We start from the raw sequence: 53,998 nt of genomic DNA, 5'->3' as shown, positions 1-53,998 counted from the left end.
CGTCCTCGTCCACCCAGCCCAGATCATCCGTCAGCACGTGCGACATCAGCAGCGCATCGTAGTCGTCGTCGCCGAGCCCCTCGCAATCCTTCGGCTTCCCCTTGTCCCCCTCGGCGCGCGCCTTCAACGCGGCCACGCAGTCCTTCGCTATCTCGTCCTGCGACTTCGATTCCGAACAGCCGGCGGCGCCCCCTCCCAGAAGCACGACGGCCGCGAGCAGGGCAGTGGTGGTACGCGTCATGATCCCCCCAAGGGTGCGTGATGGTGCGGGGATCGTAGCGGCCGGCGGTGGCAGCGGGGGCTGGAACGCAGGCAGCCCCGCCGCGACGGGGGATGCGCGGCGGGGCCCGGGTGCCGGGCGTTACCCGGCGTGCAGCCTCCAGTGTGGCAGGCCGGTCACAGCTTCGTGTGGTTCCTCCCGAACCAGGTGGCCCGGTTGTACACGGTCTGCTGCACACAGACCTGCGGCCGAGCCGCCCGCGCCAGCAACCACAACGCCAGCATCACCACCACCGCCGAACCCCCGCCGACCGACGCGATGCCCGCGGCGGCCTGGCCGATCCCCCAGCCGATTCCCGCGCCGACCGCACCCGCGCCGATCCCGGCACCAGCCATGCGCTGCGCGAGAGGATCGAGAAGCGGCTGCGGCGTGAGATCGCGGGGCTCCGACGCCGGCGGGATGTGTGGAGCCTGGGACCGGTGCATCGGCACCATCTGCCCGTAGGCGTCAGGTACCCAGACGACTGGGTCACGGTCACGGTGCAGCTCGATGTCGAGCGGCTGGGCGGGGAGCGGCCCGTGGTGGGCGTAACGCTGGTACTGCTCGGGCAGCGCGGACACGGGTACTCCTCAGTTCTCGGTAGGACGGACGGCGTACCGGCCGAAGCGGGGCCGGTGGATGCGGGGGTCGGCGGACAGCCAGCGGCCGATCGTGGCCGCGTGAGGCACCTCGACGCCGGGGTGGAGACGGCTGATCGCGTCCCGGATCGCCTCCGGGCCGATCCCGTCCGGGCCTGCCTTGGCGACGATGTCGAAGACCATCTCTCGGCGAGGGTCGCCGTCCTCGCCCGGCGTGGCGGCTGCCGGCGGCTGCCATGTGACGCCGCCTCCCGCGATGATCTTCCGGAACTGTGCGTCCAGGTCGTCGTCGCGGCCTGCGGTCTCACTCATCGCCTCGTGCAGCCGCCGGCGTGCGTCCTCGGCCCGGTTGATCGTGTCCTGCGTTTCACCGCCGGGCCGGGGCGTTCCCCAGTCCGCGGTGACACCACGGCCCCGTGGCCGGGCCGGGGCAGGCTCCTCGCTGACCGGCACCGGGGCCGGTCCGCCGAAGAGATGATCGGTGCCGGCCCATCGCTGCTCGTACGCCTCTCCGGCCGCGCGGCGCGACAGCTCATCCAGTTCCGGGCGCCGGTCTGAGGTCGCCTTGACCACGTCGAGGATCTGGTCCGGCTTGATCCGGTACACCTTCACCGGGTGGACCTGCCCATCGCCGTTCTGCACCAGCGCGCACCCCGGGTAGGGGGCGTCCTCGGCGGAAGCGTTGTGGTGGTAGCCGAAGAAGTAGTTCAGCTCCGCATCGTCGGCGACCTTCATCGCGGCCTTGAACGTCGACTGCTTCAGGATCTGCGGATCGGAGATGACGTCCTGGGTGGCGCGCAGCCCGGACGTGGTCTCGTTCACAGCGGCCGCCCGGGCAATCTCCAGGGTCTGCACGAGCGCGTCGCCGATCGCCCGCAGCTTCTCGTCGCGCCTCGACCTGGTGGAGAAGACCTCCGCTCCCTCGTCGTTGAACACGCGGATCTCCGGCACCTCGCGGTCGACGGGCAGCTTGTCATCGTTCGCGGCGATCTCCCGGTCCTGGTAGCCGACCTTCCGGGCCTTCGCGATGCGCACCAGGGCCAGCGCCATGGCGAGCGCCTTCTGCGGGGTGTCGGCCACCCAGTCGACCGGCGGACGCCCGGGACGCCCCGCGGCGTGCCAGGCCCGCATCCACTTCAGGGCAAGGCCGCCACCGTTGAGGTCGATGATCCAGGTGAGGGAATCGATCATGCGGCACTGGTTGACGATCATGACGTTCAGCAGGTTCGACTTCCCGGACCCGCGCTGACCGACGATCAGCATCGACGCCTGCCGGTTGACCGGCCCTTCGGGCTGCCCGTCACGGCGCACCCCGACCGGAGCGGGGGCGTTCACGGTGAGCGGCGAGTAGTCCGCCGGGTAGTACACGTCCTCCACGAGGTGGTTGGCCGTGGACACGTGGATGAGGACGGCGCCGCGGTGGACGCCGGGACCGACCTCCACGCCGCAGCCCTCAGGCAGCCGGGCATCCGCGGCGAGCTGGTCGCGGTACAGGGCGATGTCCTTCCAGCGGGTGCCGCCCGCGCCGCACTCGCCGTCGAGGCTGAACCCGCCACCGGACTCCCAGCCTTCGACGCCGACGATGGTGACGACGGCGCCGGCGCAGACGCGGACGATGCGGTCTTCCCACTCGTCCGCGATCTTCTGCCTCTTCCCGTCCAGCGTCGCCCGCCGGGCGGCGGCCTCCTGCTCGGCGCGCTCCTCCTCTGCCTTCTGCTCGACGTGGTGCGCGCCGGCCATCGCCGCGCCGAGGCCGAGCACCCCGGCGAGCAGCGACCCGATCCCCGTCTGGGACCAGGGGCCGTTGTCGATGGCCCACGAGCACCAGCCGCCTGCTGCCAGCCACCCGGCCGCGCGCAGTGTGAGCGTGGCCCGGGTGACCTGATGGCGGCGGCCGGCGATGTGCGTGCCGACGAGCCCGGCCCCGGCTGTCAGCGCTGCCCACTGCCAGGGCATGCCGACGGTGTGGCCGCCGTAGCCGACGGCGAGGGTGGCGAGGCCGGTGTTGATGGGGCCGGTGACGGGGCCGTGCTTGGCGTCCCAGTCGAGCTTCACGGTGATGCTCCTGGTCAGAGGTTGGCGGAGACGTCCCACATGCGCTCGCCGGCGGCGCCCTTGCGGGGGTTCTCCAGGCGGGCGATGTCGACGTCGTGCAGGCTGCGGAAGGCGGGGCCCAGCTCGCTGGCGAGTTCGGCGGCTTTGAGCTGGAGGCCGTGGATCTGCCGCATCAGTTCGATGATGTTGGGGTGCAGCGGCCAGGCGGCATCGGCGTTCTCGACGGTGACCTTCATCGCCTCGGCGTGCAGGCGCAGCGCTTCTTCCAGACCACTGAAGTCAGCGCCGACCTGGAGCATGCCGGTCGGCTGGTAGTGGGCGGCGGCGCGGGCGGATTCCATCGCGGGCGCGACGAAGTGGTGTCCTCCACCGGACATGGCTGGTCCTCCTGTGTGGATCGGGTCGGGGTTGGCGGGGCGGCGCACGGTGGCGGCGACGGCGACGGCCGGGGGCTCGGGCGTGCTCTGCGTGGTGCGCTTCTTCCGGAGCCGGGCCCAGACCGCCTTGAGGCGATCGAGCGCGGCGCCTGCGTCGCGGCTGCGCGCCCACGTCCATGCGGCTGCGCCTGCGGCTCGGGCTCCGTCGGCGAGTGCGGTTCCGGCCGCGCGAAGACCGCGACCGGTCGCCTTCGCCGCGCGGACTGCTACGGGGCGGGAGGCGTTCCAGGTGGCGCGGGCCGCCCGGCCGGCGGCGGCGCGCAGGGTGGAGGAGGTGCCGGCGGCGCCGGACGCCGGGTGCCGGGCGGCACTCCTCAGCGCCTTCTCGGCGGCGCGCTTCCCGGCCTTTTCTGCGGCCTTCTTCGAGGCGCGCTGCTGGCGCTGGCTCTGGCTGCCGCCGGGACCCGGCCGGGCGGGGTGGCGGTCGGCCGCGTGGCGGGCCGGGCCGCTATCGCGGCGACGCCTGCCGCCACGATCCACCCCGCCACCACCGCTGCGCCCGCCACGCCCGAGGAGACCGCTACCGCTACGGCCGCCACCGCTACGCAGGGCGCTACCCGCGCCGCTACGGCCGCCACGGCCGCTACGCGAACCCCCGCCACCGCCACGCCGGACGCCGCCACCGGCGCCGCTACGCCACCCGCTACCGGCCCGGGTCCGACCGCCCGCAGTGGCGCTACCGGAGCGGACCGCCACGCCCCGGCGTACGGTCGCGCGACGCCGCAACGCCGCGGCGGTAGCGCCAGCCGCCACGATCGCCCCGGCCGCGGTGGCGGCGTACGGGCCGCCGGCCGAGTACGCCGCGGTGGTGATCAGCGTGGTGCCGTTGCCCACGCCGGCGAGGAGCGGGGGCATGGGCAGGCCGCGGGTCCGACGCCGGGGTTCGGCGGCCGGTTCGGGGACGGGCCACTCGGACGGCCAGGCGAGAACGGGGGACGGCCGGGCCTGTTCCTGTGGCTGGTCGGGCGGAGACTCGGCGGTCGTGGGGGTGGGGGCGGCCGCGGGAGGGGTCTTGGTACGGGCCATCGGCGGGGCTCCGTTCACTGTGACTGTGACTGCAGTCGTACTCAGGCAGGCAGGGGTGTTGGGGCTGGTCAGTGGGGGGATCGGAGTGTGACTGCAGTCCGGCTGCAGTCACGGTCACCGGTGATCGCGAGGGGCATGGCGCTCCGGGAGGTTCAGGCGGCGCGGGGGCCGGGCAGGGCGGGGTTCTCGGCTTCGACCTGGCGGCGGATCTTCCCGGCCTGGGCGCGGGAGTTCGGCAGTCCGGCGTCGCCCAAGGCGGTGACGATGGCCCCTTCGGTAGGGCGGTGGCCCAGGCGTAGCCAGAGGGTGTGCACGATGTACTGGGGGGTGCCGGTGTCGTAGCGCGGCCGGTCGCGGGAAGGCTCGGGCGTAGCGGCTGGCGTGGGGGCAGCGCTACTGGCGGTCGAGGCGGTAGCGAGTGGGCGCGCTACCGGCGGCCGGGCGGTAGCGGCTGGCGTAGCGGCGACGGGCCGGGGCGCTACGGGCCTTGCGGGGGCGGGCGCTACGCGAGTGGCGAGCATCCCGTGGATCTGCCGCATGATCGCGCCGAAGGCGAGTAGCGCGGCCACCGGAGGCACGGCCGCTACGACGTAGTTCATGACGTCCGCGCCGCCGCCGACGCCCGCCACGTTCAACGCGATCGATCCGCCGGACCCGGCCACGGTGAGGAAGACCGCCCAGCGGTCGGTGCGGCCGGCGAGTGCGGCGCGCAGCATGAGAACTTCACCGACGATGACGAAGAGGTCGACGGTGGCGGGCCACGCCCAGGCGCGGGCGGCGTCGGCGAGGCCGTGGTTGCGGGCGACGTCGTGGAGGTGTTCGTAGGACAGCCAGAACGCGGCGCCGGTGAGGGTGATCGATGCGGCGGCGGCGATCACGGCGAGCGTGAGGGCGGGGTTTTTCACGGTGTCGGCTCCGTGCGGGTCAGCGGCGGCGCGGGGTGGGGCGGGTGCCGGGGTCGTAGGAGGCTCCGCATTTCCCGCAGACGTACACGCCGCCCTCCAGGTGCATGGTGCGGCCGCAGCAGGTGGGGGCGCTCATGCGGTGGCCGCCGTCGTGCGGGCGTTGCGGATGTCGTGGAGGGTCGCGCCGTGGTTCTGCGCGGTCTGTACGGCGTGCTGCATGAGGCGCAGGGTGTGGGGGGTCGGGTTGGTCTGGTGGGCGTTGGCGGCTGCGGCGGCGTTGCGGATGGCGGTGGTGCGCGGGGTGTCCTGTGGCTGGGGCGGCTGGGTACCGTGTGTCACGGTCGTTTCTCCTGGTGGGTCAGGGGGTTCGGCTGGCCCCGGCCGGGCTCTCACACACCGGCCGGGGCCGTACTTGTTGTTGATCACGGTCGGAGGGGGTTCCTCGAACCGTTGTGTAGGAAGCTACACGCGTGTAGGTTCCTACACAAGACGGTTGAGGAGATCCGCCTCCCGAGCCCCGGGAAGGAACGGACATGGACGACCGGGCAGAGGAGGTGCAGCGCGTGCTGGACGCCATCGACGCGCTCACGGAGGGCGAGCCCCCGGAAGCGCGGGCCAGGAGACTGACCGAGCTGCTGAAGTCGGTCGGGGAGAAGGTGCGGCGCGAGCGGCGTGACGCCGTGCTGGAGATGGTCGAGCGCGGCATGTCCTACCGGCAGATCGCGGATGCGGCCGGGGTGAGCTTCGGGCGGGTCCGGCAGATCATCGCCGACGATCCGGACGCGGCGAAGGAGGGGGCGCAGGATGGATGAGCTGGTGCGGTGGCTCGGCGAGCAGCTCGATCTGGAGGAGCAGCAGGCGTTCGCGGCCGGGAGCACGCTGCGCGGTGAAATGGTGCTCCGCTGGAGAGCGGCCGGCTCGGGGGTGGAGGTCGATGGCAGGCGGAAGCCAGTGAACGAACCGTTGGTGGTGACCAATCGGTACATGGAGGACATGCCCGGGTACGAAGTGGAGCGCGCGAGAGCCCTGCACATCGCGGGCCATGATCCGAACCGTGTCATGGGCGAGGTCGACGCCAAGCGGAAGCTGGTCGACTTGCACGCGGCCGTACCAGACCACGGCCGGTTCAGTGGATCAGACGACTGTGAAACGTTCACCTGCGACGGAGATCATCCGGACTCGCCCGTCTGCCGGTCCTGCCGAACCTACGCAGGCGATCCGATGTCGGCACCCTGTCCGACGCTGCGCCTGCTCGCCCTGCCCTACGCGGACCGTCCCGGCTACCGCGAGGAATGGCGGCCGTAGCCCCGCCCCTGTTCAGCCCCCTGTCCGCGTGCCGGGCCGGGGGCTGTCCCATGCCCGAACGTACGATCACCCGGTGGACATCCCCGATGATCTGATCGCCCTGGAACGCGGCGACGGAGTAACGGCCCCAGCTATCGTCCCGCCATGACGACCATGGCAATCGAGGCAGGAGACGGAGCAGGATGGGCTGGCGCGTTCTTCGCCGGCATCACCATTCTCATCACCCTCTGGCAGCAGAGACGACAGCGGAAACAGCAGGAAGCCGCCGACGACATCGCGAGGCGACAGGCCGAAGCACAGGAACGCAGGATGCTCGCGGCAGAAGAGAACCTGCAGCGCCTCATAGCCCAGCTACCAGCAGCGATCCAGGCTCACGCCCAAGCTCAGATTGCGACACCCCCTGAACGGCACGCTGAGGCGGTCTCCTGGGAGTTGCGGCGTCCAAACAAGAATCGATTCGTTCTGTGCAACGTGGGCAGCGAGACGGCTGCAGGCGTGAAGGTCGACCTCGGCGGCCACCCGGCCGGGCTGACTCGGCGCGTGCCTCAGGATGCGGTGGTTCGCCCGAAGGAGTCCGTCGAGTTCATGATGATGGCTGCCTGGGGGGCTCCGCTCCCGGGGAGGGTTGCGGTTTCGTGGGACGGAGCTGACGAGCCAGCGATTGTGGCCGTCCCTCACTGGGGCTAAGCCGCGGTGCAGCCGCCGCCGGGTATCCGCAGGCTGGCGGCATGACGTTCGCCGCGCCCGTGATCACGGGTGGGTGACGCGGATCCGCGGACGCTTGCCACTCGGGTGTTCGGCCGTCACGTAGTAGCCGAGGCGGCGCAGTTCCTTGGCGTACTGGTCGAGGTGGTGCTGCTCGTCGGGCCCGTCGTGCCACAGGCGGACTGTGCGGGGGCTGGCCTGGTGGGCGCGGAAGCCGGGGCGCCAGGCGCGGCCGCGGGTGGAGTCGGTGTGGCCGGCGGCACGGAGGTCGGCGGTGACGTGGTAGGCGGGTAGACAACTGGTCATGATCGTTCTCCTGCGGTTGGTGAGCGGGTACGACGACGCCCCGCCACCCGGTGAGGTGGCGGGGCGTCCGAGCTGCGTTGGTCAGGTGCTGGGCTGCTCTCCGCTGCTCTCGCGGTGCGGAGTAGCACCGGCGTTGGAGTCGGTCCAGAGGGTCTTGCCGTAGTCGTCGCGCTTGGGGCCGACGTGGTTGCCGGGATGGCCGGCTTCGCGGGTGCAGTGGATGGTGCCGCCGCCGAGGACGTGGGGGCCTTCGATGCTGGCGGTGCAGGTGGGCTCGGGCATGAGCTGCTCCTTGTCGAGGATGGTGGTGAGGGAGTCGGCGATCCACCGGGCTCCGGTGATGCCGAGGAGGTCGTCGCGAAGGGCGGTGACGTCGGAGCGGAGGCGGTCGAGTCGGTTGTAGAGGGCATCGAGTTCGTCGCTGGTGATCATGTCGACGGTCTTCCGGTTCATGCGGCGTGGCTCCTGGTCTGTCGGGTGGGGCAGGTGTGGTCGTGGTCGGCGCCGAGGCTGGTCCACCAGGTTTCGCAGCAGGCGGCGTCCAGGTCGTCGGCGGCGGCGCGGTGGGTGTGCTGGTCGTCCCAGCGGTAGGTGTCGGCGATGGTGAGGAGGACGCCGGCGGCGAGGACGGCGGGGATGGCGGCGGCCCAGTGGTGGGTGGCGAGGTGGGCGGCGGTGAGGGTGGTGACGCCGGCGGTGAGGTTGAGGGCGTGCATGGTGCGGCGGGCGGGGGTCATGGCGGCCTCTGGGGTGGGGCCGCCCGGTGTGGTGGCCGGGCGGCGCGCGGGCGGGGTCAGTCGGTGGGGGCGGGGGCGTGGTCGACGGAGCCGAGATGCTCCTTGCACTGGCAGCCGTCGACCGGGGACCAGGACGGGCAGACGCTGACCGCCTCGGCGTTGTGGCTGCACGGTTCGAGCCAGCACTCCTCGCTGCAGCCGCACTTGTCGTTGTTGTGCCAGCGGGGCGCGGGCTGGCGGCAGAGGTCGCAGACGAGGTACGGGTTGGCGAAGGTGATGTAGACGTGGGTCCGGGTGTGCGTCATGCGGCTTCCTTGTCGGTTTGTGCCCATGTGGGTACGCGAGGGGCTGTGCGGGCGTCTGCGGGCTCGGGGGCGTGTGTGGCGTCGCGAGAGTCGCGCGGCGCCGTGTGCGCCCGTCTGAGCGCCTTCCAGGCGGCACGGAGGGCCCGCCACGCCCACCGGCAGGCGACGGCCACAGCGACGGCGCAGGCGTAGAGGGCTGCGGTGGCGGCGAGTGCGAGACCGAGGAGCCAGGCGCCGCCCGCGAGGAGCAGGGTCCACAGGGTGTCGAGGGCCTCGGCGATCACGAGGGCCGTCCGCTGCAGGTGGCGGGCTTCTCGCTGCTGATGCGGTCGGTGAGCGGCAGTTCCCACGGCAGCCGGTTGCAGCAGGGGGTGCGACTGGATCCCGGGGGCGGGCAGTCGTGCACGGTCTCGGTGGGCGTGTCCGTCTCGGGCTTGGCAGCAGACCCGGCGGGCTCGTCGTTGCTCCCCTTGCCCCAGCGGACGCCGGACGCGGTGACGTGGGAGTCGTGCTTGCCGTGCCGCACGCACCGGTCGACGCGCTCGGATGTGGCGGGGAGAAGACCGGCGGTGCACTGCGGTGCGGGCTCGGTGTCCGGTGTGGCGGGCTGCGCCTCGGCGGTGGGCTGGTGGAGGTCCGGGCGGTCGCAGCAGGTCGTGAACCCTCCGTGGCAGTCGGACTCGGTCTGTCCGCTGGTGGGGCAGTAGTAGCTGTTGGCGCCGGGCTTGCAGACGTGGACGGGCTGCGCCTCGGCGGCCATACGGCGCAGCCACTCAGCAGCCCACAGCACGCCTTGCCCCCGCTCGGTGGTGCGGTTGGCCAGGGCCCAGAGCCGATCGGCGGCCCACCGCAGGACGGCGGCCCGGTCGGCGGGCGCGGGCAGCACGGCGTCCAGCACCGCGTCCACGAACCCGTCGGTCTCCTCGTCCGCGCCGTAGCTGCCGACGAACCCGTGGTCGTAGCCCGCGTTGTGGGCGTCCTCGCGGGCCAGAGCGGCAGCGACGCGCTGGCGGAGCGCGGCCCGGTCCACGGACGGCACCGGCACAGCAGCCAGCGCCCCCCGCGCCTCCTCCGCCAGCCACACAGGCCAGCCGGAAGGATCACCCTCGAAGTGCGCCGTCACCTCCCCGCTGCCGGGACGGCCATCAACCGTCCACTCGCCCGTCACCGACACCATCACGGCAGCAGGTCGGCCGTCACGGGCGGCGCTGTGAACGACTTCGATCATCCTCGGGGACATGCCGACGCCGGGAGCGTGGCTGCCCTGCATCTCGTCACCGGTCAAGGTCGGGGCGCCGCTGATGCCGTAGCGGATCTTGTGGCAGTACGGGGTGCGGGTCGGGTCGGTCATGGTCTGGCTCCAGGGTGTGATGGGATCGGGGACAACCGGCCGCCCCGGTAGCAGCGGGGCGGCCGGCCTCGTACTCACGGGGTCGTGCTGTCGGCGATCGCGAGAGCCAGCGGCGGCAGCGGATCACCGAACCGGGCCGTCGCCGACGCCCGCTCGTCCAGCCAGTCCGCCAGCCGCAACGCCAACTCCGGCGGGAACAGCGCAGCCAACTCACCGGCCGCCCCGCCGATCGCGTTCTCCACGCCAACAGCCCAACCGGACGACCAGTAGCCGTTGTCGGCCAGCTCGCCCCGCGTGGCCTCGGCGGTACGACGGATACGGGCGGCGGCCTCGTGCACGATGAACGCCCGGGACGGCGGCGGCAGGCTCACGGCGGTCATCGGCCGGCCTCGCCAGCAGCCGCAGCGCGCAGCATCGCCGCCACATCGGCAGGAGTCCGGCCCGGGCGCCGCTCCCATGACACCGTCGGCTCCTCATCGAGGTGGGTCACCACGACATCCCACAGGTCGGTCTCGTCAGGGCGGCTGCCGTCCTGCGGCGCGACCAGGGCAAGCAGGCTGCAGATGCCTGGGCCGTTCGGGTCGGCGGTCCAGCGATCAACCGCTAGGTCGGCGGCTCGGCGCAGGGCGTCGGCAATGAGCTGCTGGTCGGTGAGCGGGGCGGGCGTGGACTGGTCGAGCATGGGGTCCTCCAGGGTGGTGGGCGCGTGGCTGGGTGTAACCGGATCGGCGGTCACGCGGCGGCGTTGGCGAGTTCGAGGAGTACGGCGGCGTGGCAGTGGTCGGGCTGGCCGGGCTCGGGGAGCGGGCACCAGCACATGAGGTCCCGGCCCGCGAGTTCGGCACGCGCCCGGTCTGTGAACCCGACGGTGCGCTCGGCCCATCTGCGGTAGAGCTCCGTGGCGTAGCGGTGGGCTTCGATTCCGTCGGCAGGCCAGGTGCCTACCGCGCCGCCGGTCTCGCCCCACTGGACGAGGAGTCCGCCGCTCCAGGCGGGGACGATGCGGGCGGGGTTGCCCCATCGGCTGCCGCGGCCGACGTAGATGGCGCCGTCGGGTGCGCGCCAGCCCTTGGTGCGGCGGCGTTGGATGCGGCGGGGTGGGGTGGTCATGCGCTGTGCCTTTCGTCGTTGGGTCGGTCTGTGTTGGTGGGGTGGGTGGGTCGGGCGGGGTGGCTGCCGGTTTCGGGGTCGCAGGCGAGGTGGGTGGTGTAGCCGCGGTGGAGGCGGTAGCCGGTGAGGGGGTCGCCGCAGACGGTGCAGAGGGGTTCGTCTGGGGTGCCTGTGGCTGGGCTTCCCTCCCCCTTCCCCTCTCCTAGAGGGGGGGAAGGGGGGGAAGGGGGGGTTCCCTGGGGTTCCCGCAGGGTTCCCGGGGAATGGTTGACCTGGGGTTTTTCGGTTCCCGTGGGGGTTCCCGGGGAACCTTCCCCGGGAAGGTCGTCGGGGAAGGTCTCGGGGAACCCATTCCGGGAACCCGAGTTGTCCCGGTTCTTCCGGGTCCTGACGGCGGCTTCGATCTTGACCTTGGCGGCCTTGATGCCGGCCTGTGCGAGGGCCGCCTTCGTGCGCGGGTTGCCGGCGTCGTCGGGGAGCCCGAGACGGTCGATCTGGGCGACGAGCCACTCGACGGAGCCCTCGGTGGCCTCCTGCATCTGGTCGTACTCCATGAGCACGTGGCGGGTCCCGCCGGGCATGTAGTGGTCGCCGTGGCGGCGGGACTGGCGGACGATGACGAACTGGTCGGGGCCGATGCCGGTGCGGGTGTGGGTCCGCTTCAGCAGGAGGGTGCCGCCGCCCTGGGCCCGCAGTTCCCACACGTGGTCGACGTCCTGGGTCTTGGCGGAGGAGCCGCGGGCGCCGCGTTCGCCGTCCTTGCCCATGTGGTCGAGGCGGATGGAGGCGATCCCGGCGCGCTTGAGGGGCAGCAGGGTGTGCCGGTAGAGGGCGAGCCAGGTGTCGGCGTCGTTCTCGGGGCCGGAGATGAACCGGGAGACGGTGTCGAGGCAGACGACTTGGGCTTCGGCTTCGCCGACCATGGCGAGGAGGTCGGCGCCGCCGCCTGCGGTGTCGAGGGGCCGGATGGGCGGGAAGCTGGCGTAGGTGAGCAGTCCCATGCGGCCGGGCCCGGCGCCGTAGGACAGGAAGCGTTCCTGGATGTCGGCGTGACCGTTCTCGGCGTCGACGTACAGGACGCTGATGGGGTCCTGGGGGCGGTCGCCGAGGAAGGACTGGCCGCTGGCCATGCGCCACAGCCACTCCTGGACGAGGAGGGACTTGCCGGCCTTGCCGTCGCCGACGACGGTGATCTGCTGGCCGGGCGCCATGAGCTTGCCAGGCAGGAGCTGGACGTTACCGAAGTCGGTGGCGAAGTGCTGGTTCCAGTCGAGGAAGGCCGCGGTCAGGTGGGAGGGTCCCTGGCCGAGGGTGGTGCGGCGTTCTTCCTGCTGGCGGTGGCTGTCGGTGAGCTTGTCGAGTTCCTCGGCGGTGGCCCCGGCGAGGATGGCGGCCTTGACGTTGTTGGCGTACTCGTCGTGCCGTCGGATGCGGGCGACGTCGGCGATGCGTTCGGCGAACGCTGGGGCCATGACGCCGGGGACGGTCTCGTAGCCGAGGCGGAGGATGAGGTTGCCGCCCTCGACCTCGCGGAGCCGCTTCTGCTTCTCCAGCTCGGCGCGGACGGTGACCGGGTGGAGCTGCTTGTTCTCGGCGACCATGCCGCTGACGGCGTCCCAGATGGCGCGGATGCCGGGGAGGTAGATGTCCTCCCGGGTGATGATCCGCGCGCACTCTAGGAAGGCGGCGCGGTCGTTCATGATGACGCCGGCCACGTACTCCTCGGCCTCGGCGTCGTGTGGTGCTGTGCGGTTGAGGCCGTCCTGATCCGCCGTGGGGTGCGGGATGCGGCGGACGTTGCTCACGGGCGGTCTCCTCAGAAGAGCGTGCTGGGTTCGGTGGTGCAGCGGTGGGTGAGCAGGTGTTGGTGGGGGCAGTCGGGTGGGTGCCGGCCGTGGGTCCAGCGCAGGCGGAGCGGGCCGTAGGTGGGGCGGGGGAGGCACCAGACGAGGTCGTCGGGGGTGGAGCGCGCGGCGGCGGGCCCGTACGGCAGGGGCTGGTCGGCCGGGGGCAGGTCGACGGTGGCTTTGAGGGCGGCGACGTGTCCGACCCATTGGATGAGGAGGGGCCGGCCGCAGCCGGGGCAGCGGGTGGCACCGTGACCGCCCTGGCTGCGGCGGGCCCCGGCCATCAGGCGACGTCCGAGTCGGGGTCGGCGAAGAGGGTGTCGCCGGACGTGCGCCGCTCGTACATCTCGCGCTGGAGGTTGCGGAGTCGGCCGCCGGTGATCTCGTCGGCGGCGACCTCGACGGAGGTGACGCGGATCTTGACGCTGGGGTTCTTGTCCTCGTCGGGGCCGGGTTCGGTGCGCTCGGCGTGGCCGAATTCGACGACGGCGATCCAGCGGCCGCCGCGCTGCTTGAACATGGCCTCGGAGAAGGGTTCGAGGGCTTCGGCGACGTCGGTGAGGACCTTGCTGTCGAACTTGACGTCGGCGTCGATGTGGAGTGTCACGGGGTGCCTTTCTGGTTGGTGGTGCGGTGGGCGGTCATGCGGTCGGGAAGTGTTTGGCGATCTCCTGGCCGATGCCCTCGACGAGCGCCCGGCGCATGTCGTCGGGCATGTCGGGGCGGACGGCGAAGTGCAGGCGGAACCAGGGGCCGTTCTGCGTGTGCGCGGTGAGCTGCTCACCGAGCGGTTCCAGGCCGTCGGCGCCGAGGTGGACGGCCCACTCGGACACGTCGGCCGCATCGTTGATCAGCGCGTTGATCGTGGCCGCGGGGGTGCTCAGGTCGGGAGCGTCGAGGGCCTCGGACCAGGTCGGTCCGTCGGTGTCGCGGGTGCTCTCGATGGGGGCGTCGAGCATGGCGGCGTAGGTCTGCTCACGGCTGGCGCCCGGCCCGTGCGCGGAGAGCTGGCGGGCGGCTTCGGCCCGCAGGTCGTCGTCGGTGTACGGCTGGTCGCTCATGCGGCCTTGGCTCCTTGGGTGGTGGTGGCCGGGCAGGTGGCCCGGTGGTCGGTGATGGGGTTGGCGCGGACGAAGTCGGTGACCTTGTCGCGGCCGGCCACGCGCTGGTGGGTCCAGCAGGCGGTGCAGAGGAAGTCGGCGATGGGGGTCTGGCCGCGGCCGGTGCGGCTGATCTGGAGGCCGCCGATCCAGCCGGTCACGCCACGGCCTTCGTCGAGCCGGTCCAGCGCAGCCGGTTGTCCGCGTCCGCGTTCGCCCGACGGCACGGCGGACACGGCTCGGTGCCCTCCCGGCGGTGCCGCTCGTAGCCCGGCCGGGTGCCGCAGCGCGTCCGCTCCGCCGTGTCCGCCAGGTGCTCCGGGCTGACGCACCGGCGTTCACCGCACGTCGACAGGACCGCGCCCTGCGGGGGCCGGCCGCGGTCGAGGATGAACGCGACCTGGTTCGGGGTGTGCGTGCGCCCGTCGACGTAGACGGTGCCGGGGCCCTCCCACAGGATGTGGCCGTCCTGGTGGGGGCGGGTGTTGGTGTTCCAGGCGCCGCGCAGCGTCTGCTTCGGGCGGGGCGGCGCCGGTTCGGTCGTGTTCGGGTTGGGTTCGCGGCGGCGGGTGGCCCGGCGGCGGAGCGCACCGCGCTCCGGGTGGGTGAGTCCGCCGAAGATGCCGTCGGTGGTGCCCGCGTCGAGTGCGGTACGGAGGCAGGTCTCGGCGACGGGGCAGCGGCGGCAGACGTTCTTGGCCTGTTCGATCTGGAGGAGGTAGGGGCCGGTGGTGCCGTCGGGGAAAAACAAGTCGGGGTCTTCGTCGCGGCAGGCGGCGCGGTCTCGCCAGTCGGTGGTGTTCACGCGCCACCCCCGAAGATCGCCGCGTACGCCTTGTCGGCGCGGCGGTTCGCTGCCCGGATGCGCTGGTCGGCGCAGTGGGCCCCGGCGACGCAGCCGGCCTGGTCGCAGGTGCGGGTCAGGCGGCCCTCGGGGTCGCGGCCGTGGTGCAGGCGGAATGCGACGCGTAGGGCGGGGATGCGCTGGCCGTCGTGGCAGACGCGGGCGATGCCGTTGTCGACGCAGCCGGTCCAGAGCACGTGCCCGTCGGCGTCTGCGGGTTCGGTGTGGGCGCGGAAGGCGTCTTCGACGGATGGGTGGGGGGCGCCGCCGCCGCGGATGGGCGGGGGGAGGCGGAGCGCGCGGTGGGTGGCGGCGACGGTGCTGCGGCTGACGTGGAGTTGGCGGGCGATGTCGAGGTGGGAGACGCCCTGGCGGAGGAGTTCGGCGATGTCGGTGCGGATCTTCATCGGGCCACCGCCTCGTAGCCGAGGGGGTCCTCGCCGGGCTCCAGCCCGCGGACTACGAGCACGAGTTGCCCGCGCGCCACTTTCTGGCCGAGGCGCATGTCGGGGCCGACGACACGGGTGTGGTCGTCGTCCTCCAGTACCCCGGCGTCCACGAGCCCGTCGACCGCCGCCTTGAAACTGGGGTACCAGTTGGCGGGGTCGCACCGGCCGTTGGTCGCGGGGCGCAGGACGCCGAGGATGTGCGCGCGCTGGAACAGCGGGCCGGGCTTGGCTGCGGCGAGGGCGTCCATCAGGGCGGGGGACTCGCTGACGGCCTTGAACGCCGTCTCGCGGAGCCTGGCGATGATGCGGGCTTGCTCGTGGCGGTGGCGGCGCTGGTTGGAGTTCAGCAGCTTGGTGCCGGCGGGGAGTTCGATGACGAAGGGTGCGGGCCGGGGCCCGGCCGCCGTGGTGGCGGCCGGGACCTCGGTGGTGTCGAAGAGGGTGCTCACGAGTTGTCCCCCGTGGTCGTGCTGGTGGTGGGGTGGAGGCGGAGCGGCAGGGTGGGCCGGTCCTCGGCCGGGCGGGGCCGTCCGGGCCCGGCGGTGTGGCGGGGCGCCCGGTGCCGGCCGTGGGGCCGTACGGCCCGGGCGACCGCGGTGAGACCGACGGCGACAGCGACGCCCGCGCCGGTCGCGGCGGTGAGGAGCTGGCTCATCGGACCCACCCCCGCGTGTCCTCGCGGCGCTGCTGCCAGGTCTGGCCCGACGGGATCGCGGCCGTGTCGAGGCCGAGGGCCTGGTCGTGGCGGGCCTGGAGCCGGTCGGCGCGGCGCTTCTGCTGGTGGTAGGCGGCGAGGTAGCGGGCGGCGGCAGTCAGGGCGCGGCGGAGGCGGGTCTCCAGGGCGGCCGCATACTGCGGGTCGGCCTCGGCCAGCCTGCTGATCTCCTCGCCGAGCGCCTTGTTCCGCCCGGCCAGGCGCCGGTTGTCGGCGTCCAGCCCGGCGACCTGCCGCAGGGCCTGCCCGCGGTTGTACTCGGCGGTCGCCGCCCGGTCCTCGGCCTGCTCGGCACGCTCGCGCTGCCGGGCGGTCTCCGCGCGGGCGGCGGCCAGCTCGGCGCGGAGCCGGCGGGTGGTGGTCAGCCCGAACATCAGCGGCCACCCCCGTCGCGCTGGGCCGGGATGAACGGCCACTCGCCGCGCACCCCGTCCGCCCACGACTCCTTGCCGGGCGTCCGCCGGAAGTAGTCCGCCAGCGACTCGGCCTGCTGCCGGGCCCACTCGACCTGCCACGCGTGCAGTTGGTCGAGCGGTGCCCCGCCGATCCGCGGCTCCTTCGTCGCGATTCGCCACGCCACCCGGCACGCCGCGATCGCGTCCGCGTCCGCCGAGTGCGCACCGTCCAGCGCGACCTTGTAGGTGCGGCAGAGGTCTTCCAGCTTCCGGCCGCCCCGCCGGTACGGGTCGATCTTCTTGTCCAGCACCCGCGGGTCGACCACCCGCAGGTCGCCGCCGACGATGTCCACCAGGGGCTGCACGCCGTGGCGGCGGGCCTCCCGGTCCACGATCGTCAGGTCGAACGAGGCGTTCATGGCGACGACGGGCTGCCCGGCGAGGACGCACTCGGCGAGCGCGGCGACGAGCTGCTCGACGACCTCGGCCGCCGGGCGTCCCTCCGCGCGGGCCCGTTCGGTGGTGATGCCGTGGACCTTCGCGGCGCCCTCGGGGATCTCGACGCCGGGGTCGGCGAGCCAGGTTGCGGACTGGGTGGGGTGGCCGGCGCCGCACTGGACGACGCAGGCGGTGACGATGCGGTCGGTCTCGACGTCGACGCCGGTGGTCTCCAGGTCGAACCCGGCGAGGCGTCCTTCGAACCAGGCGGCCATCAGAGTTCACCGCCCTTGAGCGCGGTGAGGAACGCTTCGAGCTGGGCGACGGACGCCGAGGAGGGGTGGAGGCCGCCGTGCCGCTGTGCGAACGCGGTCTCCAACTGGGCGGTGGTCATGTTGCGCGGCCCGGCGGCGGCCATGATCTGGAACCACATGGCCTCGGCGGCGGCCGGGTCTGGGGCATCCACGACCTCGGCCTCGTACACGCCCTCTTCGTCCGGAGCGGGCGGCGGGGGCGCGTCGCCGTAGTCGGCGGGGTTGAGCTGCCGCTCGACGTCGTCCGGGTGCGGACCGGAGTCGCCCGACGCGGCGGACGCCTGCTTCGCCCGCAACGCCTCACCGCGGGCCTTCAACACCTTGGCGAGGTCGTCGTCCATGTGCCGGGAGTCGACGGCCTGCTTCCAGAGCTTGCCGACCTCCTCGGCCGACGTGGCGACCGCGGCGAGCGCCGCGTAGTCCGGCCGCCCCGAGGTGATCGCCACCCGCTCCGGGCCCGACGCCACCGCCGGAGCGCCGCCGGTGATCTGCCCGGCCATCAGCGCCGCCGGGGTGATCTCCACATCCAGCGTCGGCACCATGAACCGGGCAGGCTTGTCCTTCACGATCGCCGAGCGCTCCTCCATGCCCAGCCACCCGGCGACGTACCCGCCGGCCTGCGCCAGCAGCTCCGCCGCCGGGGGCAGCGTGACCGCGGCGTAGTAGCCCTTGGACACCAGCAGCCACTGGCCGAGCGCCGGGACGTCGCGGAGCATGACGTTGACGCGGGTGGTCATGGCGCAGTCCCGGTTGTCCGGGTCGCACAGGCACGGCCGGTCGGACTTCATCTCGGTGACGCCGTCGCAGCGGCGCTGGCACTTCGACCCGGCGTACAGCTCGTACCACTGCGAGACGGCGTCGCGCGGCGGGATGAGGACCGGGAGCCGGTTGGTGGTGGAGTACACCTCGAACTCGGCCGGGCCGCCGTTGGCCGGGGTCCACGGCTGCACCTCGCCGCCGTACAGCTCGGCGACCGCAGTGAGGATCTCCCGCGAGGGGCTGGTGAAGCGGAACTTGTCGAGCTTGGCCGGGCGGGTGCCGGGCTTGCCGTCGCGGCGGGTCTTCCCGGTCGGGACGACGTGTCCGATTCGGATCTCGCCGAGCTGCCGCATGCGGCGCTGGAGGTCGATGATGGGCATTAGGCAGCCCTCTCTTCGCTGATCGTGGTGGGCAGGGTGAGGGCGGGGCGGATGACCGTCTTCGACAGGCCGGACGTCCACTCGGCGTTCCGCTTCACGGTGAGGAAGGCGTCGAACACGGCGTCGTCGGCGACCGCGGGGATCAGCCGGTACCCCTCCGGCCGCAGGTGCAGGACCACCCCGGCCCAGAACGTGGCGGGCATCGGCACCTTCGTGCCGTCCCGCAGCCACGCGACCTTGGCCTTGCGGTAGGCGGCCATCTGGAGCGACGCCTCGGGGTAGACGCCCTTCACGTCGAGTTCGCCGCCGGTCTTCGTGTCCCCGCAGAACACCGTGTCGGCTGGGACGTCGGTGCCGAAGTAGTCGGCCAGGGCGGCCGCGATCAGCGGCGACCGCAGGAGGTAGTCGAGGGTGCCGGCGTACCCCTGCTCTTCGTTGCCGACGACCATCTCGGACGCCTCAAAGGTGACCTGCCACTCCTCGACGAAGCGCAGGAAGTGGTCGAGGAACGGGGCCAGTTCCTCGTTGGTGAGCAGTTCGGCAGGCATCGGCGTGCCCAGCACGTGGGCTTCGATGACCCGGTGGACGGCGGAGCCGACGTCCTTGCGCTCGTCCTTCTTGCGGGTGTGGGCGCGGCGCAGCCAGTCGTACGCCTCGGTGCGGCGCTCGGGGTGGAGGCTGCTGCTGACGAGGTACGGGAGGTTGTTCATCGCCGTCTCGGCGGTGATGTTCCCGGCCCAGAAGGTAAGGGCGTCGCCCTTGGAACAGCCCTGTTCGAGGATGGTGGTGACGCGGCGGAGCTTGAGGTCGGTGCCCTTGACGCGGTACCAGCCCTGGGAGGGGCGGGGGATGCGGTCGGTGCCGGTCGGCTCCTGGGTGGTGCGGGAGCGGCGGCCGGCGGCCGGGGCCGTGGTGGCCCCGGCACGCGCGGTGGTGGTCATCAGGCGGCACCCCCCTGCGCGGGGAGGCTGGCGATGGCGTCGGCCCACGCGGCATCCGGGTCCGGGCCCGCAGCCCACACCTCGCCGTACGCAGCCTCGTGACGGGCCGCGATCTCACGCGCGGCCTCGGCGCCGCAGCGGATCTCGCCGCGTTCGATCTGGCCGAGGACCCGCTCGGTGTCCGGGCTGGGCAGTACGCGCCGCGGGTCGTGCGGTCCGACGTGCCAGGTGCGGCTCATGAGGTGCTGTCCTCTCCGGTGGTGCTGATCAGGTGGTAGATGTGGCGGCCCTCGGGGTCGCGGCCGGCGGTGAGCAGCCCGGCCCGGGCGAGGCCCCGCAGGGTCTTCCGCACGGTGTTGCGGCGCGCGGTCGGCCACGGACTGCCAGCCATCAGTCGCTCGGCGAGCGCGGTGGTGACCGGCCGGCCGTGCTGCTGTATGGCCGCGTACAGGTAGGCGCGGCGCGTGATCAGGTCAGCCACGACGGCCCCCGTCCCGGGCGGCGGTGAAGTACCGGACGCCCTCCTCGTCGTGCTGGACCAGGAACCCGGAGTCCCGAAGGACCGCGAGATCCCGGCGGGCGGTGCGGGCACCGAGCCCGGTGTAGCCGTGGTCCTCGTACCAGCGGCAGACGCGGCCGGTCTTCCACCGGCCGCCCTTGCTGATGTCGGCGAGGAGGTGTGAGCGGCGCGGGACGTCCCCATCGACCTCGGAGGGAGGGGCCAGCCAGCGGGCGACCTTCGCCCGGGTCTCCAGGTCCAGCAGCAGCGCCACCGGTCGGCCGTCCTCGGCGATGCAGCAGACCGTCAGGACCTGGTCCTCTTCGGGGGCGGGCTCGGTCGCGGTGTCGAAGCGGGAGACGACGAGCGGCATGGCCCGGTCCTCGGCGAGGACCTCGGCGCGGTGGGCGTCCACGAGCTGCTCGGCGTGGTCGACGTCGGAGGGGGTGGCGATCCCGCCGTAGCTGTCCTCGGACAGGGCGGCGACGATCTTGCGGCGGGCGTTCACGCGACACCTGCCGAGTCAGCCGCAGCCGAGAGAACAGTCCGCCCCACCATGTACGCAGGCCGCAGCCAGAGCATCGACTCCAGATCCCAGCCATACAGGTCCGGACCCGACCTGGGCATCCGTGTCGCCCACTGCCCACGATCAGTCAGGTACACGCCGTCCCAGCTGTCAGCGGCCAACGCCTCCCAGTCCGGATACCGGCCATGCCGGTGAGGCAGGAACCGATTCGGCTCAGCCGGGTACGTGGCGACGATCGCGGTCAAGTGGTCCTGCGCATCGATCAACAGCAGTCGCGCGTTGCTGATCGGCAGGATCTCGGTGAGCATCTGGCCGCTGGTGTCGGCGCCCGTCTCGGCTCGGCACCAGCCCAGCCATGCGCTGTCGGCGGGCGTGCCGTCCTCGGTCCACGCGATCACCGGGGAGGTCCACAGGCCGGTGCCGCCACGGGGCTTGACCCACCCCGTGCCGATGCCCTGGACAGGGCGCCAGTGGGTGGGGTCAGCGGTCAGCTCGACGTTGTGCTCGGGGGCGTGGGAGTAGACCTGCGGGGGCAGGGACGCGGCAGTGATGGTTGCGAGGCTCATGCGGTCCTCCGCTCCGGCGCCGCGGCGACCGCAGCCGCCCGCGCCCGCCGCACCACCGCGTCCCGGGCCTGAGCTGCCTCCGCGAGCGGGCGGCCCAGCTCGTGCATCCGCCCGGCGACCCGTACGGCCTGCGGCCCGGTCAGCGCGACCCGGGTAGCGAGCCGCTCCACGAGGCGGGCGGTCAGTTCCTCGGCGGGCAGCCGCTCCGGGGCGTGCCCGTCGTGCTGGCCGGTGGGCGTGGTGGTGACGTACTCGTGGAAGTCGTCGTAGAACTCCGGCGAGGCGAGCAGGTCGAGGAGTTCGGCGACGTTCGCTTCGACGAGCGGGGTCACGTCGACGGTGACCATGAGGGGGGTGGCGGCCACGTACAGGGGGCCGCGCACCGGGGTGGGCTGGTCGGTCATCGGGTGCTCCCGTGGCGGTAGCGGGCGGCGAGGTGCTGGACGAGGTCGGGGAGGCTGCTGGCGCAGTACGCGAACCACGTGGCCCACAGGCAGGCGAGCCAGAGCAGCCAGTCGAGGAAGGTCACGACGCACCGCCCGCCGCGTACATGCAGCCCGCCAGGTGCGGCTGGCAGCGGCACGCCGAGCAGCCCACGCACCAGTCGCCCGAGCCGTAACCGCACTTGGGGCACACGCCCGGGCTGGCGGCCTGCGCCAGCGCGGCGTCCGCGTTCAGCACCGCCACCAGGTACGCGGCCACCGGCACCGAGTACGTCTCGATCTGCGGCCACGGGCAGCAGTCGTAGACGCCCTCGTCGTCCGCCGTCGGGCCGCCCGGGTGGTCCGGGATCGCGTGCAGGGCCGCGCTCCGCTCGGCGGTGCACACCGGGGCCACCCCGGTCAGCGACTCGCTGTCGGTGGCGATGACCCGCCAGCGGGTGCCGGGCGGCAGGTCGGTCAGGGCCGCCTGCCGGAGCCCGGCGAGGGACGCCGGACCAGGCGCCTGCGGCCCCGGGCCCACCGGCACCGGCAGCACATCCGCCGACCCCGCAATCCCCTGAGCCGCCAACTCCGACTCCGACGCCATCACGAACTCAGGGCACGAGCACACGCCAGCCAGCGCGTACAACGCCTCACCCGACGACCGCGACCCACGACGAGTCCACACCGACCCGTCACGCAGATTGATCACCAGCGGGGCGTTCATGCCGCCACCGCCGTCTCCGCCAGCGCCGACACCGGGCACGACATGACGATCCGAACCCGCACGTCCCGCCAGACCGTCTCCACCGAGCACTCGACGTTGGGCTCGTCCTCGAACACGAACTCGGTCTCGACCACCTCCGTGCCGAGAGCCGCCGCCCACGCCCTCGCGATCGGACGCGGGTCCTCGTTACGGGTGTGCGAGCCCTGCACGATGCCCGCGAGGCGCTCGTGGGCGGAGATCCGCCACGACAGCGCCGGCAGGTCGGGGTGCTCCGTCAGGAGCTGCACCAGCGCGGTCGCCGCGCTGAGCTGAGAGATAGGGTTGGTCTTCAAGGTGACCTTCTTCCAGTTCGTTGGTGGGGTCGCCGAGTCGGGGGGCTGCTCAGGCCGGCAAGTCGGAGCGGCCCTTCGGCGTGTTCAGGGGGAGATCAGGCGGCAGGCGAATCGGTCGCGGCCTTCTTCGCGCGGCGGGCCTTCGCCGAGGCGAGCGCCATCCGCTGCGCGTGCGCCTTCTTCAGGTGCTCGACCACCCGGGCGATCTGCTCGTCCGTTGCGTCCGGGTGCAACTCGCGCGCCTGCTTCTCAAACCGGCCGGCCGCTGCGGCACGCGCCTTCGCCGTCCGGCTCCTCGGGTCGAGCGTGTTCGCCCAGCTCGTATGCACGGCGAGACGGGCGCGCAGCGTGCGCTCCGTGGGGTCCATGGGGGTGCGCCTCCTTCTGGCGTGAGGTGACGTAGTCCTTGTCCATGTCCGCGGACACGGACACAGGGTGAACAAGAGCGCGTGGGGGGAGGCGGTACGCCTGCGCCAGCCGAGCTGCTTCGTCTTCGGCCACCGTTGAGCGCTCCTCGTTGACGAGGGCTTGGATCTTGGACTTGCTCAACCCGACGGCGGCGGCGAGTTCGCGAACACTTCCTGGCTCGTCGCTGCGGTGATCGTCGATCAGCCGCCTCAACAGGTCACCGGAGTGCAATCGGTAGCGAGGTTCCACGGTTCTCCGTTCGTGTCCGCGTTTCCGGACAGAAGAAGCATCGCACTTAGTACAGAGCTTGTCCAGCTTTCCGGACAAGCTCCGCGTCCACGATTTTCGGGCAAGCCTCAGTCAAGGCTCAGAGCCCAGTAGCGACACACGTCCGGGATCATGGACAATGTTGTCCACGCGGTGAGGGTTGCCTTACGCCCTCCAACTGGGACGTTTTCGCTGCCATACGGGGGTGGCGTGGACATTCGGTAAGGGAGAGGCCAGTGCCGGACCAAGACGACGCGCTCACGCGGCTTGTGCAGGAGCACGTTGGTCGGGGACGCCCCTTGACCTTCAGGGCGTTCGAGGAGCAAGCCGTCGATCCTGTCACCGGCTACCGCATCAGCAAGTCCACCGCCCAAGAGCTGACCCGGGGGCACCAGATCAAGGTCACCCCTCAGGTGCTCCGAGCAGTCGCGGCCGGCCTGGGGGAAGACCCGGCCAAGGTGCGCGCCGCCGCGATCCGCCAGTACATCGGCATCGAGGTCTCGACGGTCGACGCAGGAGCCGACGGCGATGACACCGTGGTGCGCATCGCCCACGATGTCGGCGCTACAGCCGAGGAGTTGGAGCAGGCAAGGCGCGTTCTGGACAACCCTGAGCCCAAGCCTGACGCTGGGTAACCCGGTGCGGCCTGCGCTTTTCTGGGGCACCATGGATTAACTCCAGCCAGCCGGGTGACTCCCCGAATAGCGGAGTTGCGCGTACAGTGATCGAACCTCGTGCAGGTCGAACGTACGTGCGAACGGCGCTGCTGCCGCTCCCGTGCGTGGAAGTGGGGGTCGAGTGCAAGCACCGCAGGTAACCGTCTACGCCGCCGATCTCGGCGGGAAGGCGCCAGTCGCGCTGAAGGACTCCACCAGCGAGTTCCGGCTGGCCATCGACTTCAGCCAGCCACCCGAGAAAATCACTGCCAGCCTGACCCAGATCTTCCAGGACAACGTGGACGCCCGAGTCTGGACGCGACGCGAAGCGCCGGACGGCGGTGGGGGCACGGACCGCTAGTCCGCGTCCCCACCGGCCCTACTTCAGACGGTCACCAGGGCTCAGGTCCCGGTGCTGCTGCCGCGCCCGCTCCTCACCCGCAGAGGCGCCGTACCGCGACAGCATCTGCCGGGACCGCCAACCCGTGATCCGCATCAGGGCGTCCTCGTTCCCGCCGTGCAGCTTCCACAGATGCGCGAACGTGTGCCTGAACTGGTGCGGGTGGATGTGAGGGATGCCGGCCTCCTTGCACCTCCGCTCGATCATCGTGCCCACGCCCCAGATCGTCAGTGCCCGCTTGCTCTTGACCCCCCACCACAGCGGATCGTCGTCCACCAGCTCGCGGCCGAGGTGCTTGCCCGCGGCCCGCAGGTACCGGTCCATCGCCAGCGCCGTGGCCCGGCCGAACGGCACCGGCCGCTCCCGACCGCCCTTGCCGAGGACGTGCAGCACCATCAGGTCCAGGTCCAGCTTGCTCACCGTGCGGTTCGTCAGCTCAGACAGCCGGCCGCCGGTGTCGAGGAACATCATGATGATGGCGGTGTCCCGCCGGTCCTCGAACGTCTTGCCCTTGCAGGTCGCCAGCAGCTTCTTCAACGCGTCGTCCGGGATGACGGGCACCTCCACCTCGGGCAGCTCGGGCGCCTTCATCGTCCGCATGGGAGAGCGGTCCATCTCCTCCTCGTCGACCAGCCAGTTGAAGAAGGTCTTCAGGCTGCGGAAGTGCTGGTGCGCGTTCCCCGCCGAGGTGCGCTCCCGGAGCCGGGTGATGTGAACTTCGATGTGCTCGCGGTGGATGCCGTTCTTCCCCTCCAGCGCGGTGGGCGCCGGCCGGGCATCGGGGTCGTCGGGCTCGTACTCCAGCAGGAAGTTGCGGAGGTCCGTGGTGGCTCTGGCGTATATGCGCTGCGTGTTGACGGAGAGGTTCCGGGCGCGCAGGGAGCGGGCCCAGGACGCGGCCAGGGGGCCGATGTCGTACGGCGTGCGTTCGCTCATGCCTCACGGTAGAAGAGGAAGAGGCGCTTGGTCCATATGCTCTGTACGAACCAGACATGAAAACACCCCACCTGCGTTTCCGCTGGTGGGGCCGGGTCGGCGCCCCCGGCAGGACTCGAACCTGCGGCCAAGCGCTTAGAAGGCGCCTGCTCTATCCACTGAGCTACGGGGGCCAGGTGTGGTGGCCTCGGTCTTCGGTGCCCGGGTGTGGGCCGGTCCTCGACGTTGCCGGGGACAAGGATAGGGCTCCCGGCTCCTCGTCCCTGGTGCCTCCCCTCCGTGGCTCGATGTGGAGGTTCGGTGAAGCGGTCCTGATAATCGCAGGTAGGTGCGAATCGTGCACCGCTTTTGACGCCGCGGGCGTCGGGTGTTGTGCACTCGTTATGCCTGGCCTGTGTTCTCGTCCCGGTCATCCCTTGCGTCCCAAGTGTCCGGTCGGCGCGCAGACATACTCATATGCTTCAGAATTCCCCTAAAATTGGGCATTCTTCGCATGTGGTGACCTTGGACGTACGGCCTCAGCTTCTCGACGCACTCTCCGCCCTGCGCGACCGTGTCGCGGCCGCACGCTTCCCGCTGCCCCTGGCGGGCGCCCCACGCGCGCGTGCCAACCGCGACGAACTGCTCGCCCAGCTCGACGACTACCTGGTACCCCGGCTCAGAGAGCCCGACGCGCCCCTGCTCGCCGTCGTGGGCGGCTCCACCGGGGCGGGGAAGTCCACGCTGGTCAACTCCCTGGTGGGCAGACGCGTCAGCGAGGCCGGCGTGTTGCGGCCGACCACCCGCACCCCGGTCCTGGTCTGCCACCCGGAGGACCACCACTGGTTCAGCGGCATGCGGGTCCTGCCCGACCTCACGCGCGTGTGGGTGCCCCACCAGGAACCCGGCGAGGACCTGCTGCTGCCCGGCGAGAACCCCGCCCGCGTGCTGCGCGTCGAGACCGCCGACACCCTGCCGCCCGGCCTCGCCCTCCTCGACGCGCCCGACATCGACTCCCTGGTCGCCGACAACCGAGTCCTGGCCGCCGAGCTGATCTGCGCCGCCGACATCTGGGTGATGGTCACCACCGCCGCCCGGTACGCCGACGCCGTCCCCTGGCACCTGCTGCGCACCGCCAAGGAGTACGACGCCACCCTGGTCACCGTCCTCGACCGGGTGCCCCACCAGGTGGTGACCGAGGTGTCCCGGCAGTACGCCGCCCTGCTCACCAAGGCCGGGCTCGGCGAGGTCCCCCGGTTCACCGTCCCCGAGCTGCCCGAGTCGGCCTGGGGCGGGGGACTGCTGCCCGCCACCGCCGTGGCCCCGCTGCGGACCTGGCTCGTCCACCGCGCCCAGGACCCCGCCGCCCGGCAGCACGTCATGGCCCGTACCGCCTACGGCCTCCTCGACTCCCTGAAGACCCGGATGCCCGAACTGGCGAGCGCCACCGCCGCCCAGTACGCCGCCGCCCTGCGGCTCACCGCCGCCGTCGACGGGGCCTACGACAGCGAGCACGCGCGCGTACGGGGCCGCCTCCAGGCCGGTGCCGTGCTGGCCGGGGACGCCCTCAAGCGCTGGCGGGCCTTCCCCCTCGACTGCGCCGCCGAGGAACTCCTCGACTCCCTGGTGGAGAGCCTCGGCACCCTCCTGCTGTGCGCCGTGACCGCCGCCGACGAACGCGTCGACGAGGCATGGCGCCGCGAACCGGCCGCCGCCGCCCCCGGCCTCACCACCGGCGACCCGGCCCCGGACGGCGCCGAGCACCGCATCGGGATGGCCGTACGGCGGTGGCGGCGCGAGCTGGAGGAGTACGCCGAGGAGGAGACGGGCGAACTCGACCGGAGCCTGGCACCCGACCCCGGGACGGTCGCCGCCCTGGTCGCCACCGCGCTGCTGGGCGGACGCCGGGGCCGCGCCGCGGGGGAGACCCTCGCCGAGCGGATCGGCGCCCACGGCGCGCTGCGGCTGCGCGACCGGGGCGGACGGCTGCTGACCGAGTACGTCGACCGGATCATGCACCGGGAGCGCGAGCGCCGCCTCGCCCCCCTCGACGCCCTGGAGGTCCATCCCGAACCGCAGGCCGAACTCATCGCCGCGCTGTCCGTACTGCAGAAGGAGAGGTGACCGGTGACCGCCGTCACTGACCAGGACCCCACCGAGCACACCGGCCCCACGGGGGACGGCGACGGATCCTCCGGCGGACGCCGGGGCCGCAAGGGCTTCCTGCGCCGCGAGGCAGCCCCGGGCGCGGGGGACCGCCCGGGCGCCGGGGATCGCCCGGGCGCCGGGGAGCGCCCGGCGGACGCCTCGGACCGGCGCCCACGGCGGGACGGCGGGCCCTCGGCCGAGGAGTCCCCGGCCGGTGGGCCCTCGGCTTCCCGGTCCTCCGTCGGCAGGTCCTCGGCCGACCGGCCGGTGGCCGGCGGGTCCCCGGCCGACCGGTCCTCCGCCGGCCGGCCGGCGGCCGACGGCCCCCCGGCCGACGACGAGGACGCCTGGGACGACGGGCTGATCGCCCGCCGGGTGAACGAGACCGGCGGCGAGCCGTTCCCCGCCGCCGAGACCCGGCCCGCCGCCCTGAGCCCCCTGTCGGTGACCCCCCTGGCGTACGACGGCCCCCTCAGGTCCCGCCTGGACGCGCTGCGCGAACTGGTCGGGCTCTCCCGCACCCGCCTCGACAACCGGACCCTCGCGGAGGCGGGCCGGGTCCTGGACGAGGCCGCCGCCCGGCGCCGGCTCTCCGGACAGCACACCGTCGTCGCCCTCGCGGGGGCCACCGGCAGCGGCAAGTCCCAGTTGTTCAACGCCCTGGCCGGCGTCAACATCTCCGAGACCGGCGTGCGCCGCCCGACCACCGCGGCCCCCATCGCGTGCAGTTGGAGCGACGGCGCCGCCACCCTGCTGGACCGGCTCGGCATCCCGGGACGGCTGCGCCGGCGCCCCGTCCAGCCGCCGGACGCCGACGCCCAACTGCGCGGACTCGTCCTCGTCGACCTGCCCGACCACGACTCCGCCGCCGTACAGCACCGCGAACAGGTGGACCGCGTACTGGCCCTCGTGGACGCCGTCATCTGGGTCGTCGACCCCGAGAAGTACGCCGACGCCATGCTGCACGAGCGCTATCTGCGGCCCATGGCGGGCCACGCCGAGGTCACCTTCGTCGTCCTCAACCAGATCGACCGGCTGCCCGGCGAGGCCGCCGAGCAGGTCCTGGACGACCTGCGGCGCCTCCTCGACGAGGACGGCATCGCCCTCGGCGAGTACGGCGAACCCGGCGCCACCGTCATGTCCCTGTCCGCGCTCACCGGGGACGGCGTCGGCGAGCTGCGCGAGGCGCTCGGCCAGTTCGTGGCGGAACGGCAGGCGCCCGCGCGGCGCATCGCCGCCGACGTGGACGCCGCGGCCTGGCGACTGCGTCCCGTCTACGTCACCGGGCGGCGTCCCGGGCTCAGCGAGGAGGCCCGGGAGGAGTTCGCCGACCGCCTCGCGGACGCGGTGGGTGCCACGGCGGCGGGCGACGCGGCCGAACGCGCCTGGCTGCGCAACGCCAACCGCGCGTGCGGCACGCCCTGGCTGCGGCTGTGGCGCTGGTACCACGAGCGGGGCGAGTCCCCCACCGGGCGGCTTGCGCTGCGTACCCAGGCCGACGAGGAGGCCACCGCCCGCCAGCGCGTCGAACAGGCGGTCCGCACGGTCGCCGACCGGGCGTCCACGGGACTGCCCGCGCCCTGGGCGCAGGCCGTGCGCGAGGCGGCCGTACGCGGCTCCCAGGGGCTGCCGGAGGCGCTGGACAAGCTGGCCGCCCGCGCGGGACTGCCGCCGGGGCGCCCGCCGCGGCCCGGGTGGTGGCCGATGGCGGTGCTGGCCCAGGCCGGCATGACCCTGCTCCAGGTGGTCGGGGGCCTGTGGCTGCTCGGCCAGATCGCCGGCCTGCTCCCGCCGAACCTCGGGGTGCCGGTGCTGCTGATGCTCTCCGGGATCGTCGGGGGGCCGCTCATCGAGTGGAGCTGCCGCATGGCCGCCCGGGGCCCGGCCCGGCGGTACGGCGCCGAGGCGGAACGCCGGCTGCGGGAGGCGGCGGCCGGGTGCGGCCGGGCCCGCGTACTCGACCCGGTCGCGGCGGAGCTGCTGCGGTACCGCGAGGTACGGGAGCAATACGGGCGGGTGACGGGGGCGGGGGCGCCGGTGGGGTGACGGGGACGTCGGCGGGTCCTCGCCGCGGGGCGACGGGGGGCGTCGGCGGGTCCCCGGCGGTGCGGGATCACCCGTCCGGGGGGCGGAGTTGTCCACAGGCCGGCGGTGGTCCACAGGGCTCAGCGGGCTCGGCCCGGCGCGGGCAGTCTGGCCTCGCGGCGATCGCCAGGACGCGGTCGCCACAGCCGCACGGGACGGACCCGGCGGCGCGGGAGGGGCGGACGACGATGAACGAGACCATGGTGTGCGCGGTGGGGAACGTGGCGACCCGGCCGGTCTACCGGGAACTGGCGAACGGCCCGTCGGCGCGGTTCCGGCTGGCGGTCACCTCGCGCTACTGGGACCGGGAGAAGAACACCTGGACCGACGGCCACACCAACTTCTTCACGGTGTGGGCCAACCGCCAGCTCGCCACCAACGCGGCCTCCTCGCTGGAGGTGGGCGAACCCGTCATCGTGCAGGGCCGGCTCAAGGTCCGCACCGATGTGCGCGACGGGCAGAACTGGACCTCGGCGGACATCGACGCGGTCGCCATCGGCCACGACCTCGCCCGGGGCACCTCGGCCTTCCGCCGGTCCGGCCGACCGGAGACGGCGGCCCGGCCCCCACGCCCGGAACCCGACTGGGAGACACCGGCGGACGGGACGGACCCCGCGGACACGGACACGGATACGGAGACGGAGACGGACACGGACGAAGACGTGGAGGCGGACGCGGGCGCCGAGGGACGACCGGAGCCGGTCGCCGTCCCGTGAGACGACACCGAGGACGTACGGGGAGGACGTACGGGGAGAACGTACGGGGGCGCCGCGGCTTATCGGCGGATCAGCGCTGTTGATCCCGCAAGATCCCCGGAGATTTGTCGATAAGCCCTGCGCGCGACCGATCCGGCGATAACGATTCCGAGTCGGATCGGTGTTCGGACCACGCCCGGGGAAAGGGGGCGGCGCGCCACATCCTTAGGATGCCGAACAGGCCCCGTGGGGCCGCTGATTCTGCTGGTGGGACCGTGCCCCCCACATCAACAGGTCCTGCTCGAAAGGGAATTTGGTGCTCGCTGTCCTCTCAGACCTGACCGTGCCCGGACGAGGAGCGGCGCGTCTCGCCGCCGCGACGCTGGTGTCGACGCTCGCCGCCACCATGGTGATGTCCGGCGCGGGCCGGGCCGCCGCCGAGGGCACGGGACAGAGACCGGGCGGGGCGACGGCCACCATGGACGGCCTGAAGACCTACGGCGGCGCGGTGCTCCACGGCGACGACGGGGACCGGGAGGTGCCGGCCGGCCTGTTCGAGATGTCGGTCGAGGGCGGCGGCATGCTGCAGACCTACTGCGTCGACGTCCTCAACCCCACCCAGAAGGACGCCAAGTACCAGGAGACGCCCTGGAGCGGCACCTCGCTGGGCACCAACAAGGACGCGGGCCGCGTCCGCTGGATCCTGCGCAACTCCTACCCGCAGGTCGACGATCTCGCGGCGCTCGCCAAGAAGGCGGGCGTGAAGGACGGCCTCACCCGGCAGGACGCGGCGGCCGGGACGCAGGTGGCCATCTGGCGCTACTCCGACCACGCCGACGTGACGGCCGTCGACCCGGGGGCCGAGCGGCTCGCGGACTACCTGGAGAAGAACGCCCGCCCGGTGGCCGAGCCCGCCGCGTCGCTCACCCTCGACCCGTCCTCCCTCTCCGGCCACCCCGGGGAGCGGATCGGCCCGGTCACGGTACGCACCAACGCCGGCCGGGCCACGGTGAGCCCGCCGGCCGACGCCGCCACCAGCGGGGTGCGGATCGTCGACCGCAAGGGTGAAGAGGTCACGGACGTCACCGACGGCGGCCGGATCTACTTCGACGTGCCCGAGGACGCCCCGGCCGGGACGGCGGCGCTGACCGTCCAGGCGTCGACGACGGTACCGGTCGGCCGGGCCTTCGCCTCCGAGAGCCGCAGCCAGACCCAGATCCTGGCCGGCTCCAGCGAGTCGACGGTCTCCGCGACGGCCGGCGCGACCTGGGCGGACCAGGGACCGATACCCGCGCTGTCCGCGGCGAAGAACTGCGCCGAGGGCAGCCTGGACATCACCGCCGGCAACGCGGGCGACGAGACGTTCGCCTTCGACCTCCTCGGCTCCGGCCACCGCCTCGCGCCCGGCGAGACCCGGACGATCGCCGTCCCGCTCCAGGAGGACCAGCCCTACGACCTCACGGTCCACGGCCCCGACGGCTCCGCGCACCGCTTCACCGGCATCCTGGACTGCCGCACCGAGTCCGACACCCTCGCCGACGTCACCACCCAGACGGTGACCGAGCCCACCCCCCTCACGGCCGGCGGCACCGCCTCGGAAGCCAACCTCGCCGAGACCGGCACCTCCGACCTGACCCCGTTCCTCACCGCCACGGCCCTGACCCTCCTCACGGTCGGCGGCACCACCCTGTACGTCCTCCGCCGCAGGAACCCCACGACGGAAAACTGACCCCGCACCTCGACGCACCTGCGGCCGACCCACCCCGCACACGCCCCGGGCCCGACCACGAAACCCCAGGTCAGCGCCCCCACCGGGAACGTATTTCCTCCCAGGGGTGGCGGTGCGGCAAGATGGGGTGTTACTTGCCACGAGAGGGCATGAAAAGGCCCCTCACCAGCGGTTTCCTGCCGATGAGGGGCCGTGTCAGGCGGCGTGGGCCGTCTCTGGGCCGTGCGGCGTCTCTGGGCCGTCGTGAGTGCGACCGGCGGCCCGGTACATCGCGGAGATGGCTTTTCGCGTCCGGGTCTCGCTGGACGGCATGAGGTGCGTGTAGACCCGGAGGGTGAACCCCGGGTCGCTGTGGCCGAGGTACAGACTCAGGGCCTTGATGCTCTCCCCGGCGTCCAGGAGGACCGAGGCGTAGAAGTGCCGCAAGGCGTGCATCCCGTGTTCCCGCGCGGCGGCGTACCGCTTGCCCTTCTCAGGGACCGGGATGATGCCGGCGGACGCGAGAGCGACCTCGCCGTGCCATCAACCCGGGGATGTCGGCCAGAGGCACCCAGGCGATATGCCCGGCCTCTTCCAGATCGGTCGGCTCCCCGATGAGCTTGGCTCCATGCCCGACGAAGATCTCATGCGGCGAGTCGACCCATACCGACCATGGGCTGGTACGTGACGACATGCTCCAGGGCGTTCGGCCGCCACCCGGTCTCTTCCTCGACTTCTCGCATGGCGGTCTGAAGAGGCTCCTCGCCCTCATCGACGATGCCGCCGGGCAGCTCCCAGCCGAAGGCATCGGGGACGAAGCGGTACCGCCACATCATGAGCACCCGGTCTTGATCGTCAATGACCGCGGCGATGGCCACATGGTGAAGCCTGACGACATGGTGCTCGAAGCGCTCGACCCCGGGCGGTTCGACATCGACGAGGCTCAGCTTCACCCAGCGGTTGTCGTACAACGTCCGCTCGCCATGGATCTGCCAGGGTTCGGTTCCACGTCGGCCGGCGCCTCGGTCGTCACGGACCGATCCGGCACCCGGTAGGAGCTACGACCGTGAACCTCGACGACACCCTCAGCAACGAGTTTGGCCAGCACCTGACGCAGGGCCGTCCGGCCGATCTCCAGCTCCTCCGACAGAGTCCGCTCAGACGGGAGCTTGGAACCTGGCGAGTACTTGCCCGTAGCGATCCACTCACGAATCGTGCGGTAGACCGGCTCCGACTTCGGTCCCATCCGCTGAGCACTCTCCTGCCGTCGTGTCGAGTATCCGACCCAAGCCTAGCCACGTGCCTACTCACGTGAGTAGGCATCACCCGCCGACGACACCCGGCATGAGCGCGGTAGAACTTTCCCTACTTCATCAAGCCGGCTGCGCTCCGCTCCGCCGGGCGCGCTCCCGGCTCCGCCGCAGGCGCCGCTCCTGCCTCCGGCTCGCTCCGCCCGCGCTGCGCCGACGCGCGCCCACATGTGGATAGGACCGGAGGCCACGAGTCGATCACCGCATGCGCGGTCCAGGTCAGAACAATGCCTCCGGCGGGGGATCGGCCGGCACCGGGATGGAGGGGGCGCCGTCGCTGGCTGCGGGTCCGTGGGTGGCGTGCGCGGGGAGCTCCCATCCCGTCCACCGTCGACCCAGGCGAAGCCGAGCAGACGCGGCCCATGGCGTCCAGGTCGTTCGTACAGTGGCGCGCTCCACCTGGACGCCATGGACCACGCCCGCTCCACGGAGTGTGGGTCGACGGCGGACGGGATGGGAGCTGAGGTGAGTGGTGGGCTGGACGGCGTTCAAGTGCTAGAGCGCTGCTTTGACCTCTCGAACAAGCGCCGCAAGGTTGTACCCCTCGAAGTAATGCGCATCCCTGGAGATGTGCTCCTTGAGGAATTCGACAATCGCGTTCTTGCCGGGATGTGGCGCGGGATTCTCACCGGCCAGTTCGTCAGACTCATATTCCAGACGTAGCATCCAGGTCTTGAATATGCCGTCGCCATCCCGCATGAGAACTAGACCTTGATCGAAACGATAGAACATGTCGACCTCGTTGGCCGCTTCGGTAATAACCCAATTGATTGCCTTTGTGGCTTCAATTACAAGTACATACAGATAGAATCGTTCCACCTGAAACTCTGCGAAGAGAATCTTGTACGCGTCAGGGTCCCAACCGATATTTTTGTATTCACGCCGAAGCCTCCAGGCGTCTTCATTCCTTGACTCCATGCAGTTCTGAAGATGGTTCAACAGATCCGCCGTGACGTGATGCAGGTTTCGAAACGCCTGTTCGGTACGAGGGAAGCGGTTGGGCCACCGCATTTTGAGGAGCCAAGCCCCGGCGGCGATCATCTGGGAGTAGCTTGCATCGTCAAGGATGGGTATCGGCTGATTCAGCCGGGCTGTCACGAGTTCCCACTGGTCGAGTTTCATCTTCTGCTCCCAGACCAAAAGGAGTGCAGCCATTCTTTCCGATACTTCACGTTGCGACTCTTCACCCGTCCCTAAACTTTCCGTCACAAGCCGTTCGTGAGACGCCTTCATCTCTTCCAGTTTCGCGACCGAGAAACCAGCGCCACTATTTTTGTCAATTAGCGTGTGATGGGTTGGACACAGGAGTAGTAGATTTTCATACGAGTCCAACTTGCTGTCATCGTATTCTGCATCGTAACGCGGGCCATCTGGTCGCGCTGACCTTATGTGCGCTTCCTCCCCCATTACTACGCCAACTGTTGCTAGAAGCTCAGACTCTTCCGTCCCTAAATCTGCTGTCAAAGTCTGGCTGCATGCAGGAAAGGCGCATCTATTTCCAGCGCGGCCCCATAGGAGCTTGCGATTGAGTACGTTGATCGACAATGGTCCCCCTGGACTTCATGCACTGCGGCCAAGCGGGGAAGCCCCCATTGGCACCAGTGGAAGTATGGCAGTGCAGGAGGTTGCCGTCTCAGGATCACCGAAATGTGGTTCGGGCAGCTCGGGCGTTCGTGGGCGCTAGCCGCTGCTCTGCAACGACAGCAGACGGGACGTCTTCAGAGACAGCCCAGGCGTAGAGCTACGGATCACAAGGCGGCCGTGCACCAGCAGCCCGATCGAGCAGGGCAGCACAGTAAGTACCGGGCGGTCGCGGCACCCCGGCTACGAGAGCGACTCCTGGACCGCAGGAGGACCTTTCTGCTGCGGACTCGGAGGCTGCTGTTACCGGCCCAGCTTCCAGTCCGTATCGAGGAGGGCGGCGTGCGCGGCGGCGATGATCATGATGCAAGGACACCACCCCTCCAGTTCTTCAGGTTGCGGGAGTGTGGCTGGCCCAACCGCAGCTTCAAACCCAGACTGACCAGGCTCCGGCCACCGTCGCAAGTAAAAGTCCGGCGACGGCAAGCCACGTCGGCCCGCGGAGATCGTTCATTGCTTGCTCCCAGACCAGCCGCTGAGCCCACTCGTACGTGTAGGTGAGGCGACCGAAATTGAAAGCTGGTTGCCGGATGGCATACATGGCTGCGCTCTGCGCCTCGGATGACTCATAGGTACCCTCCGGAGCCTCGATGACGCGATCAATAGCTTCCAATTCGTTGACCAACCTTCGGTAGTCCGCCCGGAGGGCCAGTCCGCCCCAGACGATGGCAATCAGCGGGAGGAGCCCGCCGGCCACGGTCATCAATGTCAACGTCAACTTCATGCCCGGACCCTAAAGTGCGGTTGCGGCCTTGGGTACTGGTTGGCCTCGGAACCGAACAAGCAACAGGCGCTGAAGCAGCTGAGCAGGCAGCTTGGTCACCCTCAAGGCCGCAGTGACGAAGGCGTAGGGCTGCTCGCCGAGGCGCCCCGATGGGCACCGCACCACAAGCGCACCAGATTGAGCGGAGAACAGCAGGGAACCACGGTGACGCAACCAGGCCCGAGGAAGCTGCATCGCAGTCATTAGCCCAGGTCAGCGATCGGTCTGGCCACAAATGATCGCAGCTTCCCAAGCTGAGAGCTCAAGCACCGTCAGCACGTGCCGGCCGTCGTGGCTTGCTCTGGTCGACAGCAGTGGCAGCGTGGTGGAGGCCGGTGGGGGTGCAGCGAGGCACACGCGTGCCTGGCTAGTCAGCGCACCCACCGTCGTGGCTGGCTGTCGTCGGCTGAGGTTCGTGCCACCAACGTGCCAGATGCAGGGGTCAGCCGCGGTCAACGTCGGTCCCCATGGTCGAGTAGCCGCCCGTTGCCTTGGCCGGCGAAGCCGCAGTTCAGGCGCGAAATCCCCTAGCCTCTCCCCGATGCGGTGCTCACACACGAGCGCCCTCCCGGGCCCTCGTCGACTGTGGAAGGGCGCTCAGCATTGACCAACGTCGACAGCTACCGACAGCTCAGCAGCAGGTCACCGCGTTGATCGATAAGGCGGCCGCAGGTCACGGCCGCGCGTGATCAGTTGTGGCCGTACTGAATGGGTGGCCGGCGGAAGAGATGTGCAGGCAGTGTCAGCGGCACCCGCGGCTGGTTGCTACGCGCAGTACGTCTCGCAGGGCGCCTGCCAACTGGGCGGCGAGGAGGAACAAGTCCTCTTCGGTGTCGGGGTCGTCGTCGAGTGTCTCCCGGGCCTCTTCCAGGAGATCAGCGGCCATTGCGAGTTGCTCCGCCTCGATGCGGTCGGCGAGGCGGGACACCAAGCTGACGTCGTTGTCTGTGCTCAGGTAGCAGGGCTCACCTTCCGGTCCTGCCCACGGCAGGAGCCTGAGCTGGTCCTGTGGCGTCATCCGCTGGTCCGCCTTTCGGTGATCGGGGTGGTGGGTGTCGGCGGGTCTCCGGGGGTGCCGTCGTTCGGTGGCCCGCCTGTGGGCGCCGGTGCCGAGTGGCACGGGCAGTCGCAGGCTTCGTAGATCACGGGGACATCCACCGGTGCCGAGGCCGGAGAGGACTCCGAGCACGCCAGGTGTCTTCCGATCTGGCACGCGACGGAGCGGTAGGGGGCAGGCGTCGCGTCCAAGTGGTGCCTGTGATGTCGGGAGGTCATCAGCGGGGCCCCAGAAGAGCGGTCCGGGCGTCGGCCGGCACGTGAGGTGCGATGACGATCGACGGGTGCGCTCGACTGGCATGTTCCTGAGCCAGGACGTACGGCCGGACCAAGGCAACGTCCTCGCCTCTGAGTAAGTGCTGATGGCGTGTACGGACGGGGGCCGTCAGGGTGAGGGTTTGATCATCTACGGGTGCGCGGGGGGCCGGGCTGGCCGGGGGGAACAAGGGTGCCCGCGGGCGACGGTGCTTGCCCTTGGGTGAGTGTCGGGTCCTGATGAGGGAGATGGCGTGACGGATGTGTTCGAGCACGCTGGATCAGCTCCTAGTGCTGATGAGCCGGTTCCCCGGCGTCGTCCGTCGAGGGGACCGCTTTGTGTACGACCGCCCATAAGGTGCGGTCGCCGAGGCTGGTAGCGAGGAGGCCGAAGCGGTCGGCCTCGGCCACCGCTTCCAGGGCTTCCCTCCATGACTCGGCGGAGAGTGCTTCCGGCACCTCCGCTTCGATCGTGGTGAAGCGGGCGTGTTCCTCCATGCGCGTGGGGAGTCCGGCGGCGGACAGTCGGGCGGCGATGGCCGCCGCGCTCACTTGCGAAGCGGGCACAGGCAGCCTCCGTCACCAGTGATCACTTTCAGTGAAGCTAGTTAACTAGATTAGAGCTAGTGGACTAGATTTTCCACATGCCTGAGCAGCCGCCTTATCTCCGCATCGCCGACGAGCTCCGGCGGCGGATCACGGAGCGCGTGTGGGAGCCGGGAGACCGCCTGCCGTCACGCGCTCAGATCGGCCAGGAGTACGGCGTGGGCGAGAACGTCGTCCGCAGGGCGCAGGAGCTGCTGATCTCGCAAGGCGTGCTGGAGGGGCGGGCCGGATCGGGGACCTATGTCGCCGAGCCCCGTCAGCGGGTGCGGATGTGCGGATCGTTCGGTCGTCGGCGCGTGAGCGTCCCACCGGGTCGCCGTTCCGCGCCGACATGAAGGCCCTCGGCAAGCAGGGTGACTGGGAGAGCCGGACCGACGCCAAGGTGCCGGCCCCGGCGGACATCGCGGCACGGCTCGGCATCGACGAAGGCGCCCTGTGCGTCCGTACGTCGTACGAGTTCCTGGCCGACGGCAGGCCCGTGCAGCTCTCCACGAGCTGGGAGCCGTACGAACTCACCGCCGGCACGCTCGTCGTTCTTCCCGAGGGCGGGCCGCACGCCGGGGCGGGTGTCGTGAACCGGATGGCCGCCATCGGGATCACCGTCAGCCATGCCGTCGAGCAGCCGGAGCCCAGGCAGGCGACCGCCGAGGAGGCGTCGCTGCTCGGGATTCAGAAGGCCGCGCTCGTCACGCACATCCGGCGGACCTACTACAGCGACCAGGGACGGCCGGTCGAGACGGCGGACATCATCGTGCCCGCCGCTCACTGCGAGATCGTCTACGAAATTCCGATCAACCGGTAGCCGACGCAGCCGCAACAGCCGTGGTCAGCCTGCGTCGGATCGGTCGCTCTCAGACTTCCTGCGCGTCGGTCGACGTCCACCAGGTTGTGAGGCGATCCGCCATTCCCGGTACGTGGTAGGGGCTGCCCAGGCCGAAGTGTTCGGTCAGCTCGGTGTCCAGGAAGTCGTGCAGCTTGGTCCGGTCGGCGCCGCTTCTCAGGAGGGTGAGGATCGGGACGATGAGGCAGTCGTACTCGTCCTGCACATCGTCGGCCACGCCGAGCGGGTCCCACTCGTTGAGCAGGCGCCGCAGGGCGTCGTGCGTGTCTGTCGCTGTCATGGCGGCAGGATGGCAGACACGCCACCCGTTTGATCGTTCCCGGGCCGTCCCTGGGCCGTCCAAGGGGGACCGAGGCTGACCGGCGACGACCGTCACCGACGGACGAGCAACCGCCGCTCACAGGAAAACCCCAGGTCAGCGCCCCCACCGGGAACGTATTTCCTCCCAGGGGTGGCGGTGCGGCAAGATGGGGTGTATCTGCCCACTGCCTGATTAAGCTGCCGGACGGTTTCTCTTGGCTGAGTTCATTTACACCATGCGCAAGGCGCGTAAGGCGCACGGCGACAAGGTGATCCTCGATGACGTCACTCTGAACTTCCTGCCGGGGGCGAAGATCGGCGTCGTCGGCCCGAACGGTGCCGGTAAGTCGACCGTGCTGAAGATCATGGCCGGGCTGGAGCAGCCGTCGAACGGGGACGCGTTCCTGTCGCCCGGCTACACCGTCGGCATCCTGCTCCAGGAGCCCCCGCTCAACGAGGAGAAGACCGTCCTGGAGAACGTCCAGGAGGGTGTCGCCGAGATCAAGGGCAAGCTCGACCGGTTCAACGAGATCGCCGAGCTGATGGCCACCGACTACTCCGACGCGCTGCTGGAGGAGATGGGCAAGCTCCAGGAGGAGCTGGACCACGCCAACGCGTGGGACCTCGACGCCCAGCTCGAACAGGCCATGGACGCGCTGGGCTGCCCGCCCGGCGACTGGCCCGTGGTCAACCTCTCCGGTGGTGAGAAGCGTCGCGTGGCGCTGTGCAAGCTGCTGCTGGAGGCCCCCGACCTGCTGCTGCTCGACGAGCCGACGAACCACCTCGACGCCGAGTCGGTGAACTGGCTGGAGCAGCACCTCGCCAAGTACGAGGGCACCGTCGTGGCCGTGACCCACGACCGGTACTTCCTGGACAACGTGGCCGGGTGGATCTGCGAGGTCGACCGCGGCCGGCTGCACGGCTACGAGGGCAACTACTCCAAGTACCTGGAGACCAAGGCCGCCCGGCTCAAGGTCGAGGGCCAGAAGGACGCCAAGCGGCAGAAGCGGCTGAAGGAGGAGCTCGAATGGGTTCGCTCCAACGCCAAGGGACGGCAGGCCAAGTCCAAGGCCCGGCTCGCCCGGTACGAGGAGATGGCCGCCGAGGCCGACAAGATGCGGAAGCTGGACTTCGAGGAGATCCAGATCCCGCCGGGCCCCCGCCTGGGCAACGTCGTCGTCGAGGTCAACAACCTCACCAAGGGCTTCGGTGACAAGCTGCTCATCGACGACCTCTCCTTCACGCTGCCGCGGAACGGGATCGTCGGCGTCATCGGCCCGAACGGCGCCGGCAAGACCACGCTGTTCAAGATGATCCAGGGCCTGGAGCAGCCCGACTCCGGCACCATCAAGGTCGGCGACACCGTCAAGATCTCCTACGTCGACCAGAGCCGCGAGAACATCGACCCCAAGAAGACGCTGTGGGCCGTCGTCAGCGACGAGCTGGACTACATCAACGTGGGCCAGGTCGAGATGCCGTCCCGCGCGTACGTGTCGGCGTTCGGGTTCAAGGGGCCGGACCAGCAGAAGCCGGCCGGGGTGCTCTCCGGCGGTGAGCGCAACCGGCTGAACCTCGCGCTCACCCTCAAGCAGGGCGGCAACCTGCTGCTCCTCGACGAGCCGACCAACGACCTCGACGTGGAGACCCTCAGCAGCCTGGAGAACGCGCTGCTGGAGTTCCCCGGCTGCGCCGTGGTCGTCTCCCACGACCGGTGGTTCCTCGACCGGGTCGCCACGCACATCCTCGCCTACGAGGGCGAGAGCAAGTGGTTCTGGTTCGAGGGCAACTTCGAGTCCTACGAGAAGAACAAGATCGAGCGGCTCGGCGCGGACGCCGCCCGCCCGCACCGCGCCACCTACAAGAAGCTGACCCGGGGCTGATCGATCTTGCGGCACATCTACCGCTGCCCACTGCGCTGGGCGGACATGGACGCGTACGGACACGTCAACAACGTGGTCTTCCTGCGCTACCTGGAGGAAGCCCGGATCGACTTCCTCTTCCGCCCGGACAAGGACTTCCAGCAGGGGTCGGTGGTGGCCCGCCACGAGATCGACTACAAGCGGCAGCTCGTCCACCGGCACGCGCCGGTGGACATCGAGCTGTGGGTCACGGAGATACGGGCCGCTTCCTTCACCCTCGCCTACGAGGTGAAGGACGGCGACCAGATCTACGTCCGCGCCTCCACGGTGATAGTGCCCTTCGACTTCGAGGCACAGCGGCCCCGCCGGATCACCGCGGCGGAACGGGAGTTCCTGGAGGAGTACCGGGACGACCGCGAGGAGGAGGCCGTCGCCGCATGACGGTGCTCCCCCTCGTCGACGAGGGGGAGGCGGCGGACCTCGCGGCCTTCCTCTCCCGGCTCCTCCACTACGACCGTTCGGCCGCGGTGCGGCTCCAGGCCGTCGGCACCGCGCTCGCCGTCTTCGGCCGGCCGCCGGCCTTCGAGGTGCTGACCATCCGCGCGGTACGGCTCGCCAAGCCGTACGAGGACGGGCTCGACGCCACCCTCGACGTCACCGTGTCCGCCGGTGAGCTGCTGGAGTCGGTCCAGGAGACGGCGGCGACCTGTGCCGTGCCCGGCGCGGTGACCGGCCCGCCCTGGGCCGGTGTGCTGCCCCCGCGCGGCAACTGGCGGCCCGAACCGGGGCTGCCGCCCCTGCCCGCCCTGCGCGCCCTGGTCACCGCCGGGGTCGCCGAATTCCGGTCCCGTACCGCCGAGTTGGCGCCGGAGCGGCGGACCCGGGCCGAGCTGGACCGGATCGGCCGGGACATATGGTCGCGCACGGTCGCCGGCACCGCGCTGCCGGTACGGGCCGTGCACGCCGCCCAGTCGCTGGGCTTCCTGCGCGGCGAGCACGGTCTCGGCCTGGTCTCCTCGGGCGCCTGGCTGCGGCTGCGCACCCCGTACGGCTCGGTCGCCGTCCGCCGGGCGGGCACCGGGGCGCTCGGCATCAGCGTGGCCTGAGCGGGGCCCGCCCCTGCCACTCGTGCCCGTACCGGGCGCCGGCTCAGTCCCGTTCGCTGTCGTCCGGGCGGACGGCGATGTGGTCGGGCTCCAGTTCCAGGGCCACGCGGTCGCGCATGTCCAGGGCCCGGAGGTAGTCGGCGGGCAACTGGAGGCGGCCGGCCCGGTCGAGCATGGCGTACTCGCGGGCGACCACCCGCTCGTGCCCGGTCGCGGCGTCGACCTCGCTGCGGCGCAGTACCTCCGTGGAGGTGCGGCCGTCGCGGATGGCGACCGTGCGGCGGACCTGGCCGGCCACCGCCTGGTCGTGGGTGACGATGACGACGGTGGTGCCGAGGCGCTCGTTCACCGTGCGGAACGCGGCGAAGACCTGCTCGGCGGTGTGGGAGTCGAGTTCGCCGGTGGGTTCGTCGGCGAGCAGCACCGCCGGGCCGCAGGCCAGCGCCACGGCGATGGCGACGCGCTGCTGCTGACCGCCGGACATCTGCTCCGGGCGGCGGTCCCGGCAGTCGGCGACGCCCAGCAGTTCCAGCAGTTCCCGGGCGTGTTCGGCCCGCGCCCGGCGGCCCGGCCGGCGGCCGCGGACCCCGGCCAACTGCATCGGCAGGGCGACGTTCTGCGCGGCCGTGAGATACGGCAGCAGATTGCGGGCGGTCTGCTGCCAGACGAAGCCGACGACCTCGCGGCGGTAGACGAGCCGGTCCTTCGCGGACAGCGCCAGCAGATCCCGGCCCGCGACCCGTGCCGCGCCCGCCGTGGGGGTGTCCAGGCCCGCGAGGATGTTCATCAGCGTGGACTTGCCGCTGCCCGAGGCACCGACCAGGGCCATCAGCTCGCCCTCGCGGACCAGCAGGTCGAGACCTTGCAGGGCCTGCACCTCGACGCCGTCGGCGGTGAAGATCCGGACCAGCCGGTCGCAGGCGATCAGCGCGTCATGGCCGTAGGCGGGGCGGTCGCGGGCGGCGGAGGCGCGATCGGCCAGATCGGCGAGGGTGGGGTCCGTCGTCATCCGTCTCTCCCTGTCCGGCTGTTGTCCGTGGGCGCTGGGATACGGGTCACCGCGCGTCCCCCGCCCGCAGCTCCCGTACCGATCCGCGGCGGCCCGACCACCACGCCTGGACGGCCGCCGCGCCCACCGCCACCGCCAGGACGGCGGCCGTCGGCACCGCCAGCGACCACGGGTCCGTACGCAGCTCCGCCTCGCCCACCGGGGACGCGGCCGAGGCCAGGGCGATCGTGGTCAGGTCGATGCCGGGGGCGAGCAGCCGGACGGTCGCCCACCCGGTCAGCACGCCGCCCGCCGCGGCGAGCAGGGCCGGCGGCAGGGACTCCAGGACCAGCAGGCGGCGGCCCTGGGCACGGGTGAGGCCCATGGTGCGCAGCCGGGCGAGCAGCGCGGCGCGCTCCGGGGCGGCCCGCAGCAGCGACAGCAGCAGCGCGACGACGGCGTACCCGGCGCCGGCCGCGACCGCCGCCGCGTAGAGGCGTTCGGCGCCGGTCTGCAGGGGCGACTCGACGTACCGGGCGCGCTCCTGGGACCGCAGCAGTACGGACAGCGTGCGGGAGCCCGCGCCGGAGCCGCCCGCCGCCCGGCGCAGCGCGTCCGCGTCGATGCCGGCGCCGGTCAGCAGCAGGGCGGTCGGGCGGGCCGCCTCGGCGGACAGCGCGGAGCGGTCCACAACCAGGAAGTCGGCGCCGGTGACGGCCGGGGTGCGGTCCCGGACCAGGACGACGCGGACGGTGACGGAGCTGCCGTCCTCCAGACGCAGCGCGAACGGCCGCGCGGTGCCGAACCGCTCGGCGACGGCCGGGGAGGCCAGGGCGGGCAGCACCGCGCCGTCCGCCCGGTCACGGGCCAGGTCGTCCGGGGGAAAGCCGCCCAGGCCGGTACGGGCGGCGAGGGCCGCGTAGGCGGCGGGGTCCACGCCGGCCACCGGGAGCGTGCCCGCGCCGTCCTGCGGTACGGACTGGTAGGCGAGGCTCACCGCGGTGAGGTCCCGTACGCCCGGTGCGCGGCGCATCCGGTCGGGCAGGCCGGACGGCAGCGCGCCGGTCGCCTCGACGCGGGCGTCGGCGCCCACGGTGAGCAGCGCCGCCCGGTCCCGGGTGCCCTCCACCCCGGCCAGCACCGAACCGCCGAACGCGGCGGTGGTGAACGCGGTCACCAGGGCCAGCAGCGGCAGCACCGCCGAGGCGGACGTACGGCCCGCGCGGGCCAGCGAGAGGTGGGCGACCGCGCCGCGCAACCGGCCGGCCGGGCGGGCCAGCGCCCGCAGCGGCAGCGGGTACAGCCGGACCAGCACCAGCGCCGCCACCAGCCCGACCAGGACCGGCGCGGCGGACACCAGGTCCCCGGCGCCCTCCGCCGCGCCCCGCCGGCGCAGCCCCTCGACCGCGCCGAGCGCGAGGACCACCAGCGCCAGCTCCGCGACCGTACGGCGCCGGGACGGACGGACCGCCACCGTGTCCCGGCGGGGATCGTGGGCGCGTACCGTCCGGTGCGCGGCGGCGGCCCGCAGCGGCAGCGCGGCGCAGGCCGCGGCGGTGACCGCGGCGGCCGCCGCGAGGGCGGGCCCGGGCCGGCCGCCGGGGAGCGCGAGCAGGGCGCCGGCCAGGCCCAGGGCGGCGGCGGGCAGCGCGACGACCGCCGTCTCGGCCGCCAGCCGCCGGGCCAGGCCGCGCAGAGAGGCGCCCCGGGCCCGCAGCAGGGCCAGTTCGGCGCGGCGCCGGTCGGCGGCGAGCCCGCCCGTCATCAGCAGCACGACCCCGGCAACCGTGCCGGTACCGGCCGCGGCGACGGCGACCAGCGGGCCGATCCCGTCCCGTAGTTCGGCGTACGCGGCGAACACCTCGTCGAGGTCGGTGCTCACATCGGCGGCCGGGTCGGTCGCCGACCGCACCGCGCGCAGCCCCGGCCCCGACTCCAGGGACGCCACGGCGGAGGTCAGGCCGTCCAGCGCGCGGGCGCGCAGCACCCGGTCGGCCGGGGCCAACTGCCAGTACCGCACCGGATTGCCGGCCGTGCCCAGCAGCACGGGCGCGGCCTCGGGCGCGAGCAGCAGGGCGCCGACCCAGTACCGGTCGTCGTCCGGGCCCTGCGAGCCCGGCGTCGGCGTCAGCGCGGGGGTGCGCAGCAGCGGCTGGCTTCCCCAGTACGGGCCGTCGGGTTCGCGCGGGGCGAGGATGCCGGTGACGCGGACGGTCACCGGGGGGCGTTCGACGCCGGGGACGTGGATCTCCGCGCCGACCCCGATACGCAGCGCGCGGGCGGTCTCCTCGGTGACGGCCGCCTCCACGCGGGCGGTCGCGGCGGTCACCGGGCCGGTCGCCCGGGGCAGCCGGCCGGCGCGCGGCCGGGCGTGGTCACCGAGTCCGTACGGCGTCGCCAGCACGACCTGCGCGGGCAGTCCGCTCGGCCGGGGCAGCCAGGGGTCCGGCGCCACCACGCTCCGGGTGGTCCGCACCCCGTACGTCGACCGCGCCCGGTCCACGGCGAGCGGCGGGGTCACGGCGGCCAGCGTCCCGCGGTACCGCTCGGCCAGCGCGGCCGGCCGCAGCGCGGCGGCCCGTTTCCCGGGCGGCAGCGCCAGGTCGGGCTGGGGCGCGATCACCATCACCCCGGTCCGGTCCGGCCCCGCCTGCGCCACCGCGCGGCGCAGCCCCGCGTCCGCGTACCGGTCCAGCGCCAGCGGGAACGCGGCGGCCAGACACACGGTCACCGCCACGAGCAACGCCAGCGCGGCGGCGGCACCGGGGGCGGTACGCAGCCGGGTGCGCGTCCAGGGGGCGGGGACGGGGGGCGTACGGGGCGCGCGGGGCGCGGAGGGGCGGGGCGTCGGTGCGGAGGACATCCGGCGTCACCTCGTCCGGGGGACGGGCTCGGGCGACCGGTCGGCCGCGTGGGCGGGGGCGTGGGAGGTACGGGACGCGCGGGGGAACGGTGCGGTTGCCCGGGCCGGGGTCGGTACTGCGGCCGGGGTCGGATGCGGCGCCCGGGCCGGGGTCGGTACTGCGGCCGGGGTCGGATGCGGCGCCCGGACCGGGGCCGGTACCGCGGCCGGGGCCGGAAGCGGCGCCCGGACCGGGGCCGGTACCGCGGCCGGGGCCGGAAGCGGCACTCGGGCCGGGAACGGTACCGCGGCCGGGGCCTGGATCGGCGCCCGGGCCGGTGGCGGTATCGCGGCCGGGACCGAGATCGAGGCCCGGACCGGGCTCGGTACTGCGGCCGGAACCACGGCCCCGGCGCCGCGCGAAGCCCACGTCACGGCATGTCACCCCCCTGCTCCCGCAGAGCCGACGGCCTCCTGTCGCCCCGGGTCGCCAGGGTGACCGCGATCAGGATCGGTACGAGGGCGACGGCGGTCAGGAGGGCGGCGACGCGGGGGACCGGGAGTTCGACGAGGACCTCGGGGACCGGTCGCGCGGCGCCCGGGGTGAGGACGATCAGGGGGACCACCGCCCGGGTCAGGAGGACGCCCAGGGCCGTGCCCACCGCCAGTGCGAGGCCGATGAGGACGCCCTGTTCGACGGCGACCGTCCGGGCCGGTCCCCGGCGCGGGGCGCCCAGGGCGCGCAGGATCGCGAACTCCCTGCCGCGCTCCCGCAGGGACCCCGCCGCGCCCACCGCGAAACCGACCGCCGCGAGCGCCGCCGCCACCCCGGCCGCCGCCGTGAACACCGCCCCCGGGCCCGTCCCGAACGGGTCGTCCCGCAGCTTCTCGGCCAGCTCGTCGCGGACCACGACCTGCGCCGGATCGAGGTCCGGGAACGCCCGCAGCGCCGCCGCCGCCTTCCGCGCGGCGCCCGGCGCGGTCGCCAGCCACCACTCGGTGGGCGTCACGCCCGCGCCGTACCGCGCCTGCAGCACCCGGTTCACCGCCCGCAGATCGACCAGCAGCGCCCCTCCGTCGCCCGTGGCGGCGTTCTCCCGCGCGGTGGACGGCAGCTCCCGTACCGACCGTGTGATCCGCACCGGTACGGTCGTCCCGCCGAAGGCCACGTCCAGGCGCTGCCCGGTGCGGGCGCCCGCCGAGGCGAGGAAGCGGTCCGTGGCGACGGCCGTGACCGGCGGCGGGGCGGGCCGCGCCACCCGCAGCCGCACGGTCAGCGACGAACTCGCCCAGGTCTGGTCGGCCGGCGTGTACCCGGTGCCGTACTCGACCGCCGGCGGCGCGGACGACCGCAGCCGGGCCGGGGTGGGCGCGGTGCGCGCGTCCGGCCCGGACACCAGGCCGTCGCCGTGCGAGACCGCCGTCCAGGCGCGGGGCAGCCGCAGCCCCCGCGAGGTCCCGTCGGCGGCCGTCGCGGTCAGCCCCGTCAGGGTGAACCGGTGCCGTTCGGCGCGGCCGATCGGCTGCACCAGGACCAGCTCCACGCCGGTCACCGTCAGCGGACCGCCGGCCAGGGCCACGGTGAGGGTGTGCGGGCGGCCGTCGGCCGGCAGGTCCCCGGCGGACAGGGGGTAGGGGACGCCGTAGCGGTCCTCGACGGTGACGGTGACGTCCGCGGTCGTGCCGGGACCGGCGTCGCTGCGCAGGCGCGCCGTCAGGCCCAGCGCCGTCGCCCCGGCGGGGACGGCGGCGCCCGGCGCCGGGTCGTCCGGGGCCGGTCCGGCGAGCAGGGCGGCGCGCGGCACCGGAGCCAGGTCCCGGCGCAGCAGCATCGTCTCCGCCGCGCGGGCGGTGTCCAGCGCGAGGACCGTCGCCGTGCGGTCGCCGGACAGCGGGAGTTCGGAGCGGGCCGCGGGGGCCGCCCGCACCACGCCGGGCACGGCCGCCAGCGCCTCGGTGCGGCCGGGCCGGGCGGCGCCGGTGCCCAGCACCCGGACCGGCGCACCCGCCCGGAAGTCGGCCTGGTCGTCCTGCGAACGGTCCCAGGAGGCGCCCTGCCCGACCGCCAGCGTGCCCAGCGCCACCGCGAGCACCAGCAGCAGCACCGGGCCCGTGCCGCGGGCCGGCCGGCGGCTGAGCTGCCAGCCCGCCAGCGCCGCCGTCAGCCCCCGGCCGCCGGCCGCCCGCCGCTCGGCGAGCCGCGCCACCGGCGGCAGCAGCCGCAGCGTCAGCACGGTCCCGGCGAGCAGCGCCAGCGCGGGCGCCGCGACCAGCAGCGGGTCGACGCCCAGCCCGCCGGAGGTGTCGGCGGTCACTGCGCCCGAACGCTGCCCGCTCAACTGCCAGTAGGCCACGCCCGCCACCGCCAGCAGGGCCAGGTCCGCGCCCGCGCGCACCGGCGCGGGCAGCGGCCGGGCCCGGCCGCCGGCCGCCGGGGAGGAGGCCGGCGCGGGCAGCGTCACCGCCAGCGCGCAGCCCAGCGCCACCGCCAGCGCCACCCACCGCACGGTGCCGTCGCCGGCGAACGGCACCTGGGGGCGCAGCCCGATCCGGGCCAGCGGCCCCTGCCCGGCCAGCAGCCGGGTCAGCGGCCCGGCGAGCAGCGGCGCGGCCAGCGCGGCGGGGGCGGCCAGCAGCAGCGCCTCCAGCGCCGACAGTCCCGCGAGCCGCGCCCGGGAGGCGCCCCGCGCCCGCAGCAGCCGCAGCTCCCCCGCGCGTTCGGCGCTCAGCAGCCGGGCCACCAGCAGCAGCGCGCAGACCGCGAGCAGGGCGAGCTGGAGCGCGATCACCAGCAGCGTGGAGCGGGCCACCACCAGCGAACGGTCCAGCCGGTCCAGCACCTCCGGCAGCGAGGTCCGCGCGGCGGTCGTCCCGCTCAGCACCGGCCGCCCGCGCAGCCACCGGGTCCCTTCCCGCGCCGCCTCGCGCAGCGCCCCGGTGCGGTCCGCCGTCAGCGTCGAGAAGTCGGCCGCCGCCAGCCACCCGGAGGGCCCGGCGCTCACCCGCCCGCCGGTCAGCGTGCCGGACGCGGCGAGCAGCGGCCCGTACGTCGTGAAGTCGCCCTTCTTCACCCCGCGTCCGCCGAGGTCGTCCAGGCGCCAGTACGGGGCGCCGGTGTCGGCGGGCCGGTACAGGCCGGTGATCTCCACCCGTACCGGCGGGCCGCCGAGCCGGTCGGTGAGGGTGAGCCGGGCGCCGGGCCGCAGGCCGAGCCGGTCGGCGGCGACGGCGGGCAGGGCGGCCTCGACGGTCCCGGCGCGGTCCCGGGGCGGCCGTCCCGCGACGAACCGCACCTGGCCGGGGTCCAGCGCCGCGAAGTGCGTCAGGTCGGGGTCGGCGGAGCGCCGGTCGCCGGTGCGGGGCAGGGCGTACGGGCCGGACCGGGTCAGGGTCCGCACCGTGACCGGCAGCCCGTCGAAGGCACGGCGCGCGCCCTCCCGTACGGCGTGCGCGGCGGCCCCGCGCCGGGCGGCCGGGACGTCCGCCTCGACCAGCAGCGCGGTGTCGGCGGCGGTCGCCGGGTCCCGTAAGGAGTGGCGCAGGGCGGCGTCGCCGATCGCGCCCGAGTACGCGGTCAGGGTCGCCAGGACCGCCGTGGTCAGCAGGACGGTGAGCAGCGCGGCGGCCAGCAGCGTCCGGCGCGCCCGCGCCCGCGCCAGCACGAACGCCGCGAGTCCCCCGAACCCCGTCACCCGGCCCCCCCAGCCGCTTCGACCAGTCCTGCCGGGATGCTGTCAGAGCCGGTACGGCGGAGGTAACCGCCCGAGGCGCGGTCTTGACCGGATCGTGACCGGTTACCGGCGACGGACGACCGGAATCCGCGCACCCGCGGAAGCGGTCAGCCGGGGGTGTTGACCATGGACGCCGCCGCGTACGTCAGGTACTTCCACAGCGTCCGCTCGTGCTCCTCGGACAGGCCCAGCTCGTCCACCGCGTCCCGCATGTGCTTCAGCCAGGCGTCGTGCGCCGCGCGGTCCACGGTGAACGGGGCGTGCCGCATCCGCAGCCGGGGATGCCCGCGGTTGTCGCTGTACGTCGTGGGACCGCCCCAGTACTGCATGAGGAAGAGCGCCAGCCGCTCCTCGGCCGGCCCGAGGTCCTCCTCCGGGTACATCGGCCGCAGGAGCGGGTCCTCGGCGACCCCCTGGTAGAAACGGTGGACGAGCCGGCGGAAGGTCTCCTCCCCGCCGACCTGCTCGTAGAAGGTCTGCTCCTGAAGCGTGCCGCGCCGAATCTCATTCACGTCCCCCATGGTCTCAGACGCCGGGGACCAGGACCGGAGGCTTAGGACCGGCCTCCGCCGTACTGTGGGGGCATGGAGGACCTCGCCGTCGCGGCGCGGGCCGCGCTGGTGCGGGAGATCGGGCTCGGCGGCGGCTGGGAGGCCGATCCGAGCTGGCGGGCGGCGTTCGAGGCGGTGCCGCGCCACCTCTTCGTGCCGTACTACTACGTCGGCGTCGCCGGCGGCTACGAGCGCCGGTGGGGCGAGGACCCCGACCCGGCCGCCCGGGAGCGCTGGCTGCGCGGCGCCTACGCCGACGTGCCGCTGGCCACCCGGCTGCGCGACGGCGAACTGCTCTCCTCCAGCAGCCAGCCCTCGCTGATGGCGCTGATGCTGACCGCGCTGGAGGTGCGCGACGGCGACCGGGTCCTGGAGATCGGCGCCGGCACCGGCTACAACGCGGCGCTCCTCGCCCACCGGCTCCGCGACCACGGCCTCGTCACCACGGTCGATCTCGACCCGGAGATCACCGAGGCGGCCCGCCGGCACCTGGACGCCGCCGGGTACCACCCCGTCGTCGTCACCGGCGACGGGGCGCGCGGGGTGCCCGAGCGCGCCCCCTACGACCGGATCATCGCGACCTGCGCGCTGCCCGCCGTGCCGCGCGCCTGGCTCGCCCAGTGCCGCCCCGGCGGCCGGATCCTGCTGCCGCTGGCCACCGGGCTCCTCGCGCTCACCGTGCGCGACCGCGACCACGCCGAGGGGCGGTTCCTGCCCACCCCGGCGTACTTCGTGCCGCTGCGCGGCGGCGACCGGGCCGAGCCGCCGGTGCCGGGGCCGGCCGGGGTGCCCCGCCGGGCCCGCGAGAACGACCACTTCCGGTTCCTGCTGGCGCTGACCCGGGGCGGCCTCGACCCGGCGGAGGCGTACGCCGTCTGGGAGCGCGAGGGGGCGCCGCCACGGGAGCGCTACGGCGTCACCCTGGCCGGCGACCTCGTCGCGGCCTGGCTGGACGACCCGCGGGGGCCGTACGTCTGGCCGCTGCCGGACCTCGGGTCCCTCAGCTCCGGCGGATCGTGATCGTCGTCCAGGCGCCCACGTGCACCCGGTCGCCGTCCTGGAGGGGCACCGGCACGAAGGGCTGGATCGGCTCCTCGCCGCCGTTGACCGTCGTGCCGTTGGTCGAGTTCTGGTCGACCACCGCCCAGCCGCCGTCCGGCTGCTGCACCAGCACCGCGTGCTGATGCGAGACGCCCGGGTCCTCCGGCGGCACCGACAGGTCGATGTCCGGGGTGTCGCCCGTGGAGTGGCGGCGCCGGCCGATCGTCATCTGGTTGCCGGTCAGCGGGCGCTGCTGCTCCGGGGAGTACGCCGGGAGGTTCAGGCCCGCGGCCTCGGGGCCGGAGCGCTGCATCATCGCCATGAAGTACTCGCGGTCGGGGCCGATCGTCGCCGTCCAGGTGCCGTTCCGCTGCGGCTGGGCGGGGCCGGGGTGGGGGTAGCCGTAGCCGCCCTGGGGCTGGCCCTGGGGCTGGGCCGGGCCCTGCGCCTGACCCTGACCACCGGGGCCGCCCTGGCCGGTGGACGGGGGCGGGAGCAGCCAGTCGTCATCCGCGCGGAAGCCCTGGGGGCCGCCGCCCTGCTGACGGCTGGCCTCCTGCGGGAAGCCGGGCGGGGCGGCGGGCGGAGCGGTCGGGGCGGACTGCCGGTACGACTGGGGGGCGCCGGGGCCGTTGGGAGCGCCGGGCGCGCCGGGGCCGCCGGGCCCGCCTACGGTGCCGGGGCCGTGGGGCGCACCCGGGGCGCCGGGCGCACCCGGGCCGCCCGGGCCCGGGAAGCCGGGGCCGCCCGGCCGGTTCGGGAAGTCGGGCGCGCCGGGCCGGGAGAAGTCCGGACCGCTCGGCCTGCTGCCGGGGAAGTCGGGGTCGGCGGGCCGGGAGAAGTCAGGCCGACCGGGGCCGCCGGGCCCACCGTGCCCCCCAGACGTCTGCGGGAAGTCGGGACGACCCGGGCCGCCGGGTCCACCCGGCCCACCAGGTCCGTCCTGGCCACCAGGCCCACCCTGGCCACCAGGCCCACCCTGGCCACCGGGACCGCTCGGACCACCGGGGCGGCCGTGATCACTCGGACCACCGGGCCCGCCCGGATTACCGGGCCCACCGAAGCCACCCTGACCACTGGGACCACCGGGACCACCGGGACCACCAGGGCCGCCGTACCCGCCAGCCCCACCGGGCCCACCAGCTCCACCGGGCGCACCAGTCACACCGGACCCACCGGGCCCACCATGACCCCCCGCACCCGGACCCCCAGGCCCGCCCGACCCCCCCGACCCCCCGGGAGGGATCGGTTCCGCCGGCCGGTTGATCTGCGACGGCCGGGAGCTCTGATAGTCGTAGCCGTCACGGCCCCCGCCGCCCCCGCCGCCGTACGACGGACCGGACGGCGGCTGGAAGCGGGGCGCCGGGGGGCGCGGGGCGGCCGGGGTGTACGAGGTCGCCGTGTTGGTGAGGAAGTTCCACCGGCACTCCTCGCAGAACGGCGCCCCGCCCTCCCGCGGCGTACGGCACTGCGGGCACAGCTCGGGTGCGCCGCCGGGGCCGCCGCCGGGCGGGGGCGGGAAGCCGTAGCCGCCACCGGCCGGGGGCGGCGGCGGGGGAGACGGCGGCACGGCACCGGCCATGCGGTGACCGCAGACCTCGCACCAGTCGTCGGAACCCGACTGGTGTCCGTTCGGGCAGGTCGGCATGTCGGGCTTCCCCCTCTTGCGGAGCTTCTCCGTGTCACTTCTTGACGCGAACGGTCTTGGTCGACCGGGTTTCGAGAGTCATCTCGTCGGCCTCCTCCACCTTCGCCTTCAGTCGCACAGTACCTGCCACGGCGTCGACCACGTCCACCACCTTCGCAAGCAGTTTCGCAGTATCCGCGTTCCCGGAGGCGCTCGCCAACTGGACCGCGCGGCCCAGTTTGGCGGTCGCTCCGTCGATATCGCCCGCTTTGCGGAGGTCGAGCCCCTGCTGGATGGCCTGGGCCAGTTCGGCCTGCCCGGTGTAGTGGGCGACCTGGGGGTTGATCGAGGTGGAGGCGGCCATGTCGTCCGTCCACACCGCCCGTACCAGGCCCTGGGCGCCCAGGTTCTGCACCGTGCCGTCGGGGTGGGGGATGACCAGGGAGACCCGGGCGGCCAGCATCTCCTGGCCGAGGGCGGCGGCGGGGACCTCCACGCAGATGTGGTAGTCCCGGGACTCGTCGCCCCAGGAGCCGGTGGGGTAGTCGCCGGCCCGGGGGCCGGACTCGGCGCGGCGGCCGGTCAGTTCCTCCACCGTCGGCGCGACCTGCTTGACGAACCGCACGGTGGCGCCGGCCGGCGTCCACAGCCGCAGCGCCACGTCCGCGACCTCCTTGCCCATGGCCGTCTCCATCATCTGCGCGAAGTCGGCGGCGAGACCGGCCGGGTCGGCGACGATGTCGGCGGTGCCGAGCAGCGCGGAGGCGATGCCGGTGACCTCCTTCACCTCCCAGTCGGTGCCCACGCCTCTCGCGTCGCAGGTGAACCGACCGGCGCAGGCGTCCAGGGCCGCCCGCAGCGCCTCGGGAGACTCGTGCTCGTTGCGGCCGTCGGTGAGCAGGATGCCGTGCCGGATGGCGACGTCCGCCGAGTTCAGCAGCCGGTCGGCGAGCCGCAGCCAACTGCCGATCGCCGTGCCGCCGCCCGCGCTGAGCTTGCGCAGTGCCTGCTTGGCCTGCTGCCGGGTGGTGGCGTCGGCGGTGGCGAGCCGCCCGCCGCCCGGGTAGACCTCCTTGGCGACGTGGGTGCCGCCGATCACGCAGAAGTGCACCCCGTCGCGCAGGGTGTCGATGGCGGCGGCCGTGGCGTCCCGGGCGTTGCGCATCTTGGTGGGCGGGTAGTCCATCGAGCCCGAGCAGTCCACCATCAGCGCCACCGCCGCGGACGGGCCCTCGCCGGGCGAGTACAGGTGGGGCGCGGCGACCGCGCTCCCGACGGTGCCCCCGCCGGTCGCGGAGACCGTCACGATCGCGTTGACCTCGCGCCCGCCCTCCGGCAGGTACTCGTTCTGGTAGACGTCCACCGAGAAGCGAGGCACGTCGGATTTCGAGAAATTGGCCATGCCGGTTCGTATCCCCCTCTACGATGTCCCCGCCGGCCGGCGGGGACCTGGCGGTCCGGGCCGCCCCCGCGGCCCGCGAGGCCCCCCCGTGAGTGCTACGCGGCCTCAGGCCGATCCTGCCCCCTGCGGCGCGGCCGGGAACGGCACCACGGCCACTGTTACGTTGTCGTGCCCGCCGCCGTCCAGGGCGTGGCCGACCAGGACCCGGGCGCTGTGCAGCGGACGCGCGACGGCGTCCAGGGGGACGATGCCGGCCATCTCCTCGGCCGCCTCGGCGTAGTTCCACAGGCCGTCGGTGCAGACCACGACCACGCCCGGCCGGTCGGGCTTGAAGGACGCGGTGTGCGGCTCCAGTTCGTAGGCGTCGGCGCCGAGCCAGCCGGTGATCGCGTGGGCGCGCTCGTCGGCGTACGCCTCTGCCTCGTTCATCAGGCCGGCGGCGA

Annotated in this window: 61 protein-coding genes, 1 tRNA gene and 4 pseudogenes (2 of these 66 only partly in view); 14 read left to right on the top strand and 52 right to left on the bottom strand. The window is 72.7% G+C overall.

Annotated elements, in window-relative coordinates:
* The 6 genes from IE316_RS02525 to IE316_RS02500 all read right to left on the bottom strand — a co-directional run.
* Positions 1 to 241 carry the 5' portion of a hypothetical protein gene (locus IE316_RS02525; RefSeq protein ID WP_190202407.1) on the bottom strand. It extends 50 nt beyond the left edge of the window, so 241 of the gene's 291 nt are visible here — the first part of the coding sequence; its start codon is at positions 239 to 241; its stop codon lies off the left edge, out of view.
* 155 nt (positions 242 to 396) lie between these two features.
* Complete coding sequence (locus tag IE316_RS02520; protein ID WP_190202406.1) at positions 397 to 840, bottom strand: hypothetical protein; 444 nt, start codon at positions 838 to 840, stop codon at positions 397 to 399.
* Between the two features lie 9 nt (positions 841 to 849).
* Positions 850 to 2,913, bottom strand: coding sequence for a hypothetical protein (locus IE316_RS02515; RefSeq protein ID WP_190202405.1), 2,064 nt, complete (start codon positions 2,911 to 2,913; stop codon positions 850 to 852).
* Positions 2,914 to 2,927: 14 nt separating this feature from the next.
* The gene (locus tag IE316_RS02510) at positions 2,928 to 3,830 is read right to left on the bottom strand and encodes a hypothetical protein (protein ID WP_190202404.1); all 903 of its coding nucleotides are present in this window, start codon (positions 3,828 to 3,830) and stop codon (positions 2,928 to 2,930) included.
* 698 nt (positions 3,831 to 4,528) lie between these two features.
* Positions 4,529 to 5,281, bottom strand: a complete 753-nt coding sequence (locus IE316_RS02505) for a DUF2637 domain-containing protein (RefSeq protein WP_190202403.1) — start codon at positions 5,279 to 5,281, stop codon at positions 4,529 to 4,531.
* Positions 5,282 to 5,413: 132 nt separating this feature from the next.
* Positions 5,414 to 5,620 (bottom strand): hypothetical protein, encoded by a 207-nt coding sequence (locus IE316_RS02500; protein WP_190202402.1) that lies wholly within the window; start codon positions 5,618 to 5,620, stop codon positions 5,414 to 5,416.
* Positions 5,621 to 5,814: 194 nt separating this feature from the next.
* On the opposite strand from IE316_RS02500, the gene IE316_RS02495 reads away from it, so the two are divergent.
* The 3 genes from IE316_RS02495 to IE316_RS02485 all read left to right on the top strand — a co-directional run bounded on the left by IE316_RS02495 (position 5,815) and on the right by IE316_RS02485 (position 7,273).
* Positions 5,815 to 6,093: a hypothetical protein gene (locus IE316_RS02495; protein WP_190202401.1), complete on the top strand. Its 279-nt coding sequence runs from the start codon at positions 5,815 to 5,817 to the stop codon at positions 6,091 to 6,093.
* The gene (locus IE316_RS02490; protein ID WP_190202758.1) at positions 6,086 to 6,586 is read left to right on the top strand and encodes a DUF6221 family protein; all 501 of its coding nucleotides are present in this window, start codon (positions 6,086 to 6,088) and stop codon (positions 6,584 to 6,586) included. Before IE316_RS02495 ends, IE316_RS02490 begins: the two co-directional genes overlap by 8 nt.
* Before the next feature lie 144 nt (positions 6,587 to 6,730).
* A complete protein-coding gene (locus IE316_RS02485) occupies positions 6,731 to 7,273 on the top strand; it encodes a hypothetical protein (RefSeq protein WP_190202400.1) in 543 nt (180 codons plus the stop codon).
* A gap of 63 nt (positions 7,274 to 7,336) precedes the next feature.
* Here the strand turns inward: IE316_RS02485 and IE316_RS02480 are convergent, their stop codons facing one another.
* The 30 genes and pseudogenes from IE316_RS02480 to IE316_RS02340 all read right to left on the bottom strand — a co-directional run bounded on the left by IE316_RS02480 (position 7,337) and on the right by IE316_RS02340 (position 22,722).
* Positions 7,337 to 7,597: a hypothetical protein gene (locus tag IE316_RS02480; protein WP_190202399.1), complete on the bottom strand. Its 261-nt coding sequence runs from the start codon at positions 7,595 to 7,597 to the stop codon at positions 7,337 to 7,339.
* Between the two features lie 81 nt (positions 7,598 to 7,678).
* Positions 7,679 to 8,050, bottom strand: a complete 372-nt coding sequence (locus IE316_RS02475) for a hypothetical protein (protein ID WP_190202398.1) — start codon at positions 8,048 to 8,050, stop codon at positions 7,679 to 7,681.
* A complete protein-coding gene (locus IE316_RS02470) occupies positions 8,047 to 8,334 on the bottom strand; it encodes a hypothetical protein (RefSeq protein WP_190202397.1) in 288 nt (95 codons plus the stop codon). The genes IE316_RS02475 and IE316_RS02470 overlap by 4 nt, the downstream gene beginning before the upstream one ends.
* A gap of 56 nt (positions 8,335 to 8,390) precedes the next feature.
* The gene (locus IE316_RS02465) at positions 8,391 to 8,639 is read right to left on the bottom strand and encodes a hypothetical protein (protein ID WP_190202396.1); all 249 of its coding nucleotides are present in this window, start codon (positions 8,637 to 8,639) and stop codon (positions 8,391 to 8,393) included.
* Between the two features lie 280 nt (positions 8,640 to 8,919).
* Positions 8,920 to 9,990: a hypothetical protein gene (locus IE316_RS02460; protein ID WP_190202395.1), complete on the bottom strand. Its 1,071-nt coding sequence runs from the start codon at positions 9,988 to 9,990 to the stop codon at positions 8,920 to 8,922.
* A gap of 74 nt (positions 9,991 to 10,064) precedes the next feature.
* Entirely contained in the window at positions 10,065 to 10,370 is a 306-nt protein-coding gene (locus tag IE316_RS02455; RefSeq protein ID WP_190202394.1) for a hypothetical protein, read from the bottom strand.
* Complete coding sequence (locus tag IE316_RS02450) at positions 10,367 to 10,672, bottom strand: DUF6197 family protein (protein WP_190202393.1); 306 nt, start codon at positions 10,670 to 10,672, stop codon at positions 10,367 to 10,369. Before IE316_RS02450 ends, IE316_RS02455 begins: the two co-directional genes overlap by 4 nt.
* Positions 10,673 to 10,722: 50 nt before the next feature.
* Positions 10,723 to 11,100 carry a DUF4326 domain-containing protein gene (locus IE316_RS02445; protein WP_190202392.1) on the bottom strand — a complete coding sequence of 126 codons (378 nt, stop codon included), beginning with the start codon at positions 11,098 to 11,100 and terminating at the stop codon, positions 10,723 to 10,725.
* Complete coding sequence (locus IE316_RS02440; protein WP_190202391.1) at positions 11,097 to 12,905, bottom strand: AAA family ATPase; 1,809 nt, start codon at positions 12,903 to 12,905, stop codon at positions 11,097 to 11,099. The genes IE316_RS02445 and IE316_RS02440 overlap by 4 nt, the downstream gene beginning before the upstream one ends.
* An 11-nt stretch (positions 12,906 to 12,916) precedes the next feature.
* The gene (locus IE316_RS02435; RefSeq protein ID WP_190202390.1) at positions 12,917 to 13,231 is read right to left on the bottom strand and encodes a hypothetical protein; all 315 of its coding nucleotides are present in this window, start codon (positions 13,229 to 13,231) and stop codon (positions 12,917 to 12,919) included.
* Complete coding sequence (locus tag IE316_RS02430; RefSeq protein ID WP_190202389.1) at positions 13,231 to 13,554, bottom strand: hypothetical protein; 324 nt, start codon at positions 13,552 to 13,554, stop codon at positions 13,231 to 13,233. Before IE316_RS02430 ends, IE316_RS02435 begins: the two co-directional genes overlap by 1 nt.
* A gap of 34 nt (positions 13,555 to 13,588) precedes the next feature.
* Positions 13,589 to 14,008, bottom strand: coding sequence for a hypothetical protein (locus IE316_RS02425; protein WP_190202388.1), 420 nt, complete (start codon positions 14,006 to 14,008; stop codon positions 13,589 to 13,591).
* On the bottom strand, positions 14,005 to 14,208 hold the full coding sequence (locus IE316_RS02420; RefSeq protein ID WP_190202387.1) for a transcription factor WhiB: 204 nt from the start codon (positions 14,206 to 14,208) through the stop codon (positions 14,005 to 14,007). Before IE316_RS02420 ends, IE316_RS02425 begins: the two co-directional genes overlap by 4 nt.
* A gap of 389 nt (positions 14,209 to 14,597) precedes the next feature.
* Positions 14,598 to 14,852, bottom strand: a pseudogene (locus tag IE316_RS35270) (WhiB family transcriptional regulator); the annotation flags it as partial.
* Positions 14,849 to 15,298, bottom strand: coding sequence for a helix-turn-helix domain-containing protein (locus IE316_RS02410; RefSeq protein WP_190202385.1), 450 nt, complete (start codon positions 15,296 to 15,298; stop codon positions 14,849 to 14,851). The pseudogene IE316_RS35270 and the gene IE316_RS02410, both read right to left, overlap by 4 nt.
* Positions 15,295 to 15,789 carry a hypothetical protein gene (locus IE316_RS02405; protein WP_190202384.1) on the bottom strand — a complete coding sequence of 165 codons (495 nt, stop codon included), beginning with the start codon at positions 15,787 to 15,789 and terminating at the stop codon, positions 15,295 to 15,297. The genes IE316_RS02410 and IE316_RS02405 overlap by 4 nt, the downstream gene beginning before the upstream one ends.
* The gene (locus IE316_RS02400) at positions 15,786 to 15,995 is read right to left on the bottom strand and encodes a hypothetical protein (protein WP_190202383.1); all 210 of its coding nucleotides are present in this window, start codon (positions 15,993 to 15,995) and stop codon (positions 15,786 to 15,788) included. Before IE316_RS02400 ends, IE316_RS02405 begins: the two co-directional genes overlap by 4 nt.
* Positions 15,992 to 16,429, bottom strand: coding sequence for a hypothetical protein (locus IE316_RS02395; protein ID WP_190202382.1), 438 nt, complete (start codon positions 16,427 to 16,429; stop codon positions 15,992 to 15,994). The genes IE316_RS02400 and IE316_RS02395 overlap by 4 nt, the downstream gene beginning before the upstream one ends.
* Positions 16,429 to 17,163, bottom strand: coding sequence for a 3'-5' exonuclease (locus tag IE316_RS02390; RefSeq protein ID WP_190202381.1), 735 nt, complete (start codon positions 17,161 to 17,163; stop codon positions 16,429 to 16,431). The genes IE316_RS02395 and IE316_RS02390 overlap by 1 nt, the downstream gene beginning before the upstream one ends.
* Positions 17,163 to 18,341, bottom strand: a complete 1,179-nt coding sequence (locus tag IE316_RS02385; RefSeq protein WP_190202380.1) for a recombination directionality factor — start codon at positions 18,339 to 18,341, stop codon at positions 17,163 to 17,165. Before IE316_RS02385 ends, IE316_RS02390 begins: the two co-directional genes overlap by 1 nt.
* A complete protein-coding gene (locus tag IE316_RS02380) occupies positions 18,341 to 19,282 on the bottom strand; it encodes a hypothetical protein (RefSeq protein WP_190202379.1) in 942 nt (313 codons plus the stop codon). The genes IE316_RS02385 and IE316_RS02380 overlap by 1 nt, the downstream gene beginning before the upstream one ends.
* Positions 19,282 to 19,521, bottom strand: coding sequence for a hypothetical protein (locus IE316_RS02375; protein WP_190202378.1), 240 nt, complete (start codon positions 19,519 to 19,521; stop codon positions 19,282 to 19,284). Before IE316_RS02375 ends, IE316_RS02380 begins: the two co-directional genes overlap by 1 nt.
* Positions 19,518 to 19,763, bottom strand: coding sequence for a helix-turn-helix domain-containing protein (locus IE316_RS02370; RefSeq protein ID WP_190202377.1), 246 nt, complete (start codon positions 19,761 to 19,763; stop codon positions 19,518 to 19,520). Before IE316_RS02370 ends, IE316_RS02375 begins: the two co-directional genes overlap by 4 nt.
* Positions 19,756 to 20,289, bottom strand: a complete 534-nt coding sequence (locus tag IE316_RS02365; RefSeq protein ID WP_190202376.1) for a hypothetical protein — start codon at positions 20,287 to 20,289, stop codon at positions 19,756 to 19,758. The genes IE316_RS02370 and IE316_RS02365 overlap by 8 nt, the downstream gene beginning before the upstream one ends.
* A complete protein-coding gene (locus IE316_RS02360) occupies positions 20,286 to 20,873 on the bottom strand; it encodes a hypothetical protein (RefSeq protein ID WP_190202375.1) in 588 nt (195 codons plus the stop codon). The genes IE316_RS02365 and IE316_RS02360 overlap by 4 nt, the downstream gene beginning before the upstream one ends.
* Complete coding sequence (locus IE316_RS02355; RefSeq protein ID WP_190202374.1) at positions 20,870 to 21,277, bottom strand: hypothetical protein; 408 nt, start codon at positions 21,275 to 21,277, stop codon at positions 20,870 to 20,872. Before IE316_RS02355 ends, IE316_RS02360 begins: the two co-directional genes overlap by 4 nt.
* A complete protein-coding gene (locus IE316_RS35865) occupies positions 21,274 to 21,402 on the bottom strand; it encodes a hypothetical protein (protein WP_268257623.1) in 129 nt (42 codons plus the stop codon). Before IE316_RS35865 ends, IE316_RS02355 begins: the two co-directional genes overlap by 4 nt.
* Entirely contained in the window at positions 21,399 to 21,902 is a 504-nt protein-coding gene (locus tag IE316_RS02350; protein ID WP_190202373.1) for a hypothetical protein, read from the bottom strand. The genes IE316_RS35865 and IE316_RS02350 overlap by 4 nt, the downstream gene beginning before the upstream one ends.
* A gap of 116 nt (positions 21,903 to 22,018) precedes the next feature.
* Positions 22,019 to 22,354 (bottom strand): hypothetical protein, encoded by a 336-nt coding sequence (locus IE316_RS02345; RefSeq protein WP_190202372.1) that lies wholly within the window; start codon positions 22,352 to 22,354, stop codon positions 22,019 to 22,021.
* A 95-nt stretch (positions 22,355 to 22,449) separates the two neighbouring features.
* Positions 22,450 to 22,722, bottom strand: a complete 273-nt coding sequence (locus IE316_RS02340) for a hypothetical protein (RefSeq protein WP_190202371.1) — start codon at positions 22,720 to 22,722, stop codon at positions 22,450 to 22,452.
* 543 nt (positions 22,723 to 23,265) lie between these two features.
* Between IE316_RS02340 and IE316_RS02335 the strand changes: the two genes are divergently transcribed.
* Both IE316_RS02335 and IE316_RS02330 read left to right on the top strand, forming a co-directional pair.
* Positions 23,266 to 23,664 carry a hypothetical protein gene (locus tag IE316_RS02335; RefSeq protein ID WP_190202370.1) on the top strand — a complete coding sequence of 133 codons (399 nt, stop codon included), beginning with the start codon at positions 23,266 to 23,268 and terminating at the stop codon, positions 23,662 to 23,664.
* Between the two features lie 163 nt (positions 23,665 to 23,827).
* Complete coding sequence (locus tag IE316_RS02330; protein ID WP_190202369.1) at positions 23,828 to 24,046, top strand: hypothetical protein; 219 nt, start codon at positions 23,828 to 23,830, stop codon at positions 24,044 to 24,046.
* 18 nt (positions 24,047 to 24,064) lie between these two features.
* Here the strand turns inward: IE316_RS02330 and IE316_RS02325 are convergent, their stop codons facing one another.
* Both IE316_RS02325 and IE316_RS02320 read right to left on the bottom strand, forming a co-directional pair.
* Positions 24,065 to 25,021 carry a tyrosine-type recombinase/integrase gene (locus IE316_RS02325; protein WP_229910155.1) on the bottom strand — a complete coding sequence of 319 codons (957 nt, stop codon included), beginning with the start codon at positions 25,019 to 25,021 and terminating at the stop codon, positions 24,065 to 24,067.
* A gap of 100 nt (positions 25,022 to 25,121) precedes the next feature.
* Positions 25,122 to 25,194 (bottom strand) — tRNA-Arg (locus IE316_RS02320).
* A 322-nt stretch (positions 25,195 to 25,516) separates the two neighbouring features.
* On the opposite strand from IE316_RS02320, the gene IE316_RS02315 reads away from it, so the two are divergent.
* From IE316_RS02315 to IE316_RS02300, 4 genes are all read left to right on the top strand, one after another.
* Positions 25,517 to 27,124 carry a dynamin family protein gene (locus tag IE316_RS02315; protein ID WP_190202368.1) on the top strand — a complete coding sequence of 536 codons (1,608 nt, stop codon included), beginning with the start codon at positions 25,517 to 25,519 and terminating at the stop codon, positions 27,122 to 27,124.
* A gap of 3 nt (positions 27,125 to 27,127) precedes the next feature.
* Positions 27,128 to 29,194: a YfjP family GTPase gene (locus IE316_RS02310; protein ID WP_190202367.1), complete on the top strand. Its 2,067-nt coding sequence runs from the start codon at positions 27,128 to 27,130 to the stop codon at positions 29,192 to 29,194.
* 227 nt (positions 29,195 to 29,421) lie between these two features.
* The gene (locus IE316_RS02305) at positions 29,422 to 29,949 is read left to right on the top strand and encodes a single-stranded DNA-binding protein (protein ID WP_190202366.1); all 528 of its coding nucleotides are present in this window, start codon (positions 29,422 to 29,424) and stop codon (positions 29,947 to 29,949) included.
* Positions 29,950 to 30,244: 295 nt separating this feature from the next.
* Positions 30,245 to 31,657 (top strand): Cys-Gln thioester bond-forming surface protein, encoded by a 1,413-nt coding sequence (locus tag IE316_RS02300; protein ID WP_229910154.1) that lies wholly within the window; start codon positions 30,245 to 30,247, stop codon positions 31,655 to 31,657.
* 195 nt (positions 31,658 to 31,852) lie between these two features.
* Here IE316_RS02300 and IE316_RS02295 read toward each other — a convergent pair.
* The 6 genes and pseudogenes from IE316_RS02295 to IE316_RS02270 all read right to left on the bottom strand — a co-directional run.
* A pseudogene (locus tag IE316_RS02295) lies at positions 31,853 to 32,164 on the bottom strand (tyrosine-type recombinase/integrase); the annotation flags it as partial.
* A 7-nt stretch (positions 32,165 to 32,171) separates the two neighbouring features.
* Positions 32,172 to 32,882 (bottom strand): annotated as a pseudogene (locus IE316_RS02290) (NUDIX domain-containing protein); the annotation flags it as partial.
* A 559-nt stretch (positions 32,883 to 33,441) separates the two neighbouring features.
* Entirely contained in the window at positions 33,442 to 34,491 is a 1,050-nt protein-coding gene (locus IE316_RS02285) for an HNH endonuclease signature motif containing protein (RefSeq protein ID WP_229910153.1), read from the bottom strand.
* A gap of 463 nt (positions 34,492 to 34,954) precedes the next feature.
* On the bottom strand, positions 34,955 to 35,311 hold the full coding sequence (locus tag IE316_RS02280) for a hypothetical protein (protein WP_190202365.1): 357 nt from the start codon (positions 35,309 to 35,311) through the stop codon (positions 34,955 to 34,957).
* A gap of 781 nt (positions 35,312 to 36,092) precedes the next feature.
* Positions 36,093 to 36,368 (bottom strand): hypothetical protein, encoded by a 276-nt coding sequence (locus IE316_RS02275; protein ID WP_190202364.1) that lies wholly within the window; start codon positions 36,366 to 36,368, stop codon positions 36,093 to 36,095.
* 581 nt (positions 36,369 to 36,949) lie between these two features.
* Positions 36,950 to 37,228: a hypothetical protein gene (locus IE316_RS02270; RefSeq protein ID WP_190202363.1), complete on the bottom strand. Its 279-nt coding sequence runs from the start codon at positions 37,226 to 37,228 to the stop codon at positions 36,950 to 36,952.
* A gap of 77 nt (positions 37,229 to 37,305) precedes the next feature.
* On the opposite strand from IE316_RS02270, the pseudogene IE316_RS02265 reads away from it, so the two are divergent.
* Positions 37,306 to 38,069 (top strand): annotated as a pseudogene (locus tag IE316_RS02265) (GntR family transcriptional regulator).
* A gap of 49 nt (positions 38,070 to 38,118) precedes the next feature.
* On the opposite strand, the gene IE316_RS02260 reads toward IE316_RS02265, so the two are convergent.
* Positions 38,119 to 38,388, bottom strand: a complete 270-nt coding sequence (locus IE316_RS02260) for a hypothetical protein (RefSeq protein ID WP_190202362.1) — start codon at positions 38,386 to 38,388, stop codon at positions 38,119 to 38,121.
* Between the two features lie 235 nt (positions 38,389 to 38,623).
* On the opposite strand from IE316_RS02260, the gene ettA reads away from it, so the two are divergent.
* Genes ettA through IE316_RS02245 form a run of 3 tightly spaced genes read left to right on the top strand, consistent with a single transcriptional unit; the run spans position 38,624 to position 41,373 of the window.
* Positions 38,624 to 40,288: an energy-dependent translational throttle protein EttA gene (gene ettA / locus IE316_RS02255; protein ID WP_190202361.1), complete on the top strand. Its 1,665-nt coding sequence runs from the start codon at positions 38,624 to 38,626 to the stop codon at positions 40,286 to 40,288.
* Between the two features lie 6 nt (positions 40,289 to 40,294).
* Positions 40,295 to 40,708, top strand: a complete 414-nt coding sequence (locus tag IE316_RS02250; protein WP_190202360.1) for an acyl-CoA thioesterase — start codon at positions 40,295 to 40,297, stop codon at positions 40,706 to 40,708.
* Entirely contained in the window at positions 40,705 to 41,373 is a 669-nt protein-coding gene (locus IE316_RS02245; RefSeq protein WP_190202359.1) for a DUF8185 domain-containing protein, read from the top strand. The genes IE316_RS02250 and IE316_RS02245 overlap by 4 nt, the downstream gene beginning before the upstream one ends.
* A 43-nt stretch (positions 41,374 to 41,416) precedes the next feature.
* On the opposite strand, the gene IE316_RS02240 is transcribed toward IE316_RS02245, so the two are convergent.
* From IE316_RS02240 to IE316_RS02225, 4 genes are all read right to left on the bottom strand, one after another.
* Positions 41,417 to 42,382, bottom strand: coding sequence for an ABC transporter ATP-binding protein (locus tag IE316_RS02240; RefSeq protein ID WP_190202358.1), 966 nt, complete (start codon positions 42,380 to 42,382; stop codon positions 41,417 to 41,419).
* 46 nt (positions 42,383 to 42,428) lie between these two features.
* Positions 42,429 to 45,224, bottom strand: coding sequence for an FtsX-like permease family protein (locus IE316_RS02235; protein ID WP_190202357.1), 2,796 nt, complete (start codon positions 45,222 to 45,224; stop codon positions 42,429 to 42,431).
* A gap of 410 nt (positions 45,225 to 45,634) precedes the next feature.
* Entirely contained in the window at positions 45,635 to 48,895 is a 3,261-nt protein-coding gene (locus IE316_RS02230) for an FtsX-like permease family protein (RefSeq protein ID WP_229910152.1), read from the bottom strand.
* Between the two features lie 146 nt (positions 48,896 to 49,041).
* The gene (locus IE316_RS02225; protein WP_190202356.1) at positions 49,042 to 49,455 is read right to left on the bottom strand and encodes a globin; all 414 of its coding nucleotides are present in this window, start codon (positions 49,453 to 49,455) and stop codon (positions 49,042 to 49,044) included.
* A gap of 63 nt (positions 49,456 to 49,518) precedes the next feature.
* Between IE316_RS02225 and IE316_RS02220 the strand changes: the two genes are divergently transcribed.
* On the top strand, positions 49,519 to 50,505 hold the full coding sequence (locus tag IE316_RS02220; RefSeq protein ID WP_190202355.1) for a methyltransferase domain-containing protein: 987 nt from the start codon (positions 49,519 to 49,521) through the stop codon (positions 50,503 to 50,505).
* Here the strand turns inward: IE316_RS02220 and IE316_RS02215 are convergent.
* The 3 genes from IE316_RS02215 to IE316_RS02205 all read right to left on the bottom strand — a co-directional run.
* On the bottom strand, positions 50,486 to 52,174 hold the full coding sequence (locus IE316_RS02215; RefSeq protein ID WP_190202354.1) for an FHA domain-containing protein: 1,689 nt from the start codon (positions 52,172 to 52,174) through the stop codon (positions 50,486 to 50,488). The genes IE316_RS02220 and IE316_RS02215 overlap by 20 nt on opposite strands.
* A 34-nt stretch (positions 52,175 to 52,208) precedes the next feature.
* Positions 52,209 to 53,555: a VWA domain-containing protein gene (locus tag IE316_RS02210; protein ID WP_190202353.1), complete on the bottom strand. Its 1,347-nt coding sequence runs from the start codon at positions 53,553 to 53,555 to the stop codon at positions 52,209 to 52,211.
* 105 nt (positions 53,556 to 53,660) lie between these two features.
* A protein-coding gene (locus tag IE316_RS02205) for a PP2C family protein-serine/threonine phosphatase (RefSeq protein WP_190202352.1) crosses the window boundary here: on the bottom strand, positions 53,661 to 53,998 show its final stretch. Its footprint extends 928 nt past the window's final position; the window shows 338 of its 1,266 coding nt (coding positions 929–1,266); the start codon falls outside the window, past its right edge — the gene reads right to left on this strand; its stop codon occupies positions 53,661 to 53,663.

It is taken from the genome of Streptomyces fumanus, from assembly GCF_014655295.1.
GTDB lineage: Bacteria > Actinomycetota > Actinomycetes > Streptomycetales > Streptomycetaceae > Streptomyces > Streptomyces fumanus.
This window is presented reverse-complemented; position numbering and strand designations above follow the sequence as displayed.

What these genes read in the sequence shown, in the direction of transcription:
- IE316_RS02400 (WP_190202383.1), bottom strand. Translation starts at nt 15,995, where the DNA reads ATGAGCCAGCTCCTCACCGCCGCGACCGGCGCGGGCGTCGCTGTCGCC.
- IE316_RS02435 (WP_190202390.1), bottom strand. Translation starts at nt 13,231, where the DNA reads ATGGCCGGGGCCCGCCGCAGCCAGGGCGGTCACGGTGCCACCCGCTGC.
- IE316_RS02360 (WP_190202375.1), bottom strand. Translation starts at nt 20,873, where the DNA reads ATGAGCCTCGCAACCATCACTGCCGCGTCCCTGCCCCCGCAGGTCTAC.
- IE316_RS02390 (WP_190202381.1), bottom strand. Translation starts at nt 17,163, where the DNA reads ATGGCCGCCTGGTTCGAAGGACGCCTCGCCGGGTTCGACCTGGAGACC.
- IE316_RS02410 (WP_190202385.1), bottom strand. Translation starts at nt 15,298, where the DNA reads ATGAAGATCCGCACCGACATCGCCGAACTCCTCCGCCAGGGCGTCTCC.
- IE316_RS02460 (WP_190202395.1), bottom strand. Translation starts at nt 9,990, where the DNA reads ATGACCGACCCGACCCGCACCCCGTACTGCCACAAGATCCGCTACGGC.
- IE316_RS02240 (WP_190202358.1), bottom strand. Translation starts at nt 42,382, where the DNA reads ATGACGACGGACCCCACCCTCGCCGATCTGGCCGATCGCGCCTCCGCC.
- IE316_RS02350 (WP_190202373.1), bottom strand. Translation starts at nt 21,902, where the DNA reads ATGGCGTCGGAGTCGGAGTTGGCGGCTCAGGGGATTGCGGGGTCGGCG.
- IE316_RS02380 (WP_190202379.1), bottom strand. Translation starts at nt 19,282, where the DNA reads ATGACCACCACCGCGCGTGCCGGGGCCACCACGGCCCCGGCCGCCGGC.
- IE316_RS02245 (WP_190202359.1), top strand. Translation starts at nt 40,705, where the DNA reads ATGACGGTGCTCCCCCTCGTCGACGAGGGGGAGGCGGCGGACCTCGCG.
- IE316_RS02305 (WP_190202366.1), top strand. Translation starts at nt 29,422, where the DNA reads ATGAACGAGACCATGGTGTGCGCGGTGGGGAACGTGGCGACCCGGCCG.
- IE316_RS02475 (WP_190202398.1), bottom strand. Translation starts at nt 8,050, where the DNA reads ATGAACCGGAAGACCGTCGACATGATCACCAGCGACGAACTCGATGCC.
- IE316_RS02235 (WP_190202357.1), bottom strand. Translation starts at nt 45,224, where the DNA reads ATGTCCTCCGCACCGACGCCCCGCCCCTCCGCGCCCCGCGCGCCCCGT.
- IE316_RS02280 (WP_190202365.1), bottom strand. Translation starts at nt 35,311, where the DNA reads ATGAAGTTGACGTTGACATTGATGACCGTGGCCGGCGGGCTCCTCCCG.
- IE316_RS02215 (WP_190202354.1), bottom strand. Translation starts at nt 52,174, where the DNA reads ATGCCGACCTGCCCGAACGGACACCAGTCGGGTTCCGACGACTGGTGC.
- IE316_RS02495 (WP_190202401.1), top strand. Translation starts at nt 5,815, where the DNA reads ATGGACGACCGGGCAGAGGAGGTGCAGCGCGTGCTGGACGCCATCGAC.
- IE316_RS02455 (WP_190202394.1), bottom strand. Translation starts at nt 10,370, where the DNA reads ATGACCGCCGTGAGCCTGCCGCCGCCGTCCCGGGCGTTCATCGTGCAC.
- IE316_RS02425 (WP_190202388.1), bottom strand. Translation starts at nt 14,008, where the DNA reads ATGAGCGACCAGCCGTACACCGACGACGACCTGCGGGCCGAAGCCGCC.
- IE316_RS02275 (WP_190202364.1), bottom strand. Translation starts at nt 36,368, where the DNA reads ATGACGCCACAGGACCAGCTCAGGCTCCTGCCGTGGGCAGGACCGGAA.
- IE316_RS02490 (WP_190202758.1), top strand. Translation starts at nt 6,086, where the DNA reads ATGGATGAGCTGGTGCGGTGGCTCGGCGAGCAGCTCGATCTGGAGGAG.
- IE316_RS02465 (WP_190202396.1), bottom strand. Translation starts at nt 8,639, where the DNA reads ATGACGCACACCCGGACCCACGTCTACATCACCTTCGCCAACCCGTAC.
- IE316_RS02470 (WP_190202397.1), bottom strand. Translation starts at nt 8,334, where the DNA reads ATGACCCCCGCCCGCCGCACCATGCACGCCCTCAACCTCACCGCCGGC.
- IE316_RS02340 (WP_190202371.1), bottom strand. Translation starts at nt 22,722, where the DNA reads ATGGACCCCACGGAGCGCACGCTGCGCGCCCGTCTCGCCGTGCATACG.
- IE316_RS02325 (WP_229910155.1), bottom strand. Translation starts at nt 25,021, where the DNA reads ATGAGCGAACGCACGCCGTACGACATCGGCCCCCTGGCCGCGTCCTGG.
- IE316_RS02210 (WP_190202353.1), bottom strand. Translation starts at nt 53,555, where the DNA reads ATGGCCAATTTCTCGAAATCCGACGTGCCTCGCTTCTCGGTGGACGTC.
- IE316_RS02375 (WP_190202378.1), bottom strand. Translation starts at nt 19,521, where the DNA reads ATGAGCCGCACCTGGCACGTCGGACCGCACGACCCGCGGCGCGTACTG.
- IE316_RS02485 (WP_190202400.1), top strand. Translation starts at nt 6,731, where the DNA reads ATGACGACCATGGCAATCGAGGCAGGAGACGGAGCAGGATGGGCTGGC.
- IE316_RS02355 (WP_190202374.1), bottom strand. Translation starts at nt 21,277, where the DNA reads ATGACCGACCAGCCCACCCCGGTGCGCGGCCCCCTGTACGTGGCCGCC.
- IE316_RS02385 (WP_190202380.1), bottom strand. Translation starts at nt 18,341, where the DNA reads ATGCCCATCATCGACCTCCAGCGCCGCATGCGGCAGCTCGGCGAGATC.
- IE316_RS02395 (WP_190202382.1), bottom strand. Translation starts at nt 16,429, where the DNA reads ATGTTCGGGCTGACCACCACCCGCCGGCTCCGCGCCGAGCTGGCCGCC.
- IE316_RS02220 (WP_190202355.1), top strand. Translation starts at nt 49,519, where the DNA reads ATGGAGGACCTCGCCGTCGCGGCGCGGGCCGCGCTGGTGCGGGAGATC.
- IE316_RS02260 (WP_190202362.1), bottom strand. Translation starts at nt 38,388, where the DNA reads ATGACAGCGACAGACACGCACGACGCCCTGCGGCGCCTGCTCAACGAG.
- IE316_RS02480 (WP_190202399.1), bottom strand. Translation starts at nt 7,597, where the DNA reads ATGACCAGTTGTCTACCCGCCTACCACGTCACCGCCGACCTCCGTGCC.
- IE316_RS02450 (WP_190202393.1), bottom strand. Translation starts at nt 10,672, where the DNA reads ATGCTCGACCAGTCCACGCCCGCCCCGCTCACCGACCAGCAGCTCATT.
- IE316_RS02445 (WP_190202392.1), bottom strand. Translation starts at nt 11,100, where the DNA reads ATGACCACCCCACCCCGCCGCATCCAACGCCGCCGCACCAAGGGCTGG.
- IE316_RS02225 (WP_190202356.1), bottom strand. Translation starts at nt 49,455, where the DNA reads ATGGGGGACGTGAATGAGATTCGGCGCGGCACGCTTCAGGAGCAGACC.